At 57.8% G+C, this 57671-nt stretch carries 56 protein-coding genes and 1 tRNA gene (1 of these 57 running past the window's edge); 34 read left to right on the plus strand and 23 right to left on the minus strand.

Features of this window, described 5'->3' with window-relative positions; all coding sequences use genetic code 11:
- Positions 1-239 precede the first annotated feature (239 nt).
- Entirely contained in the window at positions 240-1550 is a 1311-nt protein-coding gene (locus L4923_RS14635) for a hypothetical protein (protein WP_239366272.1), read from the minus strand.
- Positions 1551-1864: 314 nt separating this feature from the next.
- On the opposite strand from L4923_RS14635, the gene L4923_RS14640 reads away from it, so the two are divergent.
- From L4923_RS14640 to L4923_RS14670, 7 genes are read left to right on the plus strand one after another with little or no spacing between them, the layout of a single operon-like run.
- Positions 1865-3007 carry an N-acetyl sugar amidotransferase gene (locus tag L4923_RS14640; protein ID WP_275448422.1) on the plus strand — a complete coding sequence of 381 codons (1143 nt, stop codon included), beginning with the start codon at positions 1865-1867 and terminating at the stop codon, positions 3005-3007.
- Entirely contained in the window at positions 3004-3618 is a 615-nt protein-coding gene (gene hisH, locus L4923_RS14645; RefSeq protein WP_239366276.1) for an imidazole glycerol phosphate synthase subunit HisH, read from the plus strand. The genes L4923_RS14640 and hisH overlap by 4 nt, the downstream gene beginning before the upstream one ends.
- Complete coding sequence (locus L4923_RS14650; protein ID WP_239366279.1) at positions 3619-4392, plus strand: AglZ/HisF2 family acetamidino modification protein; 774 nt, start codon at positions 3619-3621, stop codon at positions 4390-4392.
- A 36-nt stretch (positions 4393-4428) separates the two neighbouring features.
- Complete coding sequence (locus L4923_RS14655) at positions 4429-5463, plus strand: polysaccharide biosynthesis protein (protein ID WP_239366282.1); 1035 nt, start codon at positions 4429-4431, stop codon at positions 5461-5463.
- 5 nt (positions 5464-5468) lie between these two features.
- Complete coding sequence (wbjC, locus tag L4923_RS14660; protein WP_239366285.1) at positions 5469-6581, plus strand: UDP-2-acetamido-2,6-beta-L-arabino-hexul-4-ose reductase; 1113 nt, start codon at positions 5469-5471, stop codon at positions 6579-6581.
- Complete coding sequence (gene wecB / locus L4923_RS14665; protein WP_239366288.1) at positions 6578-7711, plus strand: non-hydrolyzing UDP-N-acetylglucosamine 2-epimerase; 1134 nt, start codon at positions 6578-6580, stop codon at positions 7709-7711. The genes wbjC and wecB overlap by 4 nt, the downstream gene beginning before the upstream one ends.
- A gap of 9 nt (positions 7712-7720) precedes the next feature.
- The gene (locus tag L4923_RS14670; protein ID WP_239366291.1) at positions 7721-8938 is read left to right on the plus strand and encodes a glycosyltransferase family 4 protein; all 1218 of its coding nucleotides are present in this window, start codon (positions 7721-7723) and stop codon (positions 8936-8938) included.
- Positions 8939-9187: 249 nt separating this feature from the next.
- Here L4923_RS14670 and L4923_RS14675 read toward each other — a convergent pair whose 3' ends face one another.
- Positions 9188-10474 (minus strand): sugar transferase, encoded by a 1287-nt coding sequence (locus L4923_RS14675; RefSeq protein WP_239366293.1) that lies wholly within the window; start codon positions 10472-10474, stop codon positions 9188-9190.
- Positions 10475-11036: 562 nt separating this feature from the next.
- Here L4923_RS14675 and L4923_RS14680 point away from each other — a divergent pair.
- Positions 11037-11945, plus strand: coding sequence for an MBL fold metallo-hydrolase (locus L4923_RS14680; RefSeq protein WP_239366295.1), 909 nt, complete (start codon positions 11037-11039; stop codon positions 11943-11945).
- A gap of 54 nt (positions 11946-11999) precedes the next feature.
- Here L4923_RS14680 and L4923_RS14685 read toward each other — a convergent pair whose 3' ends face one another.
- Both L4923_RS14685 and L4923_RS14690 read right to left on the minus strand, forming a co-directional pair.
- Positions 12000-12788, minus strand: coding sequence for a DUF1499 domain-containing protein (locus tag L4923_RS14685; RefSeq protein ID WP_239366297.1), 789 nt, complete (start codon positions 12786-12788; stop codon positions 12000-12002).
- 202 nt (positions 12789-12990) lie between these two features.
- Positions 12991-14619, minus strand: coding sequence for a fatty-acid--CoA ligase (locus L4923_RS14690; RefSeq protein ID WP_239366298.1), 1629 nt, complete (start codon positions 14617-14619; stop codon positions 12991-12993).
- A gap of 179 nt (positions 14620-14798) precedes the next feature.
- Here L4923_RS14690 and L4923_RS14695 point away from each other — a divergent pair, with 179 nt between their 5' ends.
- Positions 14799-15167, plus strand: a complete 369-nt coding sequence (locus L4923_RS14695; RefSeq protein WP_343303308.1) for a hypothetical protein — start codon at positions 14799-14801, stop codon at positions 15165-15167.
- Positions 15168-15245: 78 nt separating this feature from the next.
- A complete protein-coding gene (locus L4923_RS14700; RefSeq protein ID WP_239366299.1) occupies positions 15246-15635 on the plus strand; it encodes a DUF427 domain-containing protein in 390 nt (129 codons plus the stop codon).
- A gap of 63 nt (positions 15636-15698) precedes the next feature.
- Here the strand turns inward: L4923_RS14700 and L4923_RS14705 are convergent, their stop codons facing one another.
- Positions 15699-16451, minus strand: coding sequence for a polysaccharide deacetylase family protein (locus tag L4923_RS14705; protein WP_425530953.1), 753 nt, complete (start codon positions 16449-16451; stop codon positions 15699-15701).
- Between the two features lie 101 nt (positions 16452-16552).
- Positions 16553-19213, minus strand: coding sequence for a pyruvate, phosphate dikinase (gene ppdK, locus L4923_RS14710; RefSeq protein WP_239366300.1), 2661 nt, complete (start codon positions 19211-19213; stop codon positions 16553-16555).
- A gap of 338 nt (positions 19214-19551) precedes the next feature.
- On the opposite strand from ppdK, the gene L4923_RS14715 reads away from it, so the two are divergent.
- The 13 genes from L4923_RS14715 (at position 19552) to rfbB (ending at position 30620) form a co-directional block, all read left to right on the plus strand.
- A complete protein-coding gene (locus L4923_RS14715; RefSeq protein WP_239366301.1) occupies positions 19552-19896 on the plus strand; it encodes a VOC family protein in 345 nt (114 codons plus the stop codon).
- A 120-nt stretch (positions 19897-20016) separates the two neighbouring features.
- Positions 20017-20091: transfer RNA gene (locus L4923_RS14720), tRNA-Gln, on the plus strand.
- A 180-nt stretch (positions 20092-20271) separates the two neighbouring features.
- Positions 20272-21189, plus strand: a complete 918-nt coding sequence (locus L4923_RS14725; RefSeq protein ID WP_239366302.1) for a glycosyltransferase family 2 protein — start codon at positions 20272-20274, stop codon at positions 21187-21189.
- On the plus strand, positions 21189-21587 hold the full coding sequence (locus L4923_RS31220) for a GtrA family protein (RefSeq protein ID WP_425530949.1): 399 nt from the start codon (positions 21189-21191) through the stop codon (positions 21585-21587). Before L4923_RS14725 ends, L4923_RS31220 begins: the two co-directional genes overlap by 1 nt.
- 9 nt (positions 21588-21596) lie before the next feature.
- A complete protein-coding gene (locus L4923_RS14730) occupies positions 21597-23432 on the plus strand; it encodes a hypothetical protein (RefSeq protein ID WP_239366303.1) in 1836 nt (611 codons plus the stop codon).
- 170 nt (positions 23433-23602) lie between these two features.
- Positions 23603-24715 (plus strand): DegT/DnrJ/EryC1/StrS family aminotransferase, encoded by a 1113-nt coding sequence (locus tag L4923_RS14735; RefSeq protein WP_239366305.1) that lies wholly within the window; start codon positions 23603-23605, stop codon positions 24713-24715.
- Complete coding sequence (locus tag L4923_RS14740) at positions 24712-25425, plus strand: WbqC family protein (RefSeq protein WP_239366307.1); 714 nt, start codon at positions 24712-24714, stop codon at positions 25423-25425. Before L4923_RS14735 ends, L4923_RS14740 begins: the two co-directional genes overlap by 4 nt.
- The gene (locus tag L4923_RS14745; RefSeq protein ID WP_239366309.1) at positions 25425-26399 is read left to right on the plus strand and encodes a glycoside hydrolase family protein; all 975 of its coding nucleotides are present in this window, start codon (positions 25425-25427) and stop codon (positions 26397-26399) included. The genes L4923_RS14740 and L4923_RS14745 overlap by 1 nt, the downstream gene beginning before the upstream one ends.
- Complete coding sequence (locus L4923_RS14750) at positions 26396-27352, plus strand: glycoside hydrolase family protein (RefSeq protein WP_239366313.1); 957 nt, start codon at positions 26396-26398, stop codon at positions 27350-27352. The genes L4923_RS14745 and L4923_RS14750 overlap by 4 nt, the downstream gene beginning before the upstream one ends.
- A gap of 95 nt (positions 27353-27447) precedes the next feature.
- Positions 27448-27798 (plus strand): GNAT family N-acetyltransferase, encoded by a 351-nt coding sequence (locus L4923_RS31095; RefSeq protein WP_239366316.1) that lies wholly within the window; start codon positions 27448-27450, stop codon positions 27796-27798.
- On the plus strand, positions 27795-28553 hold the full coding sequence (locus L4923_RS14760) for a class I SAM-dependent methyltransferase (RefSeq protein WP_239366319.1): 759 nt from the start codon (positions 27795-27797) through the stop codon (positions 28551-28553). Before L4923_RS31095 ends, L4923_RS14760 begins: the two co-directional genes overlap by 4 nt.
- 93 nt (positions 28554-28646) lie before the next feature.
- A complete protein-coding gene (gene rfbA, locus L4923_RS14765) occupies positions 28647-29573 on the plus strand; it encodes a glucose-1-phosphate thymidylyltransferase RfbA (RefSeq protein WP_239366322.1) in 927 nt (308 codons plus the stop codon).
- Positions 29574-29582: 9 nt separating this feature from the next.
- Positions 29583-30620, plus strand: coding sequence for a dTDP-glucose 4,6-dehydratase (gene rfbB / locus L4923_RS14770; RefSeq protein ID WP_239366324.1), 1038 nt, complete (start codon positions 29583-29585; stop codon positions 30618-30620).
- Between the two features lie 93 nt (positions 30621-30713).
- Here rfbB and L4923_RS14775 read toward each other — a convergent pair whose 3' ends face one another.
- The 4 genes from L4923_RS14775 to L4923_RS14790 form a co-directional block, all read right to left on the minus strand.
- Entirely contained in the window at positions 30714-31706 is a 993-nt protein-coding gene (locus tag L4923_RS14775) for an NAD-dependent epimerase/dehydratase family protein (protein WP_239366326.1), read from the minus strand.
- Positions 31707-31818: 112 nt separating this feature from the next.
- The gene (smc, locus tag L4923_RS14780) at positions 31819-35280 is read right to left on the minus strand and encodes a chromosome segregation protein SMC (RefSeq protein ID WP_239366327.1); all 3462 of its coding nucleotides are present in this window, start codon (positions 35278-35280) and stop codon (positions 31819-31821) included.
- 60 nt (positions 35281-35340) lie between these two features.
- Positions 35341-36081 (minus strand): DsbA family protein, encoded by a 741-nt coding sequence (locus L4923_RS14785; RefSeq protein ID WP_239366328.1) that lies wholly within the window; start codon positions 36079-36081, stop codon positions 35341-35343.
- A gap of 143 nt (positions 36082-36224) precedes the next feature.
- Positions 36225-36722, minus strand: a complete 498-nt coding sequence (locus L4923_RS14790) for a DUF721 domain-containing protein (protein ID WP_239366329.1) — start codon at positions 36720-36722, stop codon at positions 36225-36227.
- Between the two features lie 49 nt (positions 36723-36771).
- Here L4923_RS14790 and mutY point away from each other — a divergent pair, with 49 nt between their 5' ends.
- Genes mutY through L4923_RS14805 form a run of 3 tightly spaced genes read left to right on the plus strand, consistent with a single transcriptional unit; the run spans position 36772 to position 38863 of the window.
- A complete protein-coding gene (mutY, locus tag L4923_RS14795; protein WP_239366330.1) occupies positions 36772-37896 on the plus strand; it encodes an A/G-specific adenine glycosylase in 1125 nt (374 codons plus the stop codon).
- Positions 37893-38504, plus strand: a complete 612-nt coding sequence (locus L4923_RS14800; protein WP_239366331.1) for an HAD family hydrolase — start codon at positions 37893-37895, stop codon at positions 38502-38504. Before mutY ends, L4923_RS14800 begins: the two co-directional genes overlap by 4 nt.
- Positions 38501-38863, plus strand: coding sequence for a nuclear transport factor 2 family protein (locus tag L4923_RS14805; RefSeq protein WP_239366332.1), 363 nt, complete (start codon positions 38501-38503; stop codon positions 38861-38863). The genes L4923_RS14800 and L4923_RS14805 overlap by 4 nt, the downstream gene beginning before the upstream one ends.
- A gap of 2 nt (positions 38864-38865) precedes the next feature.
- Here L4923_RS14805 and L4923_RS14810 read toward each other — a convergent pair whose 3' ends face one another.
- Positions 38866-39999 carry a site-specific DNA-methyltransferase gene (locus L4923_RS14810; protein WP_239366334.1) on the minus strand — a complete coding sequence of 378 codons (1134 nt, stop codon included), beginning with the start codon at positions 39997-39999 and terminating at the stop codon, positions 38866-38868.
- A gap of 146 nt (positions 40000-40145) precedes the next feature.
- Here L4923_RS14810 and L4923_RS14815 point away from each other — a divergent pair, with 146 nt between their 5' ends.
- Positions 40146-40835, plus strand: coding sequence for an HAD family hydrolase (locus tag L4923_RS14815; protein ID WP_239366336.1), 690 nt, complete (start codon positions 40146-40148; stop codon positions 40833-40835).
- Between the two features lie 66 nt (positions 40836-40901).
- Here L4923_RS14815 and L4923_RS14820 read toward each other — a convergent pair whose 3' ends face one another.
- On the minus strand, positions 40902-41675 hold the full coding sequence (locus L4923_RS14820) for a hypothetical protein (protein ID WP_239366338.1): 774 nt from the start codon (positions 41673-41675) through the stop codon (positions 40902-40904).
- A gap of 139 nt (positions 41676-41814) precedes the next feature.
- On the opposite strand from L4923_RS14820, the gene thrC reads away from it, so the two are divergent.
- The 4 genes from thrC (at position 41815) to L4923_RS14840 (ending at position 48125) form a co-directional block, all read left to right on the plus strand.
- Complete coding sequence (gene thrC, locus L4923_RS14825) at positions 41815-43212, plus strand: threonine synthase (protein WP_239366340.1); 1398 nt, start codon at positions 41815-41817, stop codon at positions 43210-43212.
- Positions 43213-43226: 14 nt separating this feature from the next.
- A complete protein-coding gene (locus tag L4923_RS14830) occupies positions 43227-44519 on the plus strand; it encodes a M16 family metallopeptidase (RefSeq protein ID WP_239366342.1) in 1293 nt (430 codons plus the stop codon).
- A 15-nt stretch (positions 44520-44534) separates the two neighbouring features.
- Entirely contained in the window at positions 44535-45131 is a 597-nt protein-coding gene (locus L4923_RS14835; RefSeq protein ID WP_239366344.1) for a GNAT family N-acetyltransferase, read from the plus strand.
- Positions 45132-45290: 159 nt separating this feature from the next.
- Positions 45291-48125: an EAL domain-containing protein gene (locus L4923_RS14840; protein WP_425530950.1), complete on the plus strand. Its 2835-nt coding sequence runs from the start codon at positions 45291-45293 to the stop codon at positions 48123-48125.
- A 25-nt stretch (positions 48126-48150) separates the two neighbouring features.
- On the opposite strand, the gene L4923_RS14845 is transcribed toward L4923_RS14840, so the two are convergent.
- Entirely contained in the window at positions 48151-48759 is a 609-nt protein-coding gene (locus tag L4923_RS14845; protein WP_239366525.1) for a YqgE/AlgH family protein, read from the minus strand.
- Between the two features lie 148 nt (positions 48760-48907).
- Here L4923_RS14845 and L4923_RS14850 point away from each other — a divergent pair, with 148 nt between their 5' ends.
- From L4923_RS14850 to aac(3), 3 genes are all read left to right on the plus strand, one after another.
- A complete protein-coding gene (locus tag L4923_RS14850) occupies positions 48908-49711 on the plus strand; it encodes a protein-disulfide reductase DsbD domain-containing protein (RefSeq protein WP_239366346.1) in 804 nt (267 codons plus the stop codon).
- Positions 49712-49798: 87 nt separating this feature from the next.
- Positions 49799-50284 (plus strand): peroxiredoxin, encoded by a 486-nt coding sequence (locus L4923_RS14855; RefSeq protein WP_239366348.1) that lies wholly within the window; start codon positions 49799-49801, stop codon positions 50282-50284.
- A gap of 21 nt (positions 50285-50305) precedes the next feature.
- The gene (aac(3), locus tag L4923_RS14860) at positions 50306-51121 is read left to right on the plus strand and encodes an aminoglycoside 3-N-acetyltransferase (RefSeq protein ID WP_239366351.1); all 816 of its coding nucleotides are present in this window, start codon (positions 50306-50308) and stop codon (positions 51119-51121) included.
- A gap of 19 nt (positions 51122-51140) precedes the next feature.
- Here the strand turns inward: aac(3) and rnhA are convergent, their stop codons facing one another.
- The 10 genes from rnhA to ctaD form a co-directional block, all read right to left on the minus strand.
- Complete coding sequence (gene rnhA, locus L4923_RS14865; RefSeq protein WP_239366354.1) at positions 51141-51620, minus strand: ribonuclease HI; 480 nt, start codon at positions 51618-51620, stop codon at positions 51141-51143.
- A complete protein-coding gene (locus L4923_RS14870; protein ID WP_239366357.1) occupies positions 51617-52579 on the minus strand; it encodes a homoserine kinase in 963 nt (320 codons plus the stop codon). The genes rnhA and L4923_RS14870 overlap by 4 nt, the downstream gene beginning before the upstream one ends.
- Entirely contained in the window at positions 52579-53589 is a 1011-nt protein-coding gene (ispH, locus tag L4923_RS14875; protein ID WP_239366360.1) for a 4-hydroxy-3-methylbut-2-enyl diphosphate reductase, read from the minus strand. Before ispH ends, L4923_RS14870 begins: the two co-directional genes overlap by 1 nt.
- A gap of 80 nt (positions 53590-53669) precedes the next feature.
- Positions 53670-54425, minus strand: a complete 756-nt coding sequence (locus tag L4923_RS14880) for an SURF1 family protein (RefSeq protein WP_239366362.1) — start codon at positions 54423-54425, stop codon at positions 53670-53672.
- Positions 54422-54808 (minus strand): DUF983 domain-containing protein, encoded by a 387-nt coding sequence (locus L4923_RS14885; protein WP_239366364.1) that lies wholly within the window; start codon positions 54806-54808, stop codon positions 54422-54424. The genes L4923_RS14880 and L4923_RS14885 overlap by 4 nt, the downstream gene beginning before the upstream one ends.
- A 103-nt stretch (positions 54809-54911) precedes the next feature.
- Positions 54912-55799, minus strand: coding sequence for a cytochrome c oxidase subunit 3 (locus L4923_RS14890; protein WP_239366366.1), 888 nt, complete (start codon positions 55797-55799; stop codon positions 54912-54914).
- Position 55800: 1 nt separating this feature from the next.
- Positions 55801-56427 carry a cytochrome c oxidase assembly protein gene (locus L4923_RS14895; protein ID WP_239366367.1) on the minus strand — a complete coding sequence of 209 codons (627 nt, stop codon included), beginning with the start codon at positions 56425-56427 and terminating at the stop codon, positions 55801-55803.
- Between the two features lie 7 nt (positions 56428-56434).
- Positions 56435-56596 (minus strand): hypothetical protein, encoded by a 162-nt coding sequence (locus L4923_RS14900; RefSeq protein ID WP_239366533.1) that lies wholly within the window; start codon positions 56594-56596, stop codon positions 56435-56437.
- Between the two features lie 5 nt (positions 56597-56601).
- Positions 56602-57546 (minus strand): heme o synthase, encoded by a 945-nt coding sequence (locus L4923_RS14905; protein WP_239366368.1) that lies wholly within the window; start codon positions 57544-57546, stop codon positions 56602-56604.
- Between the two features lie 76 nt (positions 57547-57622).
- On the minus strand, positions 57623-57671 hold the final stretch of the coding sequence (gene ctaD, locus L4923_RS14910) for a cytochrome c oxidase subunit I (protein WP_239366369.1). The gene runs 1601 nt beyond the window's last position; 49 of the gene's 1650 nt are visible here — the last part of the coding sequence; its start codon lies off the right edge, out of view; the stop codon is at positions 57623-57625.

Consider the following 57671-nt stretch of genomic DNA (forward strand, 5'->3'; position numbering starts at 1 on the left):
GTTCATCTGCAAGGCATGGGCTTCCCAGCCCAAGCGCTTCACTCTCAATCCGCTCCAGCAAATGCCGGGACTAAACATCTAGCGCGGCTTTGGCACGCCACGGCGACAATCAATTCAGAGTAGCGAGTTTTGCCAGTTCCAGTTCGCCACCTATAAAGTTGCTACTCAGCCTACGACTAAATGGCAGCTCATCAACACTCTTCTGTAAGCATACGAGCTTTTCACAACTCAATCTTTTCCTAAAAGAACTTCCTTACCCTAACGAAAAGACAGTAAAAGAATACAATAAATAAACCATTACTAAACATATTCCCAATCAAGCCACCCGTCAGCATACCAAAAACAAAGAGCAACCAAATTCCTCGAAATGCCTCATCTCTTGATTTGTAAAACCACCGAAGCGCCTGACCAATAAATAGACTAAAAACAACAACTCCAGGCAATCCAAAATTTACATAGGCTTCACTCACATAGAATGAATTAGAACGCCCGCTGGGGCTTTCCTCCCCCCCTCCCCACTGAGTGCCGTGGACCAACGCCTCAAAATTTATCCGCTCTAGACCGAACAGGGCAGAAACCATCGAACTTGTCGCCCCCCAAAACGGTCGCGAACCATATTTGTTCTCAAATACACGATACCAATCAGCCGCAGTAACCACAGGAATAGCAAATGCTCGCCACAAAACCTGCTTGAATGCGGTCCGAGGCGCATAATCTGCCGCAAAAAATGAGGCCCCGCCGCTAGGCGCCTCCAACTGCGCCTCGTAGCCCTTGGGGGACTGAACGGGATCACTGGCCGGCGGCAAATCACGCGACTGCGAATCAAAGATGTTCAGAACCACCACCAAAGGCCCCTGCCCGGGTTCACTCCCACGAGCAAGATAGGTGTTCAGGTAAAGCATCACGAAGCAGCCAAATACAACAACAGGAATCATATATATATTAAGAAACCATCCCTTTGCAATCAGGTAAATCGTCGGAATTAGGACTCTTAAATACAGTATCTTTTCTATTATAAGTTCACAATATGCCATAAACAGAAAGAATACAAATACTCTATACCTTGACTTTCCCATCATAACGCCAATAAAACTCATCGGCATTATGTAACTAGTTAGGAATGCATTGAGGTAATTCAAAGCCTGCTGCCACCCCGCCCGCATCTTGAAGAACGCAGCACGCTGATCACTAAGCTCCTGGGCGGTAGCTCCCTTCAGGGCGGATATCAGCGGGACACTTTCTGCCGTAACAAGGGTTGTTGCTAGGAGAAGCACGAAACTACCCCAAACTAGAAAGTGCAGCGTTCGCGCGTCGACATTTACGCGCCAAGCGCCTGGACGAAACCGGGAATCACATATCGGCGTCATGAAACCAACTGCTATCGCCACGCAGGCGACAAGCGAGTGTGCTGCTAGTGTAAGCAGATAAGGATCTTCATGCGAAAACCGATAGACCCCAATTGGAAGCACCACATAGAGAAATACAATGGCCCCGATAAGCCATGCAGCAGACCAACAGGGATCAACCAACTCCTTTAGGGTACGCCCCATGGAAACGCTCCTTCACTATCGCTCACGGAGCGCCTGCCCCCGAGATAGCCGGGGGTCATACCGCCTCCACTATAGCGAAACAAGCGGCCTCCTCTTCAAGGTAGCCACTCCCGGTTGTCGTGCAAAATCAATCGGCGCTTGCAGTAGAATTGTCATTTGGGTATGGGGGGGCGCTTTGCCGCCAGATTAAGGAATCTGCACAGCTTTGATTCATTCTCCACGCTCGCTAGGCATCGCGCTCAGAAAACCCCTGCTGTCTGTTGAGACGAAAGACGAACCCGCAACAGACGTATATATGAAAGTCGTAGAGCAGCATGGTCAATAATCGCCCCTACCTGATCTGCACGAACTGTATCATGGACACATCGGATTCGAAGATCAGCTTTGATTCGAATGGGCGGTGCGAATATTGTAATAATTACTACAGTAACATTCTCCCCAACTGGCATCCCGACGAGCGCGGACTGCGTGAGATCATAAGCGTCGTTGACAAAATCAAGAAGGACGGTCGAGACAGAGACCATGACTGTCTCATTGGCATCAGCGGCGGTGTCGATTCATCCTATGTGACCTACCTGGCTAAGGCGAAGTTTGGTCTCAGGCCGCTGTTGTTCCACGTCGATGCGGGGTGGAACTCGCAGCAGGCGGTGAACAATATTGAGAAGCTTGTCGATGGTTTGAATCTCGACCTTCACACTGAGGTCGTTAACTGGCAGGAGATGAAGGATCTTCAGCTGGCGTTTTTCAAAGCGCAAGTTCCCCACATCGACACGCCGCAAGATCACGCATTCTTTGCTGGCCTGTATAATTTTGCTGCGAAGCATAGTTTCAAATATATTCTGACCGGCGCGAATTACTCCACGGAGTGTGTTCGCGAGCCATTGGAGTGGCACTATCATGCGAGTGACCTGAGGCAGCTGAAAGATATTCATCGCCGGTTCGGTTCCCGGCCTTTGAAAACCTTTCCGCTTTCGGATATCTTTACGTTCAAGATTTATTACCGCTATTTCAAAGGCATTCAGGTTGTAAAGCCGCTCAATTATGTGCCCTTCCGCAAGGAAGAGGCCATGCAAGAGTTGGTTGATAAGTTTGGCTGGCAGAGATATGCACACAAGCACTACGAATCCCGTTTTACGCGTTTTTATGAAGGCTATTGGTTGCCGACAAAGTTTGGCTACGATAAACGCCGAGCGCATTTTTCCAGTCTGATCCTGACCGGGCAAATGACGCGGGAGGATGCACTGGAGCGTATTGCGCAGACTGCTTACAACCCCGATGATCTGGCTCAGGACTTCGAATACATCGCTACCAAACTCGACCTTACGGTTGGAGAGTTGCAGCAGATTATGGATGGTCCGAACAAGAGCTATAAGGACTATGCGAACGCAATGACCTTTATAAATCTAGGAACAAGAGTCTTGCGCGCAGTTGGGGTCCAAAGAGCAATCATCAGATGATTTCCATCGTGGACTACGGGCTTGGGAATGTCCGAGCCTTTTCAAATATGTACAAGCGGATGAATTTGGAGGCGATGCCCGTCAGATCCGCTGAGGAGTTGCGCAAGGCAACCAAAATCGTTCTGCCGGGTGTCGGTGCATTCGATCATGCGATGGAGCTTCTGGAAGCATCCGGGATGCGCGGTGTGCTTGATGAACTGGTACTTGAGAAGAAAATCCCCGTTATCGGTGTTTGCGTCGGAATGCAGATCCTGGCGGAAGACAGCGAAGAAGGCAGTCGTCCTGGGCTTGGCTGGATAAAAGGCACGGTTCGTAATTTTCGCTCGGAGCCTCGCACGAATGGGCTTCCTCTCCCCCACATGGGTTGGAACGATGTTCGGCCGTCTGCAGCCAGTGGGCTTTTTGATGGGCTTGGTGAGGATGCGCGGTTCTATTTCCTGCACTCTTTCTACTTCGACTGCACCCGTGCCGAAGATGCTGCGGCTCGCGCCAGCTATGGCGCCGATTTTGCGTGTAGCGTGATAAGCGGCAATATTCATGGGGTGCAATTCCATCCCGAGAAGAGCCATCACTACGGTGCCCGGCTCCTCAAGAACTTCGCGGACCTGTAGATGCTCAGACCTCGAATCGTCCCTTGCCTGCTCGTGCATGGCGGCGGACTTGTAAAAACGATCGGCTTCAAGGATCCGAAGTACGTAGGCGATCCGATCAACGCGGTGAAAATCTTCAACGAAAAGGAATCCGACGAACTGATTGTGCTTGATATCGATGCGACCGCCGAGGGGCGGGAGCCAAATTTCAAAATGATCGGTGATTTGGCCGTCGAATGCCGCATGCCTCTTTGCTATGGCGGTGGCGTAAAAACGGCCGAACAGGCAAAGCGAATTATCGGACTTGGCGTGGAAAAGGTTTCCATCAGCTCGGCGGCCATTGAAAATCCGCAGCTTATCTCGCAAATCTCCGATGAAGTTGGCCGCCAGAGTGTCGTCGTGGTGCTCGACGTAAAGAAAAAGGGGGGAGGCTACGAGGTCTGGACGCACAATGCCACGCGCAACACGGGGCGCTCGGTTATCGATCTTGCAAAGGAAGCTGAGCGCTGTGGGGCCGGCGAGATTGTCGTGAACTCAATCGACAACGATGGTCAGATGAAGGGCTACGATCTTGAGCTGGCCCGCCAGATCCGGCAAGCCGTAGGCATCCCCATGAGTGCGCTCGGCGGCGCCGGGTCGTTGAAAGATATTGGCGCATTGCTGTCAGCGTGCGGCGTTATCGGCGCGGCAGCGGGGAGTTTGTTTGTTTTTAAGGGAATGTACCGAGCTGTCTTGATTAACTATCCCAACCCAGATCAAAAGGATGAGATCATTCGTGCTGCCATCGGCCAATAGTCGGTCTTACCCTCATCTAACTTTATCGAGAAAGCTATGTTTAAGGACAAGGTCCTCCTGATCACCGGTGGTACGGGTTCATTTGGCAACGCCGTGCTGCGCCGCTTTCTTGATACCGATGTGCGCGAGATCCGCATTTTCAGCCGCGATGAGAAGAAGCAGGATGATATGCGCAAGCGCTATCAGAATGCGAAGCTGAAATTCTACCTTGGTGACATACGGGACTCGTCCAGCATTGCAGCCGCAATGCGCGGTGTTGATTTCTGTTTCCACGCAGCTGCACTTAAACAGGTGCCGTCTTGCGAGTTCCATCCGATGGAAGCTGTCCGGACCAATGTCATGGGTACGGAAAATGTGCTCGAGGCGGCAATCGCAGCCGGTGTCAAACGAGTTATTTGCCTGTCGACTGACAAGGCAGTCTATCCGATCAACGCCATGGGCATCTCCAAGGCGATGATGGAAAAGGTTATGGTCGCCGTTTCGCGCAACCTGGACGGGACAGGTACCGTGATTTGCGGTACCCGCTACGGAAATGTCATGGCGTCACGCGGATCTGTGATACCGCTGTTTATCGACCAAATCCGGAACAATCGCCCGATCACCATCACCGATCCGGCGATGACCCGTTTTATGATGACGCTGGAAGATGCGGTAGAGCTGGTGCTCTATGCTTTTCAGCACGGTGGCAACGGCGATATCTTTGTTCAGAAAGCTCCTGCCGCGACCATTGCAACACTGACTGAAGCCATTACCACATTGCTTGATAAGCCTGATCATGATGTGCGGGAGATCGGCACACGTCATGGTGAGAAGCTTTATGAGGTGTTGCTCAGTCGCGAGGAGATGGCCGGCGCTGAAGACCTCGGGGAATATTATCGGGTTCCACCGGATGGGCGCGACCTCAACTACACGAAGTTTGTTGAGCAAGGTGAACCGAAGATCAGTGCCAGCGAGGAGTACAATTCCCACAACACTCGCCGCCTCGACGTCGCTGGGATGCGGGATTTGCTGCTGAAGCTTGATTTCATGCGCAGTATCATCAAGGGCGAAAAGCCTATGCTGGAAGACTGAGAGTCGTGCAAATTGTCGTCACAGGCGCGAATGGCTTTATCGGCAGGAACCTCATAGTCCGACTGCGCGAGTTGGGCTACGCTGACATCCGGCAAGTCACCCGCGCAACCTCGGCCGGCGAGTTCGAGGCAATGCTGGCGACGGCCGATTTTGTCTTCCATCTGGCAGGTACGAACAGACCGAAAGATCCAGCGGAATTCACCATTGGCAACCAGGGCTTTACGCAACGGTTGTGCAGCACCTTGCGAGGCGTCGGACGCCCTGTACCCGTGGCCTACGCCTCGTCCACGCAAGCGATCCTGGACAATCCATACGGTGCCAGCAAACGCGCTGCCGAGGATGTCCTTTTTGCTTATGGCCACAGTACCGGAGCGCCTGTCCGGATATTCCGGTTAGCCAACGTGTTCGGCAAATGGGCGCGTCCGAATTACAATTCGGCCGTCGCAACCTTCTGTCACAACATCGCTCGCAATCTGCCGATCTCGATAAACGATGCGAATGCGAAACTAAACCTCGTCTACATCGACGATGTCGTATCGACATTCATTGATCTGCTCGAAAATCCCCAGCCAGGCGGCGGCTTCGGTGAGATTGCCCCGGTCTATGAAACAACTGTGGGCGAAATAGCCAGAGCAATCTCCGACTTTCGCGAAAGCCGTGAGACCCTCACGACGTCACGCGTCGGGGAAGGCTTGTATCGTGCATTGCACGCGACGTATCTCAGCTACCTTCCGTGCGACGAGTTTACCTATTCCGTTCCTGTTCACGCCGATCCGCGTGGCGAGTTCGTAGAGATGTTGAAAACTCAGGATAGCGGCCAGTTTTCATATTTTACTGCACATCCAGGCATTACCCGGGGTGAACACTACCACCACACCAAAACCGAAAAGTTCCTGGTTATTCGAGGAACTGCACACTTTGGATTCCGCAACATCGACACCGGAGAAACGTTTGAGTGCGTGACCAAGGGGGGCGAAGCCAAAATCGTAGAAACAATCCCTGGCTGGGCTCACAACGTGACCAATGTTGGTGAAGATGAATTGATCGTCATGCTTTGGGCGAATGAGATATTCGACCGCGCCAAACCGGACACATTCGCAATGAAAGTTAAGCCGTGACCAAACTGAAAGTGCTTACTGTCGTCGGCACACGTCCCGAGATAATCCGGCTCTCGCGTGTCATGGCGCGACTTGACGAACACTGCAGTCATATTCTTGTCCACACTGGCCAGAATTACGATTATGAGCTCAATCAGGTCTTCTTCGACGACCTTGGCGTCCGTAAACCAGATTATTTTCTTGATGCGGCCGCAGGCAACGCAGCTCAGACGATCGGTAACATCATCATCGCTGTCGATAAGGTCCTGGCGGATGAAAGACCTGACGCAATGCTGGTCCTGGGAGACACCAACTCCTGTCTTGCAGTCATTCCCGCAAAACGACGTAAGATTCCGATTTTCCATATGGAGGCTGGCAATCGTTGTTTCGACCAGCGCGTGCCTGAAGAAACCAATCGCAGAATTGTCGATCATACGGCCGACATCAACCTGACTTACAGTTCAATAGCACGCGAATATCTGCTTCGCGAGGGATTGCCGCCCGACATGGTCATAAAGACCGGCAGTCCGATGTTCGAGGTCTTGAGCTACTATCGGGACAGAATTGATGCGTCCGACGCCCTGGCACGCCTTGGACTCAAGGAGTTCCGCTACTTCATAGTCAGCGCCCATCGCGAGGAAAATGTCGATTCGCCACGCTCCTTTTCTAAACTGGTCGAGGTGCTTAATGCGGTGGCCGAAGATTATGATCTTCCAGTGGTGGTATCTACTCATCCCCGCACGATGAAGCGTGTCGAGACTTCTGGCGCCAAATTCCACGACAATGTTCGTTTGCTAAAACCGCTTGGTTTTCACGATTACGTCCGACTTCAAATGTCTGCACGCGCCGTGCTTTCAGACAGCGGTACGATAAACGAAGAGTCTTCCATCTTGAACTTCCCGGCCCTGAATCTCCGCGAGGCACATGAACGGCCGGAGGGGATGGAAGAAGCGGCTGTTATGATGGTTGGGCTGGAGGCGGGCCGCGTCCGCCAAGGGTTGTCAATCTTGACGTCTCAATTGCGTGGTGCCGAGCGACAGATGAGATTGGTCGCCGACTATTCCATGCCAAATGTTTCCGACAAGGTGGTGCGGATCATCCACAGCTACACGGACTATGTCAGACGCGTGGTCTGGCGCCAGTACGATTGACGGTCCGTCATGCGTATCCTGGTAATGACGCAGTTCTTTTGGCCCGAAACATTCCGGGTCAATGATCTGGTCGAGGAATTGATCGCGCGTGGTCACGATGTAACGATCCTGACCGGATTGCCCAATTATCCGGACGGCGACATCTTCGAAGAGTACCGCCGGGAGCCGCAACGCTTCTCGAAATTCCATGGTGCGCCTGTCTTGCGTGTCCCGGTAATTGGTCGAGGACGCAGCAGCAAACGCCTTCTATTAAACTATCTAAGCTATGTTTTGTCGGCCAGTACGCTGGGGGTTTGGAGGCTTCGTAGGCATAAATTCGATGCCATTTTTGTGTCCATGAGTTCGCCTATTACAGCTGTTTTGCCCGCAATTCTTCAAAGGCGATTGAAGCGCGCAAAACTTATTGTCTGGGTTCTCGATCTCTGGCCGGAAACGCTTTCTGCCGTCGATGTCGTACGCTCGCCTGTCATACTAGGCTGGATCGGTCGGCTTGTCAGCTACATCTATCGGCGCACCGACCATATATTGGTTCAATCTAAGGCATTTTTCCCCAACATCGAAAGATATGGCGGGCAAGAGGCAAAGGTCGACTACTTCCCCGCGTGGGCAGAGCCCATTTTCGAAGTAGATCCTGCGTTCGTTGAGAAAGCACCCGAGATGATGCCCTATCAGGACACCTTCAACGTGCTGTTCGCCGGAAATATCGGCGAAGCGCAAGATTTTCCAGCGATATTAGATGCTGTTGAGAAATTGCGAAACCACACCTACATACGATTTTTTGTTCTCGGTGACGGTCGCGCCGTAGACTGGCTGAAGAAAGAAATAGTTCAGCGTGGCCTTGACGAGCGAATCATTCTTTTAGGCCGATATCCGATTGAAAGGATGCCTTCCTTTTTCCGTGCAGCGGACGCGCTGCTGGTATCCCTTAAGGCGGCGCCGATCTTTTCGATGACAATACCGGGTAAAGTGCAAAGTTACATGGCCGCCGGGGTGCCTCTGCTCGGCATGTTGGATGGAGAAGGTGCCCGAGTTATCAACGAAGCTGGTGCAGGCTTAACTTGTGCGGCGGGTGATGCAGAAGGCTTGGCAACTCTCGCGCAAGAGCTGTCTGCTCTTTCCATTGCAGATCGACGATCAATGGGAGAAAAAGCGCGCGCGTACTGCCGTCGCGAATTTGATCGAGAAACACTCGTTAGCCTATTTGAAACGTGGCTCGCCGTTTCTTGAACGATGACTTTTTCGTAAGCTCTGCAGCTGAAATGGTCAAGCTAGGAAGATCTGAACGATTCATAGCAAGGCGGGACGGTCGACGACACATCAACCTTGGGCGAGAAATTACTATTCGTTACTGCGCCTTGAGATGCGTTAAGATGAATTGCTTATTCGCGTCGTGAACGACGTGCTCGCAGAAACCACATAAGTAGACTCGATTTTAGAGCCATACGCCGCGTCTCCACTAGGAATTTTACTCATTTTTCAGCGAGAGCCGAATCCTGTAAAAATAATCTTTGCTGTCCTCATAATAATAATCAAATCCAACCAAAATGAAAAATTCTTTATATAATAAAAATCAAAATGAAGCTTTTCACTGACATCCTCAACTGACGAGACATGCCCCTGATTTATCTGCGCCCAACCCGTAATCCCGGGAAAAACAATATGCCGGTAGCTATAAAACGGCAGTTCACTTTCATACCACTTTGACAAAACCAACGCTTCTGGTCTCGGACCTATCCAGCTCATTTCACCTCGTAGAATGTTAAGCACTTGAGGCAGTTCATCCAACCTGGTTCGCCGAAGAACTCGGCCTACGCGCGTGACTCTCGCATCCCGTTCCTTGGTCCGAGCCTGCTCTCTGGCATGCTCTGCACCTTTGTTTCCTTCACCAACATCGGCCGGGTTCGATTGCGTCGCAATCATAGTACGAAACTTGAATACTTTGAACGCCCTCCCCCGATAACCGCGGCGCTCCTGCCTAAACAGAACGGGGCCGGAAGAATCTATCTTTATGAGTATAGAGATAACCGCGAATGCCGGTAGAAGAACAATTAAAGCTAACAAGGCGCTCAACCAATCCAGCGTATGCTTAAGTTCCCGATAGGCTTCGTTTGGATTAAGAGAGCCTAGAGTATTCTCCGAAAGATGCTCTATCTCCACCATCCCCGTGAGTGACTCTCGAATCTCTTTGACATGGAATACCGGAGTCCCCGCGAGTGCCGTTTCAGAGATAAAACGAACCCATTGGGGTGACAAATCTGCCCGCAGATCGGCCACAAGCCCGTTCCAAGTTCGATGAGGCATTGTCGTATCGGATAACATCACCCATCGGACGCCACTCAACTCCAAGAGCGCCTCAACATCGCCGCCTGGCACAACAGCTAATGAATATTCACGAACCCTTCGAGAGAGCACAGCAATTCCATGAAACCAAAATATCACAGCGAAAAAGCCTGAAATAAGCGTCACTCTTGTATAATCTATTCTGGCAAGAAACATGAAAAGCACCAATATATAAAAAGATATCGCATATATAGGTATTATGTAAAAATCCGCCTTAACACCAGGTATAACAGCTATCCTTCTATGGAGAATATATCCAAAAGTAATCGCTACGGCAGTTCCGATAAATGTATTAAATTGCGTTTGAGATGAAAATATATCATTGTCAAAAAATTGCCTAATAAGGGCAGGGATTAATGAAGCAACAATGATCGCACCAAAAAGTTGAAATCGAAAAGAGAGAAAGATCTTCGATGAGCGCATTATGTAATCTCGATTTTAAAGAATGGAGCGTTCTACTTCTCTTTTCGTCTCCGGCATAACCTGAACGGCCAGCCATTTAAGACGCGCCCCATGTCAAATCGCCTATAGCGAGATGATCTGACGACTGCAACCAACCCGGCCAAGTCCAGCGCGATCCGTCGCACGAACTTGCTCGGATCCAGTATCAATTGTCTATAGCTGTTCCGACATTGTGATGGCACCCTACGTTGCGGCGGCCAAATTCGCTGGTATGGGGCAACCAAAACGCGATAACGTGAAACACCAGTCGAAGGTCGCCATGAGAACGTCTATATGAGAATATCCATCTCGGTGGCAGCTCCTACCTCGCCGAGTTGAGCATCAAGTCTATTGTTTTGACAGCAACATGAGAAAATCGGCAGCATCAGGAACCACGGCACTAATCGCTGTCGACGGCCACAATCTCTATAATCCGGCCCAACTCCGCAGGTGGGCTGCTTTGTCACTCTGTCCGCAAAAGCGATCCGCCGAGTTGTTTTCTGAACGGACGGACGCCGCGACACATCCGGCGACCTAAGGCGCGATGGCCCTCAAATTCAATGCCCGATTCGAGCCTGCCTATGCTTCCGCGGTGGAACTGGCGCCTGGCGTCCTGCGCGTCACCGCCAGGAACCCCAGCCCTTTCACTTTCCACGGCACCAATTCCTACGTCATCGGCAGTGATACGCTGGCGGTGATCGATCCTGGCCCGGATAATCAGGAACACTTCAACACGCTTGTGGACGCGATTGGCGGGAGACCTGTCAGCCACATCTTCGTCAGCCATACACATCGCGACCACTCGCCACTCGCAGCCAAGTTGAAGGCGGCGACAGGAGCCATTGTTCTGGCTGAAGGTCCGCATCGCCCTGCCCGGCCGCGCAGGATCGGAGAAACCAATCCGCTCGACGCCAGCGCCGACATCGAATTCCAACCCGATGTCGTCCTGCCCGACGGTTCGTTGACAACGGGAGACGGATGGGCAATCCGCACGGTGCTGACGCCTGGCCACACCGCCAATCACGCGGCCTTCGCTTTGGAAGGCACCGGCATCCTGTTCTCGGCCGACCACGTGATGGCCTGGGCGACCAGTATCGTGGCACCACCCGATGGTGCAATGGCCGATTACATGGCCTCGCTCGACCGGCTGCTTGAGCGCGAGGACCGGGTTTTGCTGCCCGGGCATGGGGGAGCGGTGACTGGTCCGAAAACCTTCATGCGCGGGCTGAAAGCGCATCGCAAAATGCGTGAACGTGCCGTTCTGGAACGGCTGAAACTGGGCGACCGCACCATCAAGACGATCGTCGAAGCGATCTATCGCGAGACCGACCCGCGCCTGCATGGAGCGGCCGGGCTTTCCGTCCTGGCGCATCTGGAGGATCTGGTGGCACGAGGGCTGGCGGCCACCGAGGGTGAAATCTCAATCGACGCTGTATTCCGACCGGCTGCCTAACATCAGAGCTTATATAGTCACTTCGGGCCGATTGATGCGTTGCCCGACAAAAAGCTATTGCGCGGCCGTCGTGCCGATCTGTGCCGAGACTTCCTGGTCGAGTTCGCCGAGAAACGAGATGATCCGTTCGGCATTGTCACCAAGGTCATGGCGACCGTAGCGTGAGGCAGAGCGCATGTCGACGAGCGTCGTCTCTCCATCGGCGGTAACGCGGACCGCCACATCAGCCGGCAGGTCCAGTACAAAGGACTTGGCAAGAGCGGTGATGGTCGCGTTGTTCTGTCCTTCCAGCGGCTCCGGCATTGCGCCAACGATGCTCCAGCGGCGACGGTCCATTACGGTCTGCACGGCCGCCAAGGTCTCGTCGAAAGGCAGATCGTAGCGATGTCCGGTCACCAGCGGATAGAGTTCGGCTTGCAGGCGCTCCTCCCCCGGTGTCAGTGGAGTGAGAACATTCATGCCGGTCGTGCGAGAGCTGACGTCGAGCCGAGGGGGATTGTCGAGATCGGTCGAGATGTCACGCAGCGACGGGTAGGTGGCAATGCGGTAGCCGGCCAGAGCGTAAGGCACCAATACGAACACCGCCAGAAGCGCGCCAACCGAAAGGTCGCGGCCACCGATAGCACCCTGGTTCCACAGCCTCGCCAGCGCGAAGCCTGCAAATAGCAGAGCAAAAAGTGCCAGCAGCGCCACCAACGCCAGCACCCACAAGAAGCCACCGGTCTCGACCAAGCCGTAGTGATGACCGACCCAGGCTGTCAGCAACAGCACTGCCGAGAACGCACCCGTTCGCCGCGACCAGCCTGCCGCCTTTGCCACCTGCCGTTCGGGATATGCTGTCATCGCCACCGATTTCCCAAGCCCGGCCAGAGCATTAGAGTGTTTCGACACCGGATTGAAGCCGAAAAGCGGTGATCAGCGCCGCCTTTCGAGTGCGAATTGCGTTAGGGCGCAGCGCCTCCATTGGGACGTGCAAAGGGCGCGCCGGCACTTTTGATTTCGCGCATGATCCTTTCCGAAATCGATCGCAATTTGGGGACATGCACTAGTCGGTCGGCAGGCGGTAATCGCGAAACTGAGCACGCAATGCGCTCTTCTGGATCTTGCCGGTCGCCGTGTGCGGGATCTCAGCGACGAAGGCGACATCATCCGGCATCCACCATCTGGCGATCTTGCCATCCATGAAGCCAAGAATATCGTCTCGTGAAGGGTCCTTACCCGGCTTTTTAACCACCACAAGCAACGGCCGTTCGTCCCATTTGGAATGACGGATGCCGATAGCGGCCGCTTCCGCCACGTCGGGATGGCCGACGGCGAGGTTCTCCAGTTCGATGGTGGAGATCCATTCCCCGCCGGACTTGATGACATCCTTGGCCCGGTCAGTGATCTGCATGTAGCCGTTAGGGTCGATATGGGCGACGTCGCCGGTATCGAACCAGCCGTCCTCATCGAATTGCTCGGCTCCCGCGCCGCCATAGTAGGCGCTCGCTACCGCAGGCCCCCTTACCTTCAGGCGGCCGAAGGTCTTGCCGTCCCAAGGGTGCGTGTTGTTGTTGTCATCGGTGACCTTCATTTCGACGCCGAATGGCGCGAAACCTTGTGTCTGTTGCACATCAAGCAGCGCATCTCCCGTCAAACCGGCATATTCCGGCTTCAGCGTGCCCAGCGTGCCGAGAGGGCTCATTTCTGTCATTCCCCAGGCGTGGATGACCTGGACATCGTAATTGTCCTGGAATTTCTGGGTGATGGCGCGTGGACACGCCGAGCCGCCGATCACCACTTTCTTGAGGTAAGGCAATTTCTTACCCGTCTCTTCCAGATATTGCAGCAGCATCAGCCACACGGTCGGAACCGCCGCGGTGAAACTCACCTGTTCGGTGTCGAGCAGTTCATAGATGGAGGCGCCGTCCATCTTGCCGCCAGGCATGACCATTTTGGCGCCGATCATCGGCCCGGACTGGCCGAGCCCCCAGGCATTGGCATGGAACATCGGCACCACGGGCAGCACGACATCGCGCGAGGAAATGCCCATCGCGTCCGGCATGGCTGCAATCATGGCATGAAGCACGTTAGAGCGATGGCTGTAGAGCACACCTTTGGGATCGCCCGTTGTGCCCGAAGTGTAGCACATGCCGGCGGCGGTGTTCTCATCAACGCTTGCCCACTGGAAGTCCCCATCGGCGTCGGCCATCCATTCTTCATAGGCTACGGCATTGGGCAGGCTGGTCGCTGGCATATGCTCCTTGTCGGTCAGGACAATGATTTTTTTCAATGATTTGACCGCACCGGCAATTTTCTCGATCAGCGGCACGAAGGTGAGATCAACGAAGACTGCCTGATCCTCGGCATGGTTCATGATCCAGACGATCTGCTCGGGAAACAGGCGCGGGTTCAGCGTGTGGTAGACGGCGCCGATGCCCATGATGCCATACCAGGCCTCGAGGTGACGGGCGGTGTTCCAAGCGAGTGTTGCGATGCGGTCACCCGTCTTGAAGCCATCGCGCTCCAGACGCTGCGCAACCTTCAACGAACGCTGCCTGAGTTCAGCATAGCTCGTGCGCACGATCGGGCCTTCGCAGGAGCGCGAGACGATTTCGCGCTTGCCGTGCTGGACCGCGGCATTGTCGAGGATCTTGTGGCACAGCAAGGGCCATTGCTGCATCAGTCCGAGCATCGTGTTCCTCCTCTTGTATTTTTCAGCATTCTGAAAGGAACGCGAAGAAAGTCCAGACTACCGCAAGGTCAGAAAGGACCCTTTGTACGCGCAACGCACGGCGAATCTGCAACCAACCATTGTCAAGCCGACCAAAGTCTGCATATTTTCAAGGCGGCGGGACATGACAGGCGAGATGAATGAGGTTCGTGATGGACCCGCAGATCGATGATGAAGCCCTTGAAACCGCGCTCGAGGAAAGCCTCGGCGAGTTGGTGCCGGTGGCCAAGGCTGTCTCCAGGGAAGAGTTTGCAACCGTTGTCGACGGCGCACTTGAGGCCGTCAGCGGCAAATTGTTGTTCAGCATGTGCGTGCTGAACGAGGGTGCCGATGAATATGTCGCCGCAGCATCGGTCGGCGATGGCGAAAACCGGCAATATCTGCTGCTGTCGCTGCCGGCCAAAGGCGGCTCCTTGAAAGTGGAAACCGCGTCCAAGAGCAGCAACCCGGCCGCCCGCATCGCTGAGGCCTATGCCGGGTTGATGGATGCGCTGAAGGTCGCGGCTTAACTGCAAGCCCAGTTGTCAGCAGGTTTCTGGCCCCTGCAGTTGTTGATCCTATATTGAGATCAGCAACGGAGATCTCTCATGGACAAGAAAGCCAACCCCGCGCCGGGCTTCCAGCGCAACCCTGCCCACACCATTACGGTCAAACCGTTCGCTGGTACGGTCACCGTCAGCCACGGCGGCACGGTGATCGCGGCTTCCGGCCGTGCGCAGCTTCTGCAGGAAGCCAGCTATCCGCCAGTGCTCTATGTTCCGTTTGCCGACATACGCTTCGAAGCGCTGAAGCCGAGCGATACGTCCACCCATTGTCCCTACAAGGGTAACGCCAGCTATTGGAGCGCCGATACCGACGGGGAAACACGCAAGGACGTGATGTGGGCCTATCAAACACCCTATGACGAAATGCTCGTCATCAAGGATCACGGCGCCTTTTATCCCGACCGCGTCACCATCGAAGCAACACCAACCTAATTCGAACTCGTCGAAGAAGCCAAATCCAGCTTCTTTGCAGACACAGGCTCGCAGGCGGACCGCTCAGTAGCCGGCGACCGTCTCCATCGTGGTGCCGTCCGAGCCCTCAGTTGGCACATCCGACAGCTTCACAAAGGAAAAACCCTTCGCCTTGAGCGCAAGGATGCCGTTGACGACCCCTTCGCCGGCCGCATGTGTCGGCTGGTTGATATGGGCGATCACGACGTCGCCGTCACGCGCGGCCGCGATGCGTTTTTCGGTGGTCGCGGCGCCGAGCAGCGAGCCGCCATCCCCATTCACGGAGTAGCCGGCGACTCGCAGGCCAAGCTTGCGGATCTGTTCGATGGCGCTTTTGCTGTAACGCGCCGTGGCTCCTCGAAACCAGCGTGATGTCGCCACGCCGGCCGCCTTGATGGCTTCGGCGCCGCCTCGCACTTCCTGTTCAACAGCCGCAGGCGAGCCCGCAGCGGCGATGCCGAAAATATGGACCGGGCGATCAACCGCCGGCACATGCATGGCGCCGTGGTCCTCGATCTCGAACAGATCCGGATGAGCCTGCAACTCGGCAAGAACGTCCTTGTTGTGCTTCAGCCAGCGGCTAGTGACGAAGATTGTCGCCGGCACACCATTGTCGATCAACACAGACAGGATACGGCGATCCGTCTTGCCCATGCAGGCATCGAAGGTCAGCGCCACACGCGGTGCTTCCCTACCGCCCGGTCCGATATGCAAGGTTGGCTCGACAAGATGTTCGGACGGCGCAGCCAATGCAGGACCGCTAGAAAGCATCGCCGTCAACACAAGAGCAGCAAGGATACGCATCGCAACTTCCGGGAACTTTTGTTTGCGCTGCCCTTGGATAACGAAAACGGCGATCTTGCGACGGCAGTCACAAGATCGCCGGACGTTTTCCCCTGTCACATTGCGACGGCCGCCTGCGCTGCAGCCAAACGAGCGATGGGCACGCGGAAAGGCGAGCAGGAGACATAGTCCAGCCCCACTTCCTCGCAGAAGCTGATCGAAGCCGGATCGCCGCCGTGCTCTCCACAGATGCCGAGCTTGATCGACGGGCGGGTACCCCTGCCCTTTTCGGCAGCCATGCGCACCAGCTCACCAACGCCATCACGGTCGAGCGATACAAATGGATCCTGCTCGATGATGCCCTTCTGGCGATAGGTTTCCAGGAAGGAGGCAGCATCGTCGCGCGAAATGCCGAAGGTGGTTTGGGTCAGATCATTGGTGCCGAAGGAGAAGAACTCCGCCGTTTCGGCAATGACATGGGCGCGGATCGCCGCCCGCGGCAGTTCGATCATCGTACCGGTGAGGTAATCGATCTTGACGCCGGTCTCGTCCATCACGGCCTTGGCCACCTGGTCGATACGCGCCTTCACGTAGTCGAGTTCCTTCACGATGCCGACCAGCGGCACCATGATTTCCGGTACGACGAGCGCGCCGGCTTTGCGACCAGCTTCGACCGCGGCCTCGAAAATGGCGCGCGCCTGCATTTCGGCGATTTCGGGATAAGAGACCGCCAGGCGGCAGCCACGATGTCCAAGCATCGGGTTGAATTCGTGCAGAGCTTCGGTACGCTGCCGCAGCTTGTCAGCCGAGACGTTCATGGCAGCGGCGACTTCGGCCACCTCCTCCTCGGTCTTGGGCAAGAATTCATGCAGCGGTGGGTCGAGCAGGCGGATGGTCACCGGCAAGCCGGCCATGATCTCGAAGAGCTCGAGGAAATCCGAACGCTGCATGGGCAGAAGCTTGGCAAGCGCAGCGCGACGATCCTTCTCGGTGTCGGCCAGGATCATCTCGCGCATGGCGACGATGCGCGCACCGTCGAAGAACATATGCTCGGTACGGCAGAGCCCGATGCCCTCGGCACCGAAAGAGCGGGCCATGCGAGCATCCGCCGGCGTCTCGGCATTGGTGCGCACTTTCATGCGTCGTGCGCCGTCGGCCCATTCCATGATGGCGGCGAAGTCGCCGGACAATTCGGGCTGCAACATCGGCACGGAGCCTTTCAGCACCTGGCCGTTGCCACCATCGATGGTGATGACGTCGCCCTTCTTGAAGGTGGCACCGAGCGCGATCAGCACGCCGGCCTTGTGGTCGACACGCAGCGAACCGGCCCCCGAAACGCAAGGCTTGCCCATGCCACGCGCCACAACGGCGGCATGGCTGGTCATGCCGCCGCGAGTGGTGAGGATGCCTTCGGCGGCATGCATCCCATGGATATCCTCCGGGGAAGTTTCGACGCGCACGAGGATGGCCTTGCGGCCCTGAGATTTCAGCTCTTCGGCGTCGTCGGAAGAAAACACGATCTCGCCTGTGGCGGCACCCGGCGATGCCGGTAGGCCGACGCCGATGACGTTGCGCTCGGCACGCGGATCGATGGTCGGATGCAGCAATTGATCGAGCGATGACGGATCGATGCGCGCGACAGCCTGCTCCTTGGTGATCAAGCCTTCATGCGCCATGTCAACCGCGATCTTCAGCGCCGCTTTGGCGGTGCGCTTGCCGGATCGGGTCTGCAGCATCCACAATTTGCCGCGCTCGATGGTGAATTCGAGGTCTTGCATGTCGCGATAATGCTTTTCAAGCTTGTCCGAGATCGCAACGAAATTGGCGAAGGCCTCGGGCATCAGCTTTTGAAGCGATGGCTTGTCGGAGCCGGCAGCGATACGGGCTGCCTCGGTGATGTTCTGTGGTGTGCGGATGCCGGCCACCACGTCTTCGCCCTGCGCGTTCACCAGGAACTCGCCATAGAGCACCTTTTCGCCGGTCGAGGGGTTGCGGGTGAAGGCAACGCCGGTGGCCGAGGTCTCGCCCATATTGCCGAACACCATAGCCTGTACGTTGACGGCAGTGCCCCAGGCTTCGGGAATATCGTGCAGGCGGCGATAGGTGATGGCGCGCGCATTCATCCAGCTGGAGAAGACGGCACCGATTGCGCCCCAGAGTTGCTCACGCGGGTCCTGTGGAAATGGCTTGCCGAGTTCCTCTTCGACCTTGGCCTTGTAGAGCGCGATCACGCCTTGCCATTCGATAGCGGAAAGCTCCGTATCGAGTTCGTAGCCCAGACTTGCCTTCCGATCCTCCAGGATTTCCTCGAAGACTTCGTGATCGAGCCCCATGACGACATCGGAGTACATCTGGATAAAACGGCGGTAGCTGTCATAGGCAAAGCGCGCGTCACCGGAATCGCTCGCCAATGCCTCGACCGTCTCGTCGTTAAGCCCGAGATTGAGCACAGTGTCCATCATGCCCGGCATGGACGCGCGGGCACCGGAACGCACGGAAACAAGAAGAAGTTTTTTAGGATCGCCGAAGCTGCGACCGGTGATCCGGCCGATATGCCCAAGCGCCTCGTCGACATCGCCTTCCAGCGTGTCCGGATAGGCGCGACCATTGGCATAGTAGTGGTTGCAGGCTTCCGTGGTGATCGTAAAACCCGGTGGCACCGGAAGGCCAAGGCTGCACATTTCGGCCAGATTGGCCCCCTTGCCGCCCAGCAGATTTTTATCTCCGGCACGGCCTTCGGCCGCTCCGTCGCCAAAGGTGTAGACCCACTTGGTCATGCTCGCTCCTCAGCCTGGTTTCGCCTCAGGGCTCCTGCTCCCTGGGGTAAGCCTCGCGGCCTGCCTAGGATGCTGCGCTGCGAAAGGCAAGCGCTTGGAACCCTCGTCGAAGCCTACAATCGATTAAGCCATTTTCGGGGTGAGCGATGTGCTGAAAATCGGGGCAATACGCACCACCCGTTCGGTTGATCGAGGCGCTATCCGCTTTCCGCCCCAGAGCGGGAAAGGGAATCAGCCGTCGTCGATAGCGGCTCGACTGCCGAGCGATCAGGCCCCCTTGAGCTCCCACCGCCATCTGTGCGATAAAGAGAACATAAAAGGAACAATGGAGCGCAGCGATGCGGGAGACAGGCAAACTCGACTATATCGAAATGCCCGCCACCAATGGCAAGCTCGACAACGTCAAGGCTTTCTACAGTGCGGCTTTCTCCTGGTCGTTCACGGACTACGGCCCTACATATTCGGCTTTCAGCGAAGGGCTGGACGGCGGCTTTGACGCCGACGCCTCGGCAGCCACAGCCAAGCCGCTGCCGGTGCTCTATTCTGAAAACCTGGAAGAGACGCTCAACGCGGTAACGAACGCCGGCGGCACGATGGTGAAGCCGATCTTCTCTTTTCCGGGCGGCAGACGTTTTCACTTCCTCGACCCGGCCGGTAATGAGCTGGCGGTCTGGGGAGAATAGCCGTAGCATCGCAAATTACGCCTTCAGGCCGGCGTGTTGATTTTGACGACTATTGACGATTGTGCTTTTGGCCGGCTCTGCCTATAAGGCCGCTCACATCCGATTCAAGCGACCGGTTATTGGGGCGTCGCCAAGCGGTAAGGCATCGGTTTTTGGTACCGACATTCCCAGGTTCGAATCCTGGCGCCCCAGCCACTCCCTATCAATAAGCTTAGATATCCGCGGCGCTCCGGCTACTCTATTCACGGTAGACTTACTGTCTATTGGGGCGATATAGGCACAGAGTGACTGAGGACGCCCCACAACAGGCTTCAATTGACGAATCTTGAACGAGATTGGGAGAAGTCTTCATCAAGGCAACAGCCGTAGGTTCCAATGAAAATATCCTTTGTAGTCGCCGTCTATCAGAACGCAGGGGCCATCTCGGCGACTTACGACAAGCTCACGGCTCTGTTTAGGGGCGAGCTTAGCGCTTACACGTACGAAATTGTCTTCGTAAATGACGGCTCAACAGATGGATCGTGGGAAGAAATCCTCTCGAAACGAGCAACTGACGAGGGCGTGGTCGCGGTAAACTTCACCCGGAATTTTGGCCAGATGGCGGCGATGCTTGCTGGCTTTAAGACGGCAACTGGGGATGCCATTATCAATATATCGGCCGACATCCAGGATCCTATCGATCTGATCCCCAAGATGGTGGAGAAATGGCGGCAGGGCTCCGAGACAGTCATCTGCTATCGTACCGACCGGGCCGATGCTTTCTCCGCGAAACTGTTCTCCAAGGTCGCCTATGGATTGATCCGAATGTCCCTGCCGCAGATTCCGGCAGGCGGCTTCGATTTCGTGCTCATGGATCGACGGGTGATGGACCTTTTCAACAGTATCGATGTGCGGCATCGTTTTTTTCAAGGTGACTTGCTCTGGGCTGGCTTCAACACAACCTTCATTCCTTACGCTCGTATGAAGCGAACGATCGGCCGATCGCAGTATAATTTTTCGAAAAAGCTCAAGAATTTCCTCGATGCAATCCTCGATGCTTCGTATCTACCTATTCGTTTCATCTCCCTTATCGGTTTCATCACAGCCATGCTCGGACTGTTGTGGGCCATCTCCATCGCGATAAGTTGGGCCATGGGATACACGCCGTTTACCGGCTGGGCGCCGATCATGATGGTTATTCTTTTGCTTGGTGGCTTAAACATGATTATGCTTGGCCTTGTGGGAGAATACGTCTGGCGTATCAATGAAGAGGTTCGGAAGCGCCCTAATTTTGTGATCCGAGAAATTGTTTAATGCTGAAAAACGAGAAATCTGCCATCCAATTCAATAAATTCATCTTTGTTGGCGGCACCAACTTCCTTATGACTCTCATTATTTTTTATGTCTTTGTTGATATTATACATGCAAACTATATAATTTCACTTTTTCTTGTTTCGGCAATTGGTTGGATTTTTACTTATATTATAAATTATATCTGGACTTTTAAACCACAGCCTCAGCTCATATTCGGTTCAAGATTTTTGAAATACCTGACCACGGGACTAGCGTCAGTCACGCTCAATGCCGCAGCGCTCCATGTTTTGGTGAACTCTAGCGGACTGCCTCCATTTTGGGCGCAGTTATGTTTGGTGCCCTTCGTAATACTCCTGAATTTCGCCTCCGCGAAGTTCTGGTCCCTGCGGCCGGGCTAGCTTTACGCCGTGGAAGAGCAAGATGAACCTGAAAATCGAATAACCGTTATGCGGACATCGCGACTGGTCGAGCTGTCGTCGATTGTTGCGTCGCTTTCCATCTTGTTTTGCGCCCTTTGGTACGGGCGATTTGGCTTCGAGTTCACCGATGACGGCTATTACCTAGCTTGGGCAGCACATCGGAGCCGATACTTATGGTCTGTCTCGCAATTCGCTTTTGTTTATGGACCGACATTCGACGTCCTTGGCCGCAATGTTGCACTCTATCGTATCCTGAACCTACTCTTGATCTTTGGACTTGCCTCGACTCTTGCGGGCCTGTGGATTCGCGCGCACCTAACTGAATTGACAACATCGACGCAGATAACCGCGGCAATCGGGCTCTCAACCTCTGCCTTGGGGATTGTCGGTGCCCAGCTTTCCACTCCGAACTACAACACCCTCGCTTTTACAGGCATGCTCCTGACGTCAATAGGGCTGGTGCTCGCTTCAAAGCGCTACATTTCGTTCGCGACACTTGGAGGAGTGTTGACTGGTACCGGAGGATGGCTGTGTTTCATGGCAAAACCGTCCACCGCAGCGGCCCTTGCGGTCTGCGTTTTCATCTTAGCACTGCTTTCAGCCGTGAGATCATTTCGTTTCTGGGTAGCGGCTGCGTTGAGTGTGACGGGGCTTTTGTGGTCGTCAGCCAGACTTATCGACGGCTCTGTCGAACGTTTCATCGAACGACTTCGGCTTGGCTATGATATGCAGGTGCTATCCGGAGCAGGCTACTCAAGTTCCTCGCTATTCCGCTGGGATCCCCTTATTCTGACATCGCAGGATGCCGCTGCCTGTTTGATCGCCTTCTTTGGAACGATCTCGGCGGCTTGTCTGGTTGACCCCACCCGCCCTAGGCTTGCAAATGGTTCTCTATTTGCGCCACCTATTCTTGTGGTGTGGATCATCGTTGGCGCGCTGGGCTGGATCGCACTGGGTCAATGGGCAACAGCACTAAGCAGCTTTCCACTGCTAGGTATTTGCTTGGGGGCGGGGTCGAGTTCCATCATGGCGAGGCCCGCTCTTGCTTCGGAAGTCCAAACGCCCATCTGGCCGATTGCGTGCGCATTTCTTCTATTTCCCCATGTTTTCGCGTTTGGAACGAACAACAACCACTGGAGCGTGGGGAGCAACGTCGCATTTTTCTGGGTTCTTGCTGGCTTAGCTCCGCTAATGGCATATGTCCGCCTGCCAAATGCGATTATTGCCGTCACTGCTGCGACCCAGATCGTTTCAGCGCTAGCATTGTACGGCGGTATACAGCAGCCCTATCGGCAGCCGGCTGCTCTATGGATGAACATGGCCTCCGCTTCAGTCGGGAGCACGCATTCAAACCTGAGAATCGATGCCGGATATGCAGCTTACATCGCGGAAGTCCGAGACAAGACAACGCGTTCCGGGTTCCAAAGTGAGCCGATTCTCGACTTTACAGGCCAATCCCCCGGCCTCCTCTACGCGCTTAATGCCACCCCAGTCGGCTACCCTTGGCTTGCAGGAGGGTACTCAGGAAGTGCCAATGTGCTGATCTCCAGCCTGAAACTCGAAAGCTGCCGGACACTATCGAGCGCCTGGCTACTCATGGAGCCAGGAGGCCCGCGAGCAATCGACACGAACACGCTGGCAGTCTTTTCACTCAAATTCCCCAGCGAATATCGCTTGGCAGCTTCTTGGCAAACAGTGCAAGGTATGGGCGGTTATGACAAACCACGACTTCAACAGCTGTGGGCGCCGATCGATAAAACCCGGTCTGTAACTGATTGCGGCCTAACGCGCACCGACCTCTTGGGGTCAAACCTAAACCACTAAACGCGCTTGAGACGTCGACAATTCTTCACCGGCTTCTGCCGCAGACGGAGCAACCGCACCTACAGGCTTCCGATCTCGAAACGCCGATTCCTCGCGTGCCATACCCCTAACCTGGGCGACTTGACGCAGGGACGCGATATGATAAGCGGGCACGGGGAATATCGAGTTCCATGAGCAATAACAACATCTTCGTCACGCGCCCATCGTTGCCGCCTTTAGACGAATTTATCCCATATCTTTCCAGGATATGGGAAGCGAAGCAGCTGTCGAACGGTGGCCCATTTCACCGGGAGTTTGAACTTGCCCTCGCTGAGTACTTCGACGTTGAGCAGGTGAGCCTATTCACGAACGCCACGATTGCTCTCTTGGTTTCCCTTCAAGCAGCTGGGGTAACTGGGGAGGTGATAACGACCCCCTTCTCATTTGTAGCCACGTCAAATGCAATCGTGCTTGCCGGTGCGGAACCTGTCTTTGTTGACGTCGATCCCCGCAATCTCAACATTTCCGCCGAACAGATCGAAGCCGCGATTACGCCCAGAACTTCGGCAATCTTGCCGGTGCATTGCTATGGCAACCCTTGTGATGTGAAGGCCATTGAGGACATCGCAAAGCGGCATGGCCTGAAAATAATCTATGATGCTGCCCATGCATTTGGGGTACGGCATGAGGGTTCGAGCATTCTCAAGGCTGGCGATATGTCTGTCTTGAGCTTTCATGCCACGAAGGTATTTAATACTTTCGAAGGAGGTGCCGTAATCAGTCGAGACCTAGCGACCAAGACGCGTATCGATGAAGTCAAGAATTTTGGTCTGGTTGATGGAATTCAGATGCCGACAGTCGGTTTGAACGGCAAGATGAGCGAATTCAACGCTGCGTTAGGCCTGCTACAACTCAAGCATGTTGGCAACGACATCAAAGCCAGGCAAAGGGTTGCTGCGATCTACGCCGATAGGCTGGGTTCTGTCCCCGGCATCAAATTCCCATGTGGCGTCAATGGTCCTGCAAATGGGGCCTACTATCCGATCTTGATTACCGACGGTTTTGGCCAAACGAGAGATGAGCTTTTCGAAACGCTCAAGACGAATGGCATCATTTCGCGGAAATACTTCTTTCCCCTCATTTCGGATATGGAGGCCTTTCGAGCGAACCCTTCGGCAGACCCAACAAATTTACCGATAGCAAAGCGAGCGGCGAGCCAAGCTATCTGTTTGCCGATCTATGCTGACATAGACAGAAAAACGGTCGAATATATTTGCGACCTCATCACCGCAGCCGCCAAATGACGCTCGCGGCGCCAGTCGTTGCAATCATGCAACCGTATTTTTTGCCATACATGGGCTACTTCCAGCTGGCGGCGACGGCCGACAAATTCGTGATCTACGACAACATCAAGTACACAAAAAAAGGTTGGATCAATCGCAATCGGCTCCTCGCCAACGGCGAGGAATCAATCTTCAGCCTCCCTATACAGAAAGCCTCAGACAGCGCCCCGATAGGTGAACGCGAGTTGGCAGGGAGTTTCGAGAGAACAAAGCTGCTTAACCAATTCCGTGGCGCCTATACGCACGCACCAGCTTTTGCGGATTTCTTTCCCGTGCTCTGCGTCATCGTCGAGTTTCCAGATAACAATCTATTCCGATTTTTGTGCCATTCAATTCAGCAGATCTTCAACTATCTGGAGATTCGCGCTCCACTCATAACATCGTCTTCCCTTTCAGTCGATCCCGAGGCAAGGGGAGAGAAACGTGTCATTGCCACCTGCCTTGACCTCGGCGCCAAGACCTATATCAACCCTATCGGTGGGCTAGAACTTTATTCGGCACGGGCGTTCGAAGCCGCCGGGATGACCCTTAAGTTCCTGCGCCATGTCCCGCGACGCTATCCCCAGAAATCCGTCAATTTCATAGCGAACCTTTCGATCGCGGACGTACTGATGTCAGTGCCCCGGAGAGAGGCGCAGAACATGATCCAAAAAGATTACGAGCTGATTTGATGGAGTTTCTCTGGTCAAAGATCGGACTGATATTCTCACCCCGCCGGCTAACCGACCGGCCGTTGTGGATGAATGCTTTTGCTCAGGCGCCCTCAACAATCATCCACGACGAATTCGTGCGAGTATATTTTTCCTGCAGGCCGCCCCCTGAACCGAATGGCCAATTCAGCAGTTACTCCGCTTTCGTCGATCTCGATCGTCGCGATCTCACAAGGATCGTTAGAGTCGCGGATCAACCAATCCTCCCCTTGGGGGAACGCGGCACATTCGATGAGTTTGGTACGTATCCGGTCTCGGTCATTCGCGACGGCTCAGCTATGTTTGCATATTATGGTGGCTGGACGCGCTGCGCCTCCGTTCCGTTCGATGTCGCAATCGGCTGCGCTCGCAGCGATGACGGAGGCCGTACATTCAGGAAACTTGGCCCAGGCCCCGTGCTGAGCGCTGCACCGGATGAGCCGTTCATCCTGAGTGGCCCGAAGATCCGGCGCTTCAACGATCAATTGCATCTTTTCTACATTGCCGGCCGCCAGTGGAAGATCCACGACGAACGGCCCGAACCGATTTACAAAATCCGGTCTGCCATATCCTGCAATGGTGTGGACTGGGAGAGACTCGGGCGAGATCTGATCCCGTCCCGGATTGAACCGGACGAAGCGCAAGCAAGTCCCGATGTCATTCGCATTGGTGACAAGTACCACATGTTCTTCTGTTATCGCAGAAGCGCCAACTACCGCGGTAGCGAGGGTGGCTACCGGATTGGTTACGCATCCAGCACCGACTTGATCCATTGGAAAAGGAATGACGACCTAGCCGGCATCGCGCCCAGCGACACGGGATGGGATGAGCAGATGGTCAGCTATCCTCACGTGTTCGAGGTCGATGGACAAATCTATATGGCATACCTCGGCAACGACGTCGGAAGAGAAGGCTTCGGGCTCGCGAAACTCGAGCGATATGGATTGTCAAAATGAGGTTGCATAAGCTTGGCAAAATTTTTGATCCCATGGACCATGACCTTGTCAGCGGTGGCGTGGGGTTTGCACAGTCTCCCCAAGTGCTGTTACTCGAAGATAGGATCCGGATATACTTTTCGACCCGCACGCGAGACGCGTCTGGTAAGTTTCTCAGCCATATTGCTTTTGTTGATTTCGACCGAACACTTAAGAATGTTCTGGATGTCTCCCGACACGAGGTGATCCAACTCGGCGCGTTGGGCACATTCGACGAACATGGGATTTTCCCACTTAGCCCATTCCAAGATGGTCTCTCAATTCACGCCTACACAACAGGATGGAGTCGTCGTGTCTCCGTGTCCGTCGAAACAGCAGTCGGATATGTCAGAAGCGACGACGGAGGACGGACCTTCAGCAAACCGCTGGGCGCCGGTCCAATCCTTACGCCGGTACCGGACGAGCCGTTTCTGGTGGGCGACGCTTTTGTCAGGCGCTTCGAGGATGCCCTCCACATGTGGTACATTTTCGGTATCGCTTGGAAGGCAAACGAACAGTCGATCGAGGCTGAGCGCGTCTATAAAATCGGGCATGGAACCTCGGCCGACGGCGTTGTCTGGCGAAGAGAAGCAGGTGTTCCGATCATCGCGGATGCCTTAGGCCCCGATGAATGCCAGGCGCTTCCCACGGTTATCCGCTTCGACGGCGCCTATCACATGTTCTTCTGCTTTCGCGAGGCGTTCGGCTTCAGGACTGGTGCGGGGCGTGGTTATCGTATCGGCCATGCCGTTTCAGTCGACCTGCAGCACTGGTGTCGAGATGACACGACGTTTCTGCCTGGAAGCGGTAGTGAGTGGGACAGTGACATGCAATGCTATCCGCATGCCTTTATACTGGATGGGAAAGCGCTGCTTCTCTACAATGGAAACGAATTTGGTCGATACGGCTTCGGCCTGGCAGAGATCGTGGCGTGAGCATCGCGATTACTCACAACAAGGCGCCCCTCGCAGACATAATCAGGCACCTCAAAACCTGCAGTTCGTCATTCATCCCTCCCTTGGGAGACAGGGTGGACATCGAATCTTATGCAGTAAAACTCCACGAGCGCGCCGAACGCTTCGAGGCATGGACGAACGTTGACCTTGTCGGTCTAGTCGCAATCTATATCGATTGCGCCACGGCTGTGGCGTTTGTGACGAATGTTAGCGTCGACCCCGCGCTGCGCCGCACCGGTGTGGCGTCATCGCTGATGATGCAAGCTATTGATTTTGCAGCAAACGCAGGATGCACAATAATGGAACTCTCGGTCAATGAACAGAACGAAAGCGCAGTGGCAAGCTACAATCGGCTCGGTTTCCGGCGAACACGACGTCAGGGCCTGACGATATCAATGCAACGATCCCTGGGGACATCAGCATGAGTCAAACGCGGGACTTTAACGCAGAGCTAGCAGACACCAGCGATCATAAATATGCCTACGACTTCGATTTCGACGTCATGCATGGATTTATGCTGAAGTCGTTCGAGCCATTTTTCGTCAGCGGCTCTCTGCTAGAGCTCGGCAGCCACAAAGGAGAATTCACGAAGCGTATCGTTGATCGCTTCGATGATATCACCTGTGTCGAAGCGGCAAACGAAGCACTTGAGATTGCGCGTTCATCCCTTCCCATGCACCTGAAGTTCGTCCATTCCACCTTCGAGGAGGCGGAACTTCCAAAACGCTACGACAATATTCTGCTGACCCATGTGCTGGAGCATCTGGATGACCCTGTTGGCGTGTTGAAGCGAATAAACTCGGAATGGTTGTCAGAAAGGGGCCGCCTGTTCCTCGTGTGCCCGAATGCCAATGCGCCATCACGACAGATCGCGGTGAAAATGGGACTGATCACTCACAACGCAGCGGTCACCCAAGCGGAGGCCAATCACGGTCATCGATGCACATACTCCCTGGATACGCTTGAGCGCGACGCGCGAGCAGCAGGGCTTCGTGTCGTCGAGAGGTCTGGAATATTCTTCAAGGCCCTGGCCAACTTCCAGTGGGATCAGGCTATCGGGGCAAAAATCGTTTCGAAAGAATACCTTGAAGGGTGTTTCGAAATTGGGAAGATCTACCCTGACCTATGCGCAAGCATCTTCCTGCTGTGCGAAGCAGGTTCGCATCCGTCCCTGAGTTAGGCGCAAAGATTGAACTAGTATACTCTATGCAGATATCCTCTGCATGAATTCGAATTTTGGTCAAAATCGGTATTCCTGTGAGGGCGAAATCAGGTGCTAAACAAAAGAACAGATAAGATAAAAATCACACGCCGCAAGGGAATCGTCCTCGCTGGGGGAAAAGGCAGCCGTTTACTCCCACTTACGCTGGGCACTTCCAAGCAACTGATGCCGATCTTTGACAAACCGTTGATTTACTACCCACTTTCTACACTGATCATGTCAGGGGTTCAAGAAGTCCTTTTTATCTCCACTCCTCACGACCTACCCTCATTTCAACGGCTTCTCGGCGATGGATCAAAATGGGGAATGATGTTCAACTACGCCATTCAGGACCAGCCACGTGGCATCGCCGATGCATTCCGCATTGGCCGTGACTATCTCGACGGCGAACCAAGTGTTCTTATCCTTGGTGACAATATCTTTTTTGGTCACGGCATGCAGGCGGTTCTAAGCCACGCCGAAACCCGTTCCGGTGCAACGATTTTCGCAAGCCTCGTTCGCGATCCACACCGCTTCGGCATCGTGGAGCTGAACGCAAACTACGACGTGATCGGTCTGGAGGAAAAGCCGGCCGCGCCAAAATCTCACTGGGCTGTGACTGGACTTTATTTTGTCGACGGACGCGCACCTGATTTCGCCGATGAGATTGAGTGTTCATCCCGCGGCGAGTTGGAAATCCTCTCGCTGCTAAACCATTACCTCCAACGCCAGCAACTTGGAGTCGAGATCCTTCACCGCGGCTATGCCTGGTTAGACGCTGGAACACACGAAAGCCTACATCAGGCGTCGGATTTTGTGAAAACTCTGCAGGACCGGCAGGGCCTCCTAGTCTGCTCCCCCGAGGAATTGGCGTATCGAAACGGATTGATTTCCATCGATCGATTGGCTGAACTTGCTGATGAACAGAAGCAATCGACCTATGGTGAAGCCTTGATGACGATCGTTCGGCAAGAACGCGATGATCTTTCCAAGCGCTGAGAGGTAATAGTGCACGAACGCGCGCCCAGACGTATACTTGTAACCGGTGGTGCCGGGTTCATTGGCTCCGCCTTATGCAGGCGGCTAATTGCCGAAGGTTATACGGTCTGCAATGCAGATAAATTAACCTACGCGTCTAATCTAGCAAACTTGGCTTCAGTAGAAACTCATCCTGCTTACAGCTTTGTGGAATTGGACATTGTAGACAACCGGCCGCTACTTTCTGTTTTTCGAAGTTTCCAGCCCGATGCAGTGCTGCATCTCGCAGCTGAAAGCCACGTAGACCGTTCCATTTCCAACGCACCTATATTCGTCCAAACCAACGTCGTTGGGACGACCGTTATGCTAGACGCAGCGTTGACATATTGGAACGAAAATGGTCGTACGCCGACCTTTCGATTTGTTCATGTCTCAACTGACGAAGTATACGGCGATCTACCCTTGGAAGGTGGACGGTTCACGGAAGACACGCCATATAACCCGTCCTCACCCTATTCGGCATCCAAGGCGGCCAGCGATTTCATGGCGGCAGCATGGTGCCGCACTTATGGATTGCCCGTGGTAATCTCCAACTGCTCCAACAACTACGGTCCCTATCAGAACATCGAGAAGTTAATACCACTTATGATCGACAAGGCTGTCCGGGGAGAGCAGCTACCCGTTTATGGCAAGGGATTGAACGTTCGCGATTGGCTTCATGTAGATGATCATGTCGAGGGTTTGGAACGCGTCATGCTTTTCGGCCAAATCGGCAGCCGATACAATTTTGGTGGTGATAGTGAGCGCGCTAATATCGACGTGGTACACACCATCTGTAAGCACCTTGATGAAAAGCGCACCAAACCGAAAGGGTCATACGCAGACCAGATCGCGTACGTCACCGACAGGCTCGGACACGATTTGCGATATGCCGTTGATTCATCCCGAGCCCGCGAGGAACTGGGTTGGCGTCCCCTACGCCAATTTGAGGAAGGTCTTGGGGAGACAGTTGACTGGTATTTAGCGAATCAAGAGTGGTGCGAGGCCTCAAGACGAAAGCTTGGATAGAAGTGAGCGAGCAGGTCAGCGGATGCTGACATCCGTTTGCAACCGAATTCTGTTCGGACGACTGTTCCCAAACCTATCTCTCCGGGAGAGATGTTAGGTTCGCGCAGCTATGCGGTCCGGCCCCTGCCACTCGCTACGATACCAGTCTACGAACTTCCGCAACCCCTCCTCGATCGACGTGTTCGGCTTGAAGCCGATGGCGCGGTCGAGTTCGGTTACATCGGCGAAGGTGCGCTCGACGTCGCCCGGCTGCATCGGCTCGAACTGGCGCTTGGCCTCGACACCGATCAACCGCTCCAGCGTGTCGATAAACTCATCCAGCCGCACCGGGTTGTTGTTGCCGATGTTGTAGAGCCGTGCCGGCGGCAGTTCACCCACCGGTGGGTTGTCCAGGACTTTCACCACCGCTTCGACGATGTCGTCGATGTAGGTGAAGTCGCGCCACATCTCGCCCTGATTGAAAACACGGATCGGCTTGCCGGAAAGGATGGCCTTGGTGAAAAGCCAGTAGGCCATGTCTGGACGCCCCCACGGACCGTAGACCGTGAAGAAGCGCAGGCCCGTCAGCGGTATGGAATAAAGATGAGCATAGGTGTGGCTCATCAATTCGTCGGCCTTCTTGGTGGCCGCATAGAGCGAGGCGGGTGTGTCGACCTTGTCGGATTCGGAAAACGGTACCTTGTGGTTGCCGCCGTAAACCGAGCTGGAGGAGGCATAGACCAGATGTTCGAAATCAGGCTCTGCCCGGCAAAACTCCAGCACTTCCAGGTGGCCCGCAATGTTGGAGCGGATGTAGGCTCGCGGATTGTCGAGCGAATAGCGCACGCCGGCCTGGGCCGCGAGATGCACGACACGGTTGATACCGTGACCCGAGAGCGAGGCCAGCGCATTCTCTTCGGCAATGTCGAGCTTCTGGAACGAGAAGTGGTTGCGTGGAAAAAGCCGCTCAAGGCGCGCCTGCTTCAGCGCCGGATCGTAATAGTCGTTCAGATCGTCGACGCCGATGACCTCCTCGCCTCTGTCGAGCAAACGGTGGCAGACATGGCTGCCAATGAAGCCGGCCGCGCCGGTGACGAGTATGGGCAAAGACGTTCTCCGTGACCGCCGGCTCCTACCAGGCAAGCCGACCGACGGTGAGTGCTACCACTGAGATTGGCGAAAATCCAACTGCGTAGATACGCATGCCATGAAGCGTGGATCAGCTGGCTTCACGCATCGCCTCTGCCGCCTGCAGGTCGACCGAAACCAGCTGGCTGACGCCTTGCTCCGCCATGGTGACGCCAAACAGACGATCCATGCGCGCCATGGTGATCGGGTTATGGGTGATGACGACGAAACGCGTCTCCGTCGACGCCGACATCTCGTCCATCAGATTGCAGAAACGTTCGACATTGTGGTCGTCGAGCGGCGCGTCGACCTCGTCCAGCACGCAGATCGGCGCCGGATTGGTCAGAAAGACAGCAAAGATCAACGACATCGCGGTCAGTGCCTGTTCACCGCCGGACAACAGCGTCATGGTCTGCGGCTTCTTGCCGGGCGGGCGGGCCAGAATCTCGAGACCTGCCTCGAGCGGGTCTTCTGATTCGATCAGTTGCAGTTCGGCGGTCCCGCCACCGAACAGATGGGTGAACAGACGCTGGAAATGGCCGTTGACGACTTCGAAGGCGGCAAGCAGGCGCTCGCGACCTTCGCGATTGAGGCTCTGGATGGCTTGGCGCAGCTTGCGGATCGCCTCGATGACGTCCTCGCGCTCCGAAACGATGGTCTCCAGCCGCTCGGAGAGCTCGCGCTGCTCTTCTTCTGCGCGCAGATTGACGGCACCGAGCCGTTCGCGCTCGATCTTCAACCGTTCAAGCTGGCGCTCGATCTCACCCATGTCGGGCATCGGGCTATCCGCCTCCAATCCGGTATGGCGGATGACCAGATGCGGCGGCGTGTTGAGCGCTTCCTGGATGCGAGCCTCGACCTCCTGCCGACGCTCGTCGGCGGCGGTCAGCCGTTCCTCGGCGCGCACGCGCGCTTCGCGGGCTTCGGCAAGCGTGGTGATGGCGGCGGTCGCAGCCTTGTCGAGCTCGGCCTGGCGGTTTTCGGCCTCCTGCAGACGATCAGCCGCATTCTTGCGCAGCGCCTCGGCTTCCGAAAGCTGCGACAGCAGCGCGCGGCGACGCTGGTCGAGCTCATCGGGCGCATCGGCCAGTTGCTCGCGTTCGGCCGCAGCTTCTGCCTTGCGTTCACCAAGCGAGGCAATCTGGGCGGAGGCATTTTCTGCCCGCGACAACCAGTTGCTGCGTTCTCCCTGGATGGCACCCAGGCGGCGGGTGCGTGCCTCCGCCTCGCGCTTCAGCCCCTCATGGACGGCACGCGCATCGGCGAGTGCCGCACGATCGCGCGAAACATGGGCGGCTGCCTGTTCGAGCCTCGACTGCAGGTCGGCAAGGTCCGGAGCGTCCTTCAACTGCTCTTCCGCCTCGACATGGATGGCGGAGGCTTCTTCATGTGCCTCGACGATACGAGCCCGGGACTCGGTCAGCGCAGCCCGCCGCGTCGTGAACTCGCCGGCCGCTCTTTCAGCCTGAACCAGCGCACTGTGCGCAGCGTCGAGCGCATGCTGCGCCTCGCGCCAAGCCTGGCGCGCTTCCTTTTCAGCTTCCACAGCGGCACGCAGACCAGCTTCGGACTTGGCAAGGGTTTCCTCGGCGGCGCGCACGACACGCGTGGCTGCGACAGCTTCCGCGTCGAGTTCGGCCAACCGGTTCTTCTGCGCCAAGCGCTGCGCAGCCGGCGTCGGCGCGTCGGCACTCGCCGTGAAGCCATCCCAGCGCCACAGAGCACCCTCGCGGCTCACCAGACGCTGGCCGGGCGCCAGCAAGGCCTGAAGACGCTTGCCGTCGCCTCCCTCAACGATGCCGATCTGCGCCAGGCGACGGGCCAGCTGTCCCGGCGCCTTGACGACGCTGGCGAGACTGCGAACACCTTCCGGTAAAGCGGGGTCGCCCGCCTGCACCTCGCCATCACCCCAGTGAACGGGGGCACTGCGGTCCAGCGGCACATCGAGATCTTCGCCGAGCGCCGCACCAAGGGCGGTCTCGAAGCCGCGTTCGACGCTGATCTGTTCCAGAACAGCGGGGAAGAGATCGCCACCACCAGCCGAATTCAGGATCTTGGCCAGTGTGCGCGCTTCCGTCTCGACACGAGCGAGTTCGGCCTTGGCCTCCTGCAACGGACCGCGTGCGGCTGCCTCTGCGCCACGCGCCTCGATCACCTGCTGTTCGGTCTCCAGTGCCGCAGCCTCTGTAGCGGCAAGCGCTTCCGTCGCTTCCTCGACGAGGATCTTTTTCTCGGCCGGATCGGCAAGAGCCGCGATGCGCTGGCCGACTTCGGCAAGCTCGCGATCGGCATCGGCAAGCTGGCGGGCGAAACGATCGCGGCGTTCGGCGGCCTCGCGCAAGGTGCGCTCGATCTGGTTGCGTCCAGCAGCGGCTTCAGCGCGCTCCGCGGTCAACTTGGCCAGTTTTTCTTCGCTTGCCGCCAGCGTCGCGGTCGCCTGCTCGAAGGCTGCGCGGGTATTGGCCTCCCGCTCGGCTGCGCCGGCGTTTTCAGCATTCAGCGTGGTCTCTTCCGCTGCCAGCCGCTCCAATACGGCAGCATTGTCACGCACCATGCGCTCTTCACGCTCGATGTCGGCGTCGAGCTGCTGCAGACGCCGGTCGAGTTCGGTCTGGCGGGCACTGATACGGCCCGCTTCTTCCTCGATCTGCGACTTGGCAATCGAGAGGCGCTGGAAGGCAGCTGCGGCCTTGGCCTCCGCGTCACGCAGATCCGGCAAGCGATGGGCGCTGATGGCCTGTTCTTTGGCGGCATTCATTTGCGAAGCGGCGCGGTCGCCGACCAACGCGGTCGCCGTGGCAAGCGCCGAGCGCGCTTCGGCTTCCTGCCCCTTGGCCAGCGTCCAGCGCAGATGCAGCAGCGTGGCTTCGGCCTTGCGAATGTCAGCGGAGAGGTTCTTGAACCGCGAAGCCTGACGCGCCTGGCGCTTCAAGCTTTCGATCTGGCTTTCCAATTCGCCGACGACATCGTCGAGCCGCTCGAGATTCTGCTCGGCGCCCTTCAGCCGCAACTCCGCTTCATGGCGGCGGGTGTGCAATCCGGAAATGCCGGCAGCTTCTTCCAGCAGCGCGCGGCGCGCCTGAGGCTTCGCCTGGATCAGTTCGCCGATGCGCCCCTGCCCGACCATCGAAGGCGAACGGGCGCCGGTCGACTGGTCGGCGAAGAGAAGCTGCACGTCCTTGGCGCGCGCTTCCTTGCCGTTGATGCGGTAGACCGAACCCGCCTCGCGCTCGATACGGCGCGAAACCTGCAGTTCGTCGGCATCATTGAAGGCCGACGGCGCCGTGCGATCGACATTGTCGAGAAAAAGCGTGACTTCGGCCGTGTTGCGGGCCGGCCGCGTGTTGGAGCCCGAGAAGATGACGTCGTCCATGCCGGACGCGCGCATGTTCTTGTAGGAGCTTTCGCCCATTACCCAGCGGAGAGCCTCCACAAGGTTGGACTTGCCGCAGCCATTCGGCCCGACGATACCGGTGAGGCCCCGTTCGATAACGAACTCACCGGGTTCGACGAAGGATTTGAAACCGAGCAGGCGCAGCCGCGAGAATTTCATTCGCGCAGCCCCGTACGGGCGCTCGCGCCGAGCCGCTGCCGCCCCGGCGTTGCCGGAACGTCAGAGCTGAGGGTCGATGATGGCCGACAGTTCCTCAATCGACAACGCACCCTTGTAGGTCTGACCGTTGATGAAGAAGGTCGGCGTTGAGTCGACCTTGAATTCGTCCGCGCCGCGCTTCTGCACCGATCTGACTTGGTCCAGAAGTTTCTGGTCCGTCAAGCAGGCGTTGAAGCTCTCCTGTGTAAAACCGGCCAGCTTGGACAATTGGAACATGGCATCCTTGACGTTTTCGGCCACGGCCCAGGTCTGCTGCTGCTTGAAGAGAACGTCCACCATCGGGAAATAATTGTCGCCAGCGCAGCGTGCCAGCATGAAGCCGGCTTCGGCGCGCGGGTCAAACGGGAACTCGCGGAAGATCAGCCGCGCCTTGCCGGTGTCGATATATTTGGTCTTGAGCGCTGGTAGCGTGGTCTCATGGAAATGCGCGCAGTGTGGACAGGTCATCGAAGCATATTCGACGATCGTGACCTTCGCGTCGTCCTTGCCGAGTTGCTTTTCTGGCAGCGCACCCGGCTTCAGGAGGTCGGCCATGTCGACGGAACCGGCGGACTGCGGCGCAGCCGCTGCCGGCTTGGCGGCTTCGGCCGGTTTCATCGCATCGGCAGGCTTGGTGTTCTCCGCCGTCTTGGCGGTCTCGGCTTCTGCCTCACCCGCCTTGTTGCAGGCAGCGAGAGCCAGCGCCGCGGGGGCGACTGCCAGCGTGGTCAGAATGGATCTGCGGGACAGAAGACGGGTCATCGAATCACCTGATCAGAACTTGGATTTTGCAACGGATATCTGAGAAAAAGCGAGAGTTCGCGGGAATTAAGGCATTGATGAGCCCAAGTCCAATCGCGAAAACCTGTTGAAACGATCACGAAAGCGCGAGAGCGCGGTGAAGTCTATTTGCGCTGGCCGAGGATGGAAGCGCCAAGACGTTCAAGCGAAGCCCGCAATTCCTCGTTCTCGACGCCGCTGACCACACGTTCAAGACGAGTCTTTTCCAGCGGCGTCAGAGGCCGAAGCGATCGAGCGGTGCGGCGTTTGGCCTCCGTCAGCGGCTTTTGAACGATGCGGATGCGACCGATAGCCTGGAACCCCAGGAATGCATTGACGCGACCGATGATCTCATCTGCCTGATGCTGCAGGTGAAGCGCTGCAACGCCTTGGCAGGCGACCACCAGCGCCGCCGGCTCGAACGGATCGTCCTCGTTCATACGGCGCGGCCATTGAATGCGCTCCGGCCGCGACGTGCCGGCCAGGCGCGGCCCGACGATCTCCTCCCAGGACTGGACAAGACCGATCGAGATGCCCGCACGCTTGCGCAGCACCGGTTCCAAGATACCGGTTGCGAGATCGCTGACCGGCACGGGATTGCCGTATGAAGGTTTCCCTGCCATGCGTTCTCCGTCAGACAGCAGGACCGGCCGAACCGCATCCCAACGATCAATGACACCGCCAGACCACAGCCGCAAGCCCGCATATGACAGCGGGACCGATATCGCTGCCCGCCTGCTTGGCTGGTATGACGCGCATCATCGCGACCTGCCCTGGCGCGTGTCGCCACGCGACCAGGCCAGAGGCGTTGAGCCAGACCCCTACCGGGTCTGGCTGTCGGAAGTGATGCTTCAACAGACCACGGTCGAGGCGGTCAAGGCCTATTTCCAAGCCTTTCTTGAGCGCTGGCCCACAGTCGAGGCGCTTGGCGCCGCAAGTTCCGATGATGTGATGAAAGCCTGGGCGGGACTTGGTTATTATTCGCGGGCGCGCAACCTGAAAGCATGTGCCGACCAGATCACGTCGCAAGATGGACGTTTTCCAGACACTGAAGCCGGACTGCGGGCCCTGCCCGGCATTGGCGCCTACACCGCCGCAGCAATTGCTGCCATCGCCTTCAAGCGCCCTGCGGCAGTGGTCGACGGTAATGTCGAGCGTGTCGTCTCGCGACTGTTTTCAATCGAGACGCCTTTGCCGCTCGCCAAGCCGGAAATCCGTGCCCATGTCGAAAAGATGCTGTCGCAAGAAAGGCCTGGCGACTTTGCGCAGGCCATGATGGACCTCGGCGCTACCATCTGCACGCCGCGGCGGCCCCGCTGCATGTTATGCCCGCTGCGCCAGGATTGCAGCGCGATCCTTTCCGGTGATCCGGAATTCTACCCGGTGAAACTCGCCAAGCCGGAGAAGCCTTCGCGTCGCGGTGCGGCTTACGTGGCTATTCGCCACGACGGCGCCATCCTGCTGCGCAAGCGCCCCGAAAAGGGCCTGCTAGGCGGCATGACCGAGGTGCCGACCAGCGATTGGACGGCGCGTATCGACGGCGCAACCGGAATGGACGCAGCGCCCTTTTCGGCGAATTGGCGCCCCTGTGGCATCATCAACCACGTCTTCACCCATTTTGCCCTGGAGCTTGCGGTCTATTCCGCACAGGTCGATTTCACCGTTGCTCCGCAAGGTTTCTTCTGGTCCCGCCCAGGCTGGATCAATGACGAGGCCTTGCCCACTGTCATGAAAAAAGCAATCGAAGCGGCTATGCCCGGCTCCACCCAGAAGGGTCCGCACAAGAGGAAAGCATGACCGAAATTCGCCACATCGTCTTCGACATCGGCAAGGTATTGTTGCACTACGATCCGAGCCTGCCATTCAGCCGGCTGATCCCAGACGCAGCGGAGCGGCAGTGGTTCTTCGACAATGTCTGCACGAGCGACTGGAATGTGGAACAGGATCGCGGCCGCACCTGGGAAGAGGCGGAAGGCTTGCTGCTCGTTCAGCACCCCAGCCACGCCGAGAACATCCGCAATTTCCGCCGCCATTGGCATGAGATGATCCCGCATGCCTATGATGACAGCGTCGCGTTGATGGAAGCCCTGATCGATGGCGGCCGCGACGTTACCATGTTGACCAACTTTGCTTCCGACACGTTCCGGGAGGCGCAGGAGCGCTTCACATTCTTGAAGCGGCCGCGCGGCGTCACTGTTTCTGGCGACATAAAACTGATCAAACCGGACCGCGCCATCTACGACCATCACGTCAAGTCTTTTGGCCTCCAACCGGCGGCAACGCTGTTCATCGACGACAGCCAGAAGAATGTTGACGGCGCCAAGGATGCGGGGTGGCAGGCAGTGCTGTTCACCGATGCCGCGACCCTAAGGAGCGACCTCGCGGAGCGGGGAATAGAAGCATGAGCGTCGTCCACGACCCGGCCGAGACGCTCGCGCGGTTCCACGAGGTCACCAACGCGCAGGATTTCGCCGCCATCGAGGCCATGTTCGCGCCTGATGTCGTCTATATTTCGCAAGGGGTTGGCGGACGTATCGAAGGGCGGGATGCCGTCATGGCAGCCTTCCGCGCCTATTTCGAGGAATATCCGGACCAGGAAGCGGAAGACAAGAAGCTGGAAGCGCTGTCATCAAACAGCGCACGCTCCGAATGGTCGCTCACAGGGACCAGCACAAAGACCGGGGTGTGGCGGGAACGGCACGGCGCCGAGACCATCACCCTTAACGGTAATGGCCTGATCGTCCGGGTGGACGTGGAGGGCTAGGGCTAAGCCCCCGCCCGCTCCATGCCAAGCCTTGCGATCTTGCGCAATTCGTCGATCGGGGTAAGCCCGCCGGCCCGTTCGTAATGCCAGAAGGTCCAGCCATTGCAGGCGTCGAGCCCCTGTACCTCGGCGCCAATCTTATGAATGGACCCGGCGCTGTCACCGATGGCCAGTGTGCCGTCGGCGCGCACCTTGGCCGACCAGCGACGCTTGGCGTCATAAAGCGTGGTGCCGGCCTTGACCAGGCCGTTGTCGATCAGGCTGATGAAGGCGACACGCGGCTCGGCGCGCTTGCCGGCCAGTACGGTAAGATCAGCACCTTCCAACGGTTTCACCGACGCGATGCGTTCGTAAGCGGCGTCGATATAGGCCTGCTCGCGCTCGATGCCGACGAAATGGCGACCGAGACGTTTGGCCACCGCGCCGGTGGTGCCTGAGCCGAAGAACGGGTCGAGCACGACATCGCCCGGCCTGGTCGATGCCAGCATGATACGGGCTAGCAGTGCCTCCGGCTTTTGCGTCGGGTGCAGCTTGTCGCCGTTGTCGTCCTTCAGCCGTTCCGCACCTGTGCAGATCGGGAACAGCCAGTCGGAGCGCATCTGAACGTCGTCGTTGGCGGCCTTCAGCGCTTCGTAGTTGAAGGTGTAGCCCTTGGACTTCTGGTCGCGCGATGCCCAGATCATCGTCTCATGGGCATTCTGGAAACGCCGGCCGCGGAAGTTCGGCATCGGATTTGTCTTGCGCCAGACGATATCGTTGAGGATCCAGAAGCCGAGATCCTGCATCTTCGCCCCGACGCGGAAGATGTTGTGATAGGAGCCAATCACCCAAATGGTGCCGTTCGGCTTCAGAACCCGCCGTGCCGCGAGCAGCCAGGCGCGGGTGAAGGCATCATAAGCCTCGAAACTCTCGAACTGGTCCCAATGGTCGTCGACCGCGTCGACCTTGGACTGGTCAGGCCGATGCAATGTGCCTTCAAGCTGAAGATTGTAGGGGGGATCGGCAAAGATCACATCAACCGACTTCGCCGGCAGGCGGTCGAGCGCGGCGACGCAATCCCCTTTCAGGATCGTATCCAGCCATTCGGACTGCTGAGGGGTATGGGAAAGTTCGTCGAGAGGACGCACGGCAGACATGCAGATTACCCCGGGGCACGCGTTACATTTACCAGCCGTTATGGTTACCGTTCAGAGTAAATATTTCATGAAGTGAAGGCGTGATTTGCCGCCCACGGGAGCTTGGTGTATGCCGCGCCGGCCTCCCCTTCTGCAGATGGACCGAAATGCCCCAGCCAGATCTTGTCATTTTCGATTGCGACGGCGTGCTCGTCGATTCCGAAATCCTCGCCGCGCGTGTCGAGGCCGAACTGATAACCGAAGCGGGCTTCGAAATCAGTGCCGAGGAGATTGCCGAGACCTATGCCGGTCTCACCTTCAAGGACATCATGCTGGCGATCGAGCACAAGGCGAATATCCCTTTCCAGGCGTCGCTGATCACACGGGCGGAAGAGCTGGTCGACCGCAAGCTGCGATCGGAGGTTCGCGCCATCGACGGCGTGCATCAGGCCGTCGCCTCGGTGACGGCGCCGCGCTGCATCTGTTCAAATTCGCGCTCGGAACGCATCGCTTTCATGCTGGAAAAGGTCCGGCTTCTGCCGCTGTTCGAAGGTCGCATCTTTTCCGCGCTCGAAACACCGTCGAAGAAAACCAAGCCGGCGCCGGACGTTTTCCTACATGCCGCACAAGTGCTCAAGGCCGATCCCGCGAACACCTTCGTGATCGAAGACTCCGCCCATGGCATCTATGGCGCCCGCGCTGCCGGCATGCGTGTGATCGGGTTCACCGGCGCGGCGCACAGCTATCCCGGCCACGCCGATATCCTGACCGAGGCTGGCGCCGAGACGGTGATCAACCGCTGGTCGGATCTGAAAAGCGTGCTTGCGGCACTGTCGGAATGGTCGCAGGACGCCTGACATACGCAGCAGCCAAAGAAAAAGGGGCCGATGCCCCTTTTTTAAGCCTCTTTTTCGGCCTGCGCCTCAGCGCGGAATATCCGAGATCGTGGTCTGGCTTCCCTGGGCAGGTGCCGGCGCATTCGCGACAGGAGGAGCCTTCGGCTTCGGCCTGCGCACACGACGTTTGACCGGCTGCTCTTCGTCCGATTTCTGCACCTTCTTAGGCCCTTCGTCGAAACCGGCGAAGGCCTGATAGCTTGCGGCGGTCGGTTCGGGGACCGAAACGTTTGAGTCGTTCAGCACGAACTGGGTGGCCGTGGATGTGTCGGAGACCTGCACCTTGTGCTGGTACATTTGCGAATAGAGAACCTTGTCGCCTTCGACAACGGCGATGCGGATCGGCAAGGTGATGGTGCCAGGAGTTGCCGTCGGCCCCGGCACGATGCGCCCGGCCACCGCAATCTTCATTTTCAGCATACCGTTCTCGCGGGTGCAGTCGCGCGTCACGTCGCCGATCGAGGCCTGATAGGCGAGACGGGCGGAATCGTCCTGCGTCGTGTCGGTTGCGACCGCAGGTTCCTGACCCTTGGGTGCCTTTGGCTTCGCACCAGCCTTGCCATAGGTGCTGTAAACTGCGGTGCCTTCGCGGAGCGTCACCTTCGGACAATAAGCCCGCAGATCGGAGGCCTTGACCTTGGCAACCTCGGCATTGATCGCGGCGTCGTCCTTCTTGCCCACGCCCAGGAACCCGCCACCGGAACCGCCGCCGTCGCTCGATTGGCAGCCTGCGACGATCAGCATAAAGCCCATGGAAACGAAACCCGCGACAAAGCGGCTATTGGACGAACGAAACACCATAAAAAGCAGTTCCCTCACGCGAAGCAGGCGACCTATAGCAACGAGACGGCAAAAATGCGACTGAGGGCGCGCACAAATCCACGTCTTAGCCTGAATATCGGCAAAGAGCTGGAATGTTAACTGAAGTGGAAAGTCGACGATGCGCTATGTGAGTACCCGCGGAGAGGCCCCCGCGCTCGGTTTTTCGGACGCCGTATTGGCTGGCCTGGCGCGTGACGGCGGGCTTTACGTGCCCGAGGCCTGGCCGCATTTCTCGCCCGCCGAAATCAAAGCCATGCGTGGTCTTTCCTATGCAGATCTTGCCATCCGCGTACTCACGCCCTTCCTCGGCGGCGAAATCGCGCCGGCGGTATTCGAGAGGCTGGTGCGCGAAGCCTATGCTGCGTTTCGTCATGACGCGGTCTGCCCGTTGATCCAGACCGGCCCGAACACTTTCGTCCTTGAGCTCTTCCACGGCCCGACCCTCGCCTTCAAGGATGTCGCCATGCAGTTGCTGGCGAGACTGATGGACCATGTGCTTGCCGAGCGTGGCGAGCGCGCGACCATCGTCGGTGCCACGTCAGGTGATACCGGTGGCGCCGCCATCGAGGCCTTTGCCGGTCGCGAACGCACCGACATCGTCATCCTCTTCCCTAATGGACGCGTATCGCCCGTCCAACAGCGGCAGATGACGACCTCGACGGCCGCCAACGTGCATGCGCTCGCGATCGAGGGGAATTTCGACGACTGCCAGGGCTTGCTGAAGGACATGTTCAACGACCATGGCTTCCGCGACGCGGTCTCGTTGTCGGGGGTAAATTCGATCAACTGGGCGCGTATCATGGCCCAGATCGTGTATTATTTCTCTTCCGCCCTCTCGCTCGGCGCCCCGGACCGGCCGGTGTCCTTCACCGTACCGACCGGCAATTTCGGCGACATCTTCGCCGGATATGCCGCCAAACGCATGGGACTGCCGATCGAGCGGCTTGTAATCGCCACCAACGACAACGACATCCTGGCGCGCACGCTTTCCAGCGGAGAATACCGGATGAAGGGCGTTGTCGCGACGACTTCTCCGTCAATGGACATCCAGGTGTCCTCGAATTTCGAGCGATTGCTGTTCGAGGTTTCAGAACGCAACACCGAGACGGTGCGCCGCTACATGAATTCGCTGAAGCAATCCGGAGCCTTCACCATCGAGGCAAACGGGCTTGCACGCATCCGCGCAGAATTCGACGCCGGGCGCGCGACTCAGGCTGACGTCGCCGAGACGATCCGCGCCACGCTTGCCCGCTCGAACTATCTGCTCGATCCCCATACGGCATCGGGCGTTCATGTCGCCGGCTTGCAATCTGCCGGCAACACTCCGATGATCGTGCTCGGTACCGCGCATCCTGCGAAATTCCCGGCAGCCGTGGAAGAGGCTAGCGGAATCCACCCTGCCCTGCCGTCATGGCTTGCCGACTTAATGAATTCGGAGGAAAAATATGCGGTACTTCCATCGGACCTGAAAATGGTGGAAGATTATGTTCGTCGCCGCTCCCGGGCGGCGCGTTAGGGAGTTTTAGCTATATGGGTGTTGAGGTAAGCCGTCTGTCGAACGGCCTGACAGTCGCCACCGAAACCCTTCCAAGCATCGAATCCGTCGCTCTCGGCGCCTGGGTCAAGTCCGGGGCCCGCAACGAGCGCGACGATGAGCATGGAATGGCCCACCTGCTTGAGCATATGGCATTCAAGGGCACCAAAAGGCGCTCCGCCTTCGAGATCGCCTCGGAAATCGAGAATGTCGGCGGCGAGATCAATGCCGCCACCAGCGTCGAGACAACATCCTTCTATGCCCGCGTGCTGTCGGACGACGTGCCCCTGGCGGTCGATATCCTGGCAGACATCCTGCAGGAGTCGGAATTCGACCCCCAGGAATTGGAGCGGGAGCAGAACGTCATCCTGCAGGAGATCGGCGCTGCGCACGACACGCCCGATGACATCGTCTTCGATCGCTTCACTGAAACGGCCTTCCGCCATCAAACGATCGGCCGCTCGATCCTGGGTACACCGGAAACGGTGAAGTCCTTCACGTCGAAGCAGTTACACAATTTCATGGAACGCCAATACGGCGCCGAGCGCATGGTCATGGTCGCTGCCGGCGACGTGAAGCATGACGATTTTGTGCGCGAGGTGGAAAGCAAACTCGGCTCGTTCCGGTCCAAAGCCGAAAACACCGCTCCGCAGTACGCCCAGTATGTCGGTGGGGATTTCCGCGAAGACCGCGACCTGATGGACGCGCAGATCGTGTTGGGTTTCGAGGGGCGTGCCTATCACGTACGCGACTTCTATGCCTCGCAGGTCCTGTCGATGATCCTCGGCGGCGGCATGTCGTCACGCCTGTTCCAGGAGGTGCGCGAAAAGCGCGGCCTTTGCTATTCGGTCTATGCATTTCATTGGGGCTTCTCGGACACTGGCGTCTTCGGCGTCCATGCAGCGACTGGCCAGAACGATATCGCTGAACTGGTGCCGGTCATCGTGCGCGAGTTGCAGCGGGCAGGACAGGACATTTCCCAAGAGGAGCTCGACCGGGCGCGCGCGCAATACCGCGCCGGCCTCATCATGTCGGCGGAAAGCCCCGCCAGCCGTGCATCGCAGATCGCGCGCCAACTGCTTCTCTTCGGTCGTCCCATCCCCAAGGAAGAGCTGATGGAGCGGCTTGGCGCGCTGACGACCGAGCGCCTGACCGATCTTTCGTCACGCCTGTTCTCAACGCGACCGACACTGGCCGCTGTCGGCCCGGTGGGCTCGCTGGCGCCCTACGAGGCGGTTCTCGACCAGCTTCCGGGCATCGAGGTCGCGGCCCGGAAGCTCGCCGGCTGATTCTGGCTCACCGCCATGTTCGCCCTTCCTTTCTTTCGCCGGGACCTGCCGGTACTGAAGGGCGAGAAGGTGATGTTGCGCGTGCCCGTGACGAACGACTATCGCGAGTGGGCAGCATTGCGCGGAGAGAGTCGCGCTTTCCTTGAGCGATGGGAACCACGCTGGGCACCTGATGAGCTCGACCGCACCGCCTGGCGTCACCGCATCGGCCGTTACCGCGAGGATTATGCACAGGGAACGGCGATCGCCTTTTTCATTTTCGACCGAACGACCGGCAAGCTCGCGGGCGGCATCACGCTCGGCAACATCCGCCATGGCGTCGCGCAAAGCGGGCATGTCGGCTACTGGATCGGGCAGCGTTATGCCGGCCGCGGCATGATGACCGACGCCGTGAAGCTGTTGATCCGCTTTGCCTTCGATACACTCAAGTTGCACCGGATCGAAGCAGCCTGTATTCCCGACAACATTCGTTCCATCCGCGTGCTTGAAAAAGCCGGATTCCAGCGTGAAGGACTGGCGCGCTCCTATCTTCGCATCAACGGAGCGTGGCAAGACCACTATCTTTATGCCCGGATCGCCGACGATCCGCCGGCATCCGCTACGAAGGGCTGATTTTTGACGAAACTCCTGCGAAACGGATCGATGTTAGAGCGTTTCCGTTTTTCACGGAAACGCGGAAACGCTCTAACTCTTTGTTTTTGCGCAATTCCGGACGGAAAACCGTTACACACTTTTCCTGGAATTGCTCTGGCTTTCGTCCTCGCGACGATCGTGACGCTTTTCGCCGCCGCTTCCGCCTATGCCGTGGAACCGATCAAGATTTCCCGCGACGATGTCGCGCTCGACCTTTCTGGCGCGGTGGAAATCTACCGCAATCAGGGTGAGAATTTTCAGGTGTCGACCGCTCCCGGCTCCGACGGCATCGTCCGGCGAATCGAGGTCGAAGCCAATGATGCCCGCTCGACCGGCGACTGGGCGGTCTTCGCACTGGCCAACACCACCGACGACGTGATCGACCGCCTCATCGTCGCGCCGCATTTCCGCCTGGTGAAGTCGGGGATCTTCTGGCCGGATCTGGGCTCCACGCGAATCGCTGCGATCACTCCATCCGAAGGCTTTGCGCTGGACAAGCAGGCAAGTCCGGACGCTGACGTCTTCCGCGTGACGCTGAACCCCGGTTCCGTCGTCACCTTCATCGCCGAACTTGCCTCACCAAAGTTGCCACAGGTCTATCTGTGGGAGCCCGAGGCCTATAAGGACACCGTCAATTCCTACACGCTTTACCGTGGCATCGTCATCGGCATCGCCGGCCTTCTGGCGCTGTTCCTGACCATCCTGTTCGTGGTCAAGGGAACCTCGCTGTTTCCCGCCACGGCAGCCCTGGCCTGGGCGGTGCTGGCCTATATCTGCATCGACTTCGGCTTCCTCGCCAAGATCATTCAGGTCGCGCCCGGTTCCGAACAGGTCTGGCGTGCCGGCGCGGAGGTCGCGTTGGCAACCACCTTCGTCGTCTTCCTCTTCACCTATCTGAATTTGAACCGCTGGCATGGCCATTTCAGCTACGGGGCGCTCGTCTGGATCCTGGGATTGGCGGCCATTGCAGGCATCGCCATCATCGACCCGGCAATTGCGGCCGGCATCGCTCGTATCTCCTTTGCCGCCACGGCCGTCACCGGCCTGGGACTGATCATCTTCCTCGGCCTGCGCGGTTACGACCGCGCCATCATGCTCATCCCCAGTTGGGTTATGGTCTTGTTATGGGCCACAGGCTCTTGGATGGCGATCACCGGCCTGCTCGACAACGACATCGTCCAGCCTGCTCTCGGCGGCGGGCTGATCCTGGTGATCCTGCTGATCGGCTTCACGGTGATGCAGCATGCCTTCGCAGGCGGTGCATTGCATCAAGGCCTCTTCTCCGACCTCGAGCGCCAGGCGCTCGCGGTCGCCGGGTCCGGCGATACGGTATGGGACTGGGATGTTCTGCGGGACCGTGTCGTCACGCGCCCCGATGTCAGCCTGCAGCTCGGCCTCGCCCCAGGCAGCCTGGGTGGCGCAGCCCGCAACTGGCTACCCGTGCTCCACTCGGACGATCGAGACACGTTCCGCACCACGCTCGACGTCGTACTGGAGCATCGGCGCGGACGCGTTTCGCAAAACTTCCGCCTGCGCGGCGCCGACGGCCATTATCACTGGTTCGCATTGAGGGCACGTCCGGTCATCGGCTCCGATGGTGAGGTCATCCGCTGCGTAGGGACCATGGTCGACGTGACCGAGCAGAAGAAATCCGAAGAGCGGCTGCTGCACGACGCCGTACACGATAATCTGACCGGCCTGCCCAACCGCGAACTGTTCATGAACCGGCTCGAGGCGATCATTTCAATCGCCCGTACCGAGGACAAGGTACGTCCAACCGTCTTCGTCATCGACATCGACCGCTTCAAGCAGGTCAATGACGGGCTCGGCATCTCGGCGGGCGACACCATTCTGCTGACCGTGGCGCGCCGCCTGCACCGCCTTCTCAAGCCGAAAGACTCGCTGTCGCGTTTTGCCGGCGACCAGTTCGCGCTGATGCTGCTTTCCGAGCAGGATCCTGCCCGCATCGCCGCCATGGCAGACGCCATCAAACACGCGATCAGCTCGCCGATCACCTTCGCCAAGCGCGAGATCGTGCTGACCGCGTCCGTCGGCTTGATCACCTGGACCTCCGACCAGACCTCCGCCGAGGAGTTGGTCAAGGATGCGGAACTCGCCATGCACCAGGCCAAACGCTTCGGTGGCGACCGCATCGAACCGTTCCGGCCGGCCTTCCGCACCGTTGGCACCGACCGTCTGCAATTCGAATCCGATCTGCGCCGCGCCATAGAACGGCGCGAATTCACCCTCGCCTATCAGCCGATCGTGCGGTTGGAAGATTACAGCGTCGCAGGTTTCGAAGCCCTGTTGCGCTGGGATCATCCACGCCGGGGCATGATTCCGCCGGCCGATTTCATTCCCGTGGCCGAGAGCTGCGGCCTCATCGTGCAACTCGGCCTCTTCGCCATGCAGAAAGCCGCGGAAGACCTGGCAAGCTGGCAAAAACACATTGGCGATACGCCGCTTTCGGTTTCGGTCAATCTTTCCAGCCGCCAGCTTATCCGCCGCGATCTTGTCACGGACGTGCGTTCGGTCATCGCGCGCGCGGGCCTGAAACCGCGGTGTCTGAGGCTCGAACTCACCGAATCCCTGGTGATGGACAATCCCGAGCAGGCCGCCCATGTGCTGAACAAGCTGAAGCAGCTCGGCATCGGGCTGTCGCTCGACGATTTCGGCACCGGCTATTCGTCCTTGTCGTACCTCACCCGTTTCCCCTTCGACACGATCAAGATCGACAAGAGCTTCATCGACGACACCTCACCCAAGCGCGCGGTGCTGCTGCGTTCGATGGTCAACATGGCGCACGAGCTCGGCCTGGCGGTGGTCGCGGAAGGCATCTCCGACCAGAGCGACGCGTTGGAGCTTCGTCAGATGGGGTGCGAATATGTGCAGAGTTTCATGTTTGGCGCACCGATGAACGGCGATGCCGTTATCAAGCTGTTGCGTGAACAATATCCCCTGACGCAGGCATAAGCTCGCAGGCAGCGCCGAGACCCGATCAGGCGTGGCCGGCTGCCTGGCTGAAGTGGGCAAGATCGATGCCTATCGTAGCAAGCGCCCGGTCATATTTGCCCTCGATGTCGGGATCGAACAGCAAGTCGGGTGTCGCCGGGCAGGTAAGCCAGCCATTTTCGGCGATTTCTCCCTCGAGCTGACCGGCGCCCCAGCCGGAGTAGCCGAGCGTCATCAGCGCCTGGCGTGGACCACGTCCGGCGGAAATGGCGCGCAAGATGTCGACCGTGGCCGTGAGACAGATGTCTTCTGACACCGGCAACGAGGATTCGACGCGGTAGTCACCGGTGTGCAGGACAAAACCGCGGCTGCGATCCACCGGCCCGCCATTGCGCACGACGAAGTCGCGCGTCTGCCTTGGCAGCCGGATCGCCTCCTGTTCGTTCATGATGCCAAGCTGGACCAGGAGATCGGGAAAGAGCATCTGCTGGGTCTGGTTGATGATCAGTCCCATCGCGCCTTCATCCGAATGCGCGCAGATGTAGATGACCGAACGTGCGAACCGCTCGTCCTTCATGCCGGGCATGGCGATGAGGAACTGATCGTCGAGAAAGCCGCTTTTACCGGCCGCATTCTTGTGGCGTAAAAGGTCCATAAGCGAAGGTAACGCGTTTCCGGCACGCTTGAAAGATGCCATTGGTGCAATTCGCGGTGGTCCCAACGCGTAAGCCTCACACAAAAATGATGGACGATATTCACCCAAAACGGTTGCACAGCCACATTTGCCCCTTCAAATCAGCCCCATGGACCTCTTGAAATTTTCGCTCGGCGTTGCCGTTCTGATGGCCACCGCCCTGCCGGCTGCCGCTTCTTCATCCCCTTGGGCGGATAGCGAGGGCGGGCGCGTTCGGCTGGTCACCACCGGAACGGCCGATGCTTCCGGCCGGCTGTCGGGCGCGCTTCATATCGAATTGAAACCCGGCTGGAAGACCTATTGGCGCGATCCCGGCGCCAGCGGCGTGCCACCGCAGATCGACATTACCAAGGCACCCGGCATAACCAAGGCGGAGTTGTCCTACCCTGCCCCCGGTCGCCACGATGACGGCTATGGCAGCTGGGCTGGTTATGATCGCACGGTCGCGCTTCCGGTGACATTCACGGTGGCGAACCCGAAAGAAAATACGGTCATCGAGGCTGGTGTGTTTCTCGGTATCTGCCAGACGATCTGTATCCCGGTGCAGGCCCAGTTGAAAGTCGACCCAGGCGTAGATGCCGGCAATGCCGAGGATGCCGAACTGGTAAAATCCGCACTGGCCTCGCTCCCTCAAAAAGCGACCGACATCTTCGGTGCGAAGACGCTGCCGGGAGAGAAAGACAAACTGATTGTCGAGGCAACCGCGCCGGGTGTCGCCAAGAGTGTCGACCTCTTCGTTGCGGGGGAACAGGGATATCTGTTCGGCGCACCGACACGGGCTGAAAAGGACGGCAAGATCGTCTTTTCGATCCCGATCCTGGGGCGTCCAGACAAGGCTGCAGAAGGCAGCGGCCTTCCCTACACGCTGACCGCTCCGTCCGGAGCCGTTGAAGGTCTATTGCCCTATCCGTGACAATCGCCAGCCGTGGCCGCATTGCGGGGTGACACGGAAGGCGCTATCGCTTGGACCTCCCTTCCCTCCCAGACAAAGAGGACTGCCATGACCATTGCCGTTGGCGAAAAGCTGCCAGAAGCCACCTTCAAGACGATGACCGACGACGGCGCCAAGGCGCTGACCACCACCGACGTCTTTGCCGGCAAGAAGGTGGTGCTGTTCGGCGTTCCGGGCGCTTTCACGCCGACCTGCAACAACAACCACTTGCCGGGTTACCTCGAGAACCGCGATGCCATCCTGTCGCGCGGCGTCGACCAGATCGCGGTCGTGGCCGTAAACGACCCATTCGTGATGGGTGCCTGGTCCCGCTTTACCGGTGGCGAAGGCAAGATCCTGTTCCTGGCGGACGGCAGCGGCGACTTCGCCAAGGCGGCAGGTCTCGACATTGATCTCAGCGCCAATGGACTTGGCCTGCGTTCCAAGCGTTTTTCGATGATCGTCGAAGACGGTACGGTCACGGCCCTCAACATTGAGGGCAATCCCGGCCAGGCAGTGGATTCGGGCGCCGCGAAGCTCCTGGAGCAGCTGTAACCGGCGATCCTCCCGGCACCGATGTCCCGACAGTTCCACACCAGAACCAGCCTGGGCGCGCAGCTACGCGCGCTCGGTCTGGCGGCAGGCGACACGGTGATGATTCATGCCGGGCTTCGGTCGGTCGGGCATATTCTGGGCGGACCTGACAGCCTGATCCGCGCCCTGCTCGACGCGACCGCTCCGGGCGGAACGGTGATGGTCTACACCGACTGGGACGACGACTATCACGAGTTGCTGGACGATGATGGTCGCATCCCCGCTGACATTCGTGAGCACATCGCACCTTTTGATCCCATGTCGTCACGGGCGAGACGCGACAATGGCGCGATTGCCGAGCTGGTGCGCACTTTTCCCGGAGCCTTGCGCAGTGGCAATCCCGGCGCATCCTGCGCAGCTGTCGGCGCAAAAGCCGCGTGGCTTACCAACGACCATCCGCTTGACTACGGCTATGGGCAGGGATCTCCCTTCGACAAGCTTGTCGAGGACGAAGGCAAGGTGCTCATGATCGGGGCGCCGCTCGATGCCATGTCCATTCTGCATCACGCCGAACATCTGGCTGATCTGCCAGGCAAGCGGATAGCCCACTTTGAAGCGCCGCTCCTGATCGACGGCAGGACGGAATGGCGCCGGTGGACGGAATTCGACACCACGGAGCCGATCGTCAGCGGTCTGTCCGACGACTATTTCGCAACGGTTGTCGAAGACTTTCTCAATGCAGGCGACGGTCATCGCGGCAAGATCGGCAATGCCGACTCGGTTCTGGTGTCGGCGCCGAAGATTGTCCGCCATGGCGTGAATTGGCTTGAGGCACGGTTCGGCAAAACGAGACGCTAAAAGCGTCGGCGGCCATCAATCAACGCCCGATGGCTGCCTTCCCGAACGCAGAACCTGAAAAACTCTTTTTGAAAGGCGCCATGCCTTCACGCGCCAGCTCATCGGCGCGTTCGTTTTCAGGATGACCGGCATGGCCCTTCACCCAATGCCACGTGACCTCGTGACGTCGATTGGCCTCGTCCAGAGCCTGCCAGAGTTCACCGTTCTTGACCGGCTTCTTGTCGGCCGTCTTCCAGCCGTTCTTCTTCCAGCCATGGATCCATTTCGAAATGCCGTCCATGACATATTTGCTGTCGGTGTAGAGATCGACCTTGCATGGCTCCTTCAGAGCGTTCAGCCCGGATATCGCCGCCAGCAACTCCATGCGATTGTTGGTCGTCTCCCCTTCGCCGCCGAAAAGCTCCTTGGTCTTGCCGTTGAAGCGGAGAATGGCGCCCCAACCGCCTGGCCCCGGATTGCCGGAACACGCTCCATCGGTAAAAACCTCGACTTGCTTCATTTCAGACCATACTCGGATGCTGAGCCGATGGCGCGATGGAAGCGCATGCGGCGGATATATTCGGTCGGATCGCGCTTGATGACCAAGCCGCCATCAGGAACGGTCAGCCAGTCGTAAAGGCGTGTCAGCATGAAGCGCAGGGCGGAGCCACGTGCCAGCATCGGCAGCGCCTCCCGCTCCTCCGGACTGAGCGGCCGCACGCTCTGGTACCCGGCCAGCAATGCCGTGCCTTTCGTGAGATTGAAGGAAAAATCCTTCTCGAAACACCAGGCATTGAGACAGGTGGCGAGGTCATAGGCGTAGAAGTCATTGCAGGCGAAGTAGAAATCGATCAGGCCCGACAACTTCTCACCGAGGAAGAAGACGTTGTCCGGGAAGAGGTCGGCATGGATGATGCCGGTCGGCAGGCCTATCGGCCAATTGCGCTCGAATTCGGCGAAATCCGCATCGACCTCGGCGGCAAGACCGGGCTCGACCTCATCCGCGCGCGAACGTGATGCCTCCCAGAGTTTGCGCCAGCCATCGATCGCCAGCGCATTGGCGCGATGCATGGCGAAATCGGCACTGGCCAGATGCATTGCGGCCAAAGCCTTGCCGACCTCGCGGCAGTGCGCGACGCCCGGCTTGCGCAACCACATGCCTTCCAGGAAAGTGATTATGACCGCCGGCCGACCGGCCAGCGTGCCGATCATGGTGCCGTCGTGGCGTTGCACCGGCAGCGGGCACGAGATGCCCTTTTTGGCGAGATGGTCCATCAGGCCCAGGAAAAAAGGCAGGTCGGCCTTTTCCACCCTCTTTTCATAAAGCGTCAGGATGAAGGAGCCAGCCGTGGTGTGCAGCAGGAAATTGGAGTTCTCGGTACCCTCGGCGATACCCTTGTAGGAAAGCAATTCGCCGGCCGGATAATCTTTGAGGAAAGCTGCAAGCTCGCCTTCGCCTACATCGGTATAGACCGCCATCACACGGTCCCGTTGACGAAGGCCATGTCGGCCGGGGTCAGTTCGACATCACGCAGCGCCCGCATCACCGGGAAATCCTCCGTTTCCGTCGCCGTCACCGCGAGATCGACAGAAACGTCGAAACGCTGGCGGAAGGCATCGATGATCTCATCGACAATGATCTCCGGCGCGGAGGCACCCGCGGAGAGACCAAGCGTCGAGATCCCCCCGATCTCATCCCACGGAATTTCAGAAGCACGCTGTACGAGAAGCGACATCGCGGCACCCGCGCGCTCCGCCACTTCGACAAGACGGCGCGAATTCGACGAATTGGGAGCACCGACGACCAGGTAGAGATCGCAGCCGGGGGCGGTCTCCTTCACCGCGTCCTGCCGGTTGGTCGTTGCGTAGCAGATCGATTCGGCGGCCGGCGCCTGCAGCGCGGGAAAACGCTCCTGCAGAGCTCGGATGATGCCGGCGGTATCTTCCACCGACAACGTCGTCTGGGTGACGAAACCCAGCGCCTCGGGATCGGCAGGTTGAAAGGAGGCCGCGTCCGCTTCCGTTTCGATCAGCGTCACCGCGCCCTCGGCCAGCTGCCCCATCGTGCCAATCACTTCAGGATGGCCGGCATGGCCGATCAGCAGGACATGACGGCCCAGCCGCTGGTGACGCATGGCCTGCTTGTGCACCTTGGACACCAATGGACAAGTGGCATCGAGATAGAAGAGATTACGCGCAACGGCATCCGCTGGAACGGATTTCGGCACGCCATGGGCAGAAAAAACCACCGGGGATTGCTTGTGCTTCTCCGGAATTTCCGAAAGCTCCTCGATGAAAACAGCACCAAGGTTCTGCAGCCCTTCGACCACGTAGCGATTATGTACGATCTCGTGCCGGACATAGACCGGCGCGCCGTATTTCTTCAATGCCAGCACCACGATCTGGATGGCTCGGTCGACGCCCGCGCAGAAGCCGCGCGGCTGACACAGCCTAATCGTGAGCGGCGGTTTAACGGCTTTGTTCAACATACTTTCCCATCGGCTGAATAGTGCGGACATGATGTCCGCTACCCCTGTCTGTCAAGGGCGACGGATGATTGCGACGCCCGTCAGCCGTTCTTTCGGCCTTTCAACAGCCAGACGGCCATCACGCCGACGAGAGCAGCCGCCAGGCCATACCAGGTCACCGCATATTGCAGATGATTGTTAGGCAGATCGACCATCGTGGTACCGCCGATCGGCAATCCGCCGGGATTGGCCGAGTTGTCTGCATCGACGAAGAAGGGCAGCACGACGGCCCCGGCCGGCAATCCGGCCGTTGTTGCCATGGCGTCGCGATCCTTCCAATAGAAGATGTTCTTGGCGATGTCGTTGTCCGGAACCATCATCGATGGTTTGCCCGGCAACGGATTGCGGGCGAGCCCGGTGACTCTGACGTCGCCCGAAATTTCGCCCTGCACACGCGTGGCCGGATCTTTCAGCTCGTAAGGCACGAAACCACGATTGACGAAGACGAACCGACCGTCGGCGAGCTTCAGCGGGGTATACACGCTGTAACCCGTCTTTCCGTTCCAGGTGGTGAAAAAGTGGCGCTCGCCCTGGTGCAGGAAAGAGCCGTTCAGCGTCACCGGCATATAGTCGATATCGCCGGTCGCGGAGAACTGCTTTTCGACGTCGGGCAACGCTACAGGGGCGGCATTCATGCGCCTGTCGATCGTCTCGATCAGCCCTTCCTTCCAGGCCAACCGTTCCACTTGCCAGGTGCCGAGACCGATCAGGATGACAAAGGCGACAAGACCGAGACCGAGCGCCAACGTCTTGCGCGGCCCACCGCGGCGGACCACCTGGTCGGACGCCTGCGTCATCGCGGCTGATCCAGCCTGCCTTCAGCGGCCTTGTTGCGGTATTGCAGGGTGAGAAGGACGCCCTTGATGAGCCGCAATGCCGAGAGGCACAGGACCAATGCCAAGGGGACCCACAGCAGAAAATGCACCCACAGCGGCGGCCCGAAAGTGACCTCAAGCCAAAGCGCCAGACCGACGACGATAAAGCCGATGATCAGGATGACGAAGACAGCCGGCCCGTCGCCGGCATCGGCGTAGGAATAGTCGAGGCCGCAATTGTAGCAGCGCTTGCCCACTGTCAGGAACCCGGAGAAAAGGCGCCCTTCTCCGCAACGCGGGCAACACCCCTTCAGGCCCGCCTGGATCGGATCGACAGGCGGCCAGATTGCCTTGTCTTCGTTCATGCTCGCCTTTTAGAGACTTTCGGCAACGAATTGAATGCTTAGCCTAAAGAAAGGGGCGGCTACGTTGCCGCAGCCGCCCCTTTGAACCCTATGTCGAAATCGCTCAGTGGCCCTCGATGACTGCGCCGGCCGAGCCCCAGATATAGATCGAGGCGAACAGGAACAGCCAGACCACGTCAACGAAGTGCCAGTACCAGGCGGCGGCCTCGAAGCCGAAATGCTGCTTCGGCGTGAAATCACCCTTCATTGCGCGGATCAGGCAGACGAGCAGGAAGATGGTGCCGATGATGACGTGGAAACCATGGAAGCCCGTCGCCATGAAGAAGGTAGCGCCATAGATGGAGTCCTTGAAGCCGAACGGAGCGTGGATGTACTCGTAGGCTTGGACCATCGTGAACAGGATGCCGAGACCAACCGTCAAGACGAGGCCGTTGATCAGGCCCTTGCGGTCACCATGGATCAGCGCATGGTGCGCCCAGGTGACCGTCGTGCCCGACAGGAGCAGGATGATCGTGTTGTAGAGCGGCAGGTGGAAGGGATCGAGCACTTCCATGCCCTTCGGCGGCCACACGCCACCGGTGAAGGTGGCACGCGCAGCCTGCACAGCCTCATTGGGGAACAGGCTGGCGTCGAAATAGGCCCAGAACCAGGCAACGAAGAACATCACCTCCGAGGCGATGAACATGATCATGCCGTAGCGCAGATGCAGCGACACCACCTTTGTGTGATGGCCTTCATGCGCTTCCTTGATCGTGTCGGACCACCAGCCATACATGGTGTAGAGCACGATGATCAGGCCGATCAAAAGCACCCAGAAATGCGATTTGGCAACGTCGATGCCAAACAAGTGAAACGGCGAGCCCTTCAGGTACTGCATGTAGAAGACGCCACCGAACGCCATGACCAAGGCGCCGACAGATCCCAGGAAGGGCCACGGGCTCGGGTCGATTATGTGGTAGTCGTGGTTTGGTTTGGCGTGTCCGTCTGCCATGTCATCCCCCGAGATTTTCGGTATTGGAAATTGCCTTGCCGCCTTCCTGGTTTTCCATGGCCGCGACCGGCTTGTTCTTGTCGGCCAGGAACATGGTGTAGGAAAGCGTGATGGTCTTGATGTTCTTCAACTCCGGAACATCGAGGATGTCCGGGTCGACATAGAAGACGATCGGCATGTCGACCGTCTCGCCAGCCTTGAGCGTCTGATTGGTGAAACAGAAACATTCCACCTTGTTGAAGTAGGCGCCCGCCAGTTCCGGCTGCACATTGAACGTGGCGCGGCCGGTAGTCGGCGTGCTGAATTTGTTCGTTGCCTTATAGGCGACCTGCTTGGTTTCACCGAGCTTAATGGTGACGTCGCGCTGCAGCGGCTCGAACTCCCAAGGAACGCCGGCCGTGTTGGCGTCGAAGCGAACGGTGATCTCGCGGTCCAGAACCCGATTGGAGTACTGCGTGACGCGCTGCGTGGTCCCGCCATAACCGGTGACCTGGCAGAACATGGCGTAAAGTGGCACCGCCGCATAAGCCATGCCGACCATGGCGGTGAGAAACACCACACAACCACCGGCAACAGCCAGGTTGGTCTTCTGCTTCTTCTGTTCAGCGGCGGTCTTTTCGTGTTCCATCATCACCTCAAATAGGCCGGTTGATGATGGGCGAACCGAACTTCACGATCGTCGCCACATAAAAGATGATGACAAGCACAGCGAGCGCCACGGCGATCGCGACGGACCGGCTGCGGCGGGCTTTCTTCTGACGCTCGGTGAGCGTGACCAGTTCGAGCTTCTCGTTCATCGCATTCATGCCCCACCCAGAACCAGAACGCGGGCAACAACGCTATCAGCAAGATAAGCGGCGAAGATGGCGAACAGATAAAGCAGCGAATAGCCGAACAGCGCCTTGGCAGGCTTCATGACGCGATCGCTGTCGGGCATGCGCAGCACTGCCCAGGAATACCAGACAAAGCTGACACCCAGAAGCGTGGCCGGCACGCCATAGACTGCCGAGGTGTAGCCAAGGATCCATGGCAACACGCCGATCGGTGCCAGAATGACGGCGTAGGCAAAGATCTGGCGGCGCGTGGAAGCCTCGCCTGCAACGTTCGGCATCATAGGGATGCCGGCGCGCTCGTAGTCGCCCGACTTGAACAATGCCAGCGCCCAGAAATGCGGCGGCGTCCAAAGGAATATGATGAGGAAGAGGATGACGCTTTCCAGGCTGATCGCGCCTGTGGCCGCTGCCCAGCCGATAACCGGCGGGAACGCACCGGCCGCACCGCCGATGACGATGTTCTGCGGCGTCCAGCGCTTCAGCCACATCGTGTAGATAACGGCATAGAAGAAGATGGTGAAGGCCAGCAGCGCAGCCGAGAGCCAGTTGACCAGCACGCCGAGCGTCATCACCGACAGTGCCGACAAGACCAGACCGAAGCTCAGCGCCTCTCCAGGCAAGACACGGCCGGACGGAACCGGGCGGCTCGCGGTGCGGGTCATGACGGCATCGATATCGGCGTCGTACCACATGTTGAGCGCGCCCGACGCGCCGGCGCCGATGGCAATCGCCAGGATGGCAATGACCGCGATCAACGGGTTGATGGTGACGGGGGCCGCCACCAGGCCGACAAAAGCAGTGAACACCACCAGCGACATCACACGTGGCTTGAGCAGCGCGAAGTAGTCGCCCGCTGTCGCTTCCGACATGCGGGAGCCCACTTGCTCCATGTGTGAATTGTCGACCAGGGCCATTGCGTACTTGAAGTCCACTCATTCCGTTTGGCCAAAACCGCCGGCCCAGCCGGCGGTTTCGAACTTTGAATCTGCCTTACTTAACCTTGGGCAGCTGTTCCCACTGATGGTAGGGCGGCGGCGAA

The sequence above is a fragment of the Terribium retamae genome (assembly GCF_022347545.1).
GTDB lineage: Bacteria > Pseudomonadota > Alphaproteobacteria > Rhizobiales > Rhizobiaceae > Mesorhizobium > Mesorhizobium retamae.

Excerpts from the sequence above, each read along its gene's own strand:
- L4923_RS14635 (WP_239366272.1), bottom strand. The coding sequence starts at position 1,550 with ATGGGGCGTACCCTAAAGGAGTTGGTTGATCCCTGTTGGTCTGCTGCA.
- L4923_RS14640 (WP_275448422.1), top strand. The coding sequence starts at position 1,865 with ATGGTCAATAATCGCCCCTACCTGATCTGCACGAACTGTATCATGGAC.
- hisH (WP_239366276.1), top strand. The coding sequence starts at position 3,004 with ATGATTTCCATCGTGGACTACGGGCTTGGGAATGTCCGAGCCTTTTCA.
- L4923_RS14650 (WP_239366279.1), top strand. The coding sequence starts at position 3,619 with ATGCTCAGACCTCGAATCGTCCCTTGCCTGCTCGTGCATGGCGGCGGA.
- L4923_RS14655 (WP_239366282.1), top strand. The coding sequence starts at position 4,429 with ATGTTTAAGGACAAGGTCCTCCTGATCACCGGTGGTACGGGTTCATTT.
- L4923_RS14670 (WP_239366291.1), top strand. The coding sequence starts at position 7,721 with ATGCGTATCCTGGTAATGACGCAGTTCTTTTGGCCCGAAACATTCCGG.
- L4923_RS14675 (WP_239366293.1), bottom strand. The coding sequence starts at position 10,474 with ATGCGCTCATCGAAGATCTTTCTCTCTTTTCGATTTCAACTTTTTGGT.
- L4923_RS14680 (WP_239366295.1), top strand. The coding sequence starts at position 11,037 with ATGGCCCTCAAATTCAATGCCCGATTCGAGCCTGCCTATGCTTCCGCG.
- L4923_RS14685 (WP_239366297.1), bottom strand. The coding sequence starts at position 12,788 with ATGACAGCATATCCCGAACGGCAGGTGGCAAAGGCGGCAGGCTGGTCG.
- L4923_RS14690 (WP_239366298.1), bottom strand. The coding sequence starts at position 14,619 with ATGCTCGGACTGATGCAGCAATGGCCCTTGCTGTGCCACAAGATCCTC.
- L4923_RS14695 (WP_343303308.1), top strand. The coding sequence starts at position 14,799 with ATGAGGTTCGTGATGGACCCGCAGATCGATGATGAAGCCCTTGAAACC.
- L4923_RS14700 (WP_239366299.1), top strand. The coding sequence starts at position 15,246 with ATGGACAAGAAAGCCAACCCCGCGCCGGGCTTCCAGCGCAACCCTGCC.
- ppdK (WP_239366300.1), bottom strand. The coding sequence starts at position 19,213 with ATGACCAAGTGGGTCTACACCTTTGGCGACGGAGCGGCCGAAGGCCGT.
- L4923_RS14715 (WP_239366301.1), top strand. The coding sequence starts at position 19,552 with ATGCGGGAGACAGGCAAACTCGACTATATCGAAATGCCCGCCACCAAT.
- L4923_RS14725 (WP_239366302.1), top strand. The coding sequence starts at position 20,272 with ATGAAAATATCCTTTGTAGTCGCCGTCTATCAGAACGCAGGGGCCATC.
- L4923_RS31220 (WP_425530949.1), top strand. The coding sequence starts at position 21,189 with ATGCTGAAAAACGAGAAATCTGCCATCCAATTCAATAAATTCATCTTT.
- L4923_RS14735 (WP_239366305.1), top strand. The coding sequence starts at position 23,603 with ATGAGCAATAACAACATCTTCGTCACGCGCCCATCGTTGCCGCCTTTA.
- L4923_RS14740 (WP_239366307.1), top strand. The coding sequence starts at position 24,712 with ATGACGCTCGCGGCGCCAGTCGTTGCAATCATGCAACCGTATTTTTTG.
- L4923_RS14745 (WP_239366309.1), top strand. The coding sequence starts at position 25,425 with ATGGAGTTTCTCTGGTCAAAGATCGGACTGATATTCTCACCCCGCCGG.
- L4923_RS14750 (WP_239366313.1), top strand. The coding sequence starts at position 26,396 with ATGAGGTTGCATAAGCTTGGCAAAATTTTTGATCCCATGGACCATGAC.
- L4923_RS14760 (WP_239366319.1), top strand. The coding sequence starts at position 27,795 with ATGAGTCAAACGCGGGACTTTAACGCAGAGCTAGCAGACACCAGCGAT.
- smc (WP_239366327.1), bottom strand. The coding sequence starts at position 35,280 with ATGAAATTCTCGCGGCTGCGCCTGCTCGGTTTCAAATCCTTCGTCGAA.
- L4923_RS14785 (WP_239366328.1), bottom strand. The coding sequence starts at position 36,081 with ATGACCCGTCTTCTGTCCCGCAGATCCATTCTGACCACGCTGGCAGTC.
- L4923_RS14790 (WP_239366329.1), bottom strand. The coding sequence starts at position 36,722 with ATGGCAGGGAAACCTTCATACGGCAATCCCGTGCCGGTCAGCGATCTC.
- mutY (WP_239366330.1), top strand. The coding sequence starts at position 36,772 with ATGACACCGCCAGACCACAGCCGCAAGCCCGCATATGACAGCGGGACC.
- L4923_RS14800 (WP_239366331.1), top strand. The coding sequence starts at position 37,893 with ATGACCGAAATTCGCCACATCGTCTTCGACATCGGCAAGGTATTGTTG.
- L4923_RS14805 (WP_239366332.1), top strand. The coding sequence starts at position 38,501 with ATGAGCGTCGTCCACGACCCGGCCGAGACGCTCGCGCGGTTCCACGAG.
- L4923_RS14810 (WP_239366334.1), bottom strand. The coding sequence starts at position 39,999 with ATGTCTGCCGTGCGTCCTCTCGACGAACTTTCCCATACCCCTCAGCAG.
- L4923_RS14815 (WP_239366336.1), top strand. The coding sequence starts at position 40,146 with ATGCCCCAGCCAGATCTTGTCATTTTCGATTGCGACGGCGTGCTCGTC.
- L4923_RS14820 (WP_239366338.1), bottom strand. The coding sequence starts at position 41,675 with ATGGTGTTTCGTTCGTCCAATAGCCGCTTTGTCGCGGGTTTCGTTTCC.
- thrC (WP_239366340.1), top strand. The coding sequence starts at position 41,815 with ATGCGCTATGTGAGTACCCGCGGAGAGGCCCCCGCGCTCGGTTTTTCG.
- L4923_RS14830 (WP_239366342.1), top strand. The coding sequence starts at position 43,227 with ATGGGTGTTGAGGTAAGCCGTCTGTCGAACGGCCTGACAGTCGCCACC.
- L4923_RS14835 (WP_239366344.1), top strand. The coding sequence starts at position 44,535 with ATGTTCGCCCTTCCTTTCTTTCGCCGGGACCTGCCGGTACTGAAGGGC.
- L4923_RS14845 (WP_239366525.1), bottom strand. The coding sequence starts at position 48,759 with ATGGACCTTTTACGCCACAAGAATGCGGCCGGTAAAAGCGGCTTTCTC.
- L4923_RS14850 (WP_239366346.1), top strand. The coding sequence starts at position 48,908 with ATGGACCTCTTGAAATTTTCGCTCGGCGTTGCCGTTCTGATGGCCACC.
- L4923_RS14855 (WP_239366348.1), top strand. The coding sequence starts at position 49,799 with ATGACCATTGCCGTTGGCGAAAAGCTGCCAGAAGCCACCTTCAAGACG.
- rnhA (WP_239366354.1), bottom strand. The coding sequence starts at position 51,620 with ATGAAGCAAGTCGAGGTTTTTACCGATGGAGCGTGTTCCGGCAATCCG.
- L4923_RS14870 (WP_239366357.1), bottom strand. The coding sequence starts at position 52,579 with ATGGCGGTCTATACCGATGTAGGCGAAGGCGAGCTTGCAGCTTTCCTC.
- ispH (WP_239366360.1), bottom strand. The coding sequence starts at position 53,589 with ATGTTGAACAAAGCCGTTAAACCGCCGCTCACGATTAGGCTGTGTCAG.
- L4923_RS14880 (WP_239366362.1), bottom strand. The coding sequence starts at position 54,425 with ATGACGCAGGCGTCCGACCAGGTGGTCCGCCGCGGTGGGCCGCGCAAG.
- L4923_RS14885 (WP_239366364.1), bottom strand. The coding sequence starts at position 54,808 with ATGAACGAAGACAAGGCAATCTGGCCGCCTGTCGATCCGATCCAGGCG.
- L4923_RS14890 (WP_239366366.1), bottom strand. The coding sequence starts at position 55,799 with ATGGCAGACGGACACGCCAAACCAAACCACGACTACCACATAATCGAC.
- L4923_RS14895 (WP_239366367.1), bottom strand. The coding sequence starts at position 56,427 with ATGGAACACGAAAAGACCGCCGCTGAACAGAAGAAGCAGAAGACCAAC.
- L4923_RS14900 (WP_239366533.1), bottom strand. The coding sequence starts at position 56,596 with ATGAACGAGAAGCTCGAACTGGTCACGCTCACCGAGCGTCAGAAGAAA.
- L4923_RS14905 (WP_239366368.1), bottom strand. The coding sequence starts at position 57,546 with ATGGCCCTGGTCGACAATTCACACATGGAGCAAGTGGGCTCCCGCATG.